The organism is Nonomuraea sp. GTA35, from assembly GCF_041950525.1.
In the GTDB taxonomy this organism is placed as follows: Bacteria; Actinomycetota; Actinomycetes; order Streptosporangiales; family Streptosporangiaceae; genus Nonomuraea.
Map to the genome: position 1 here is coordinate 55,065 of NZ_JBGNUV010000021.1, position 54,841 is coordinate 109,905.

The window sequence follows — 54,841 nt, forward strand, 5'->3', positions numbered from 1 at the left end:
CCGTGCCGACCGAGCAGCCGAGCGCCTCTGCGGTCTGCGTCTCGCTGAGGTCCTCCCAGTAGCGCAGCACGACCACCGCCCGCTGCCGGGGCGGCAGCGCGCGCAGCGCGTCCATGAGCACGTGGACCAGGTCGGGGTCGCCCGCACGGGCCGGCCGCTCAGGCGGGCTGTGCATGGGCACGATGCTGAGCACGGCCCGGCGGCGGGCGCGGCTGATGGCCGCGTTGACGATGACGCGGCGCACGTAGGGCTCGGGATTGTCGTGGCTGACCCGATCCCACTTCCGGTAGGTACGCTCCAGCGCCGTCTGCAGCAGGTCCTCGGCCTCTGTCTCGTCGCCACAGGCGAGATAGGCGACCCGCAGCAGGCTCGTGGCACGCGCGGCCACGAAGGCGCCGAAGTCGTGCTCCACGCCGCTCACGGCTGTCTGTCCGATTTCACGCCTCCTAATACGCCCGGGACTCCGCCGACCGTTGCCCGCCCGTGCCGGGTGATTCCCGGGCAACCCTCCGGGCGGCCCGAGCGTATGGATGGTCGTGAGTTGGAAACCAGTGAACAAGCTGATCACTCTCGGCGCCGGTCTGGCCATGGCGGCCACCGCCCTGGGCGCGCCGCCCGCCGTCGCGGCCGCTCCCCCGGAGGGGGCCTACTGGCACACCAGGAGCGTGATGACCAACGCCCACCCCTGGCGCTTCGGCACCAAGTCGGACTCCTACGGGCTGCTCCAGCGGCGCGTCTCCGAGACGTGGAGCGCGCCCGACGGCAAGCAGTGGTTCGGGTACCGCGAGCTGGGCGCGCAGCCGGCGACCGAGGCCGACAAGAAGGCGTGGCAGCGTGACGGCTCCCCCGCCAAGTGGAGCAGGTCGATCGACGGCAAGGTCGTGAAGCTGTCCGCCGAGCCGTCCAAGGGCCACGTGCGCCCCGTGCGCCAGGAACGCGACCAGTTCCATCTCGCGGGGCAGTGGCTGACGTACGACGAGGTGCAGCGCCTGCCCGCCGACCCGAACCGGCTGAAGGACTGGCTCACGAAGGCCGGCCAGGTCTACCGGATCGAGGCCGGTTCCATGACGGGCTGGCTCTCCTCGTCCCTGTCCCAGCTCCTGCACGCGCTCCCCGCGCCGAAGGAGGTGCGCGCCGCGGCCTACCAGGCCCTGCTGACGCTGCCGGGCGTCCGCGCCGGCGGCGACGCGAAGGACACCCTGGGCAGAGCGGGCGCCGCCGTCGTGATCGAGAGCTCCAGCGGCACGGGGAAGAAGGCGTCCACGCTCAAGCGGACGCTGATCGTCGACACCGGCAGGATGGTGCTGCTGTCGGAGGACCAGGCGGTCACGGTCGGCGGCAAGCCGTTCGGGGCGAAGTCCCCCGGGACGCTGATCGAGGCCGGCTGGACGAACTCCGGGCCCGCCGTCCCCGCCCTCCCCTGAGCGCCTGTGGTTTTCCGCACCCCAGGACGGCCAAACGCCCCATGGCCGCCAGAGCGTGATCGTTCCTACGCTCTTGCCCATGACGGAATGGCTGATTGACCTGATGGAAGCCCTCGGCGCGCCGGGAGCCGGGATCGCGATCGCGCTGGAGAACCTCTTCCCGCCCCTGCCCAGCGAGGTGATCCTGCCGCTGGCCGGCTTCACCGCCTCGCAGGGCGAGATGAACCTGCTCGCCGTGCTGCTGTGGACCACCGCCGGCTCGGTGGTCGGCGCGCTGGCGCTGTACGGGGTGGGCGCGCTGCTCGGCCGCGAACGCACGCTGGCCCTGGCCGCCCGGATCCCGCTGGTGAAGGTCTCCGACATCGCCAGGACCGAGGAGTGGTTCCGCAAGCACGGCCGCAAGACGGTGTTCTTCGGCCGGATGATCCCGATCTTCCGCAGCCTGATCTCCGTCCCCGCCGGCGTGGAACGCATGCCGCTGGGCTCGTTCACCCTCCTGACCACCGCCGGGAGCCTGCTCTGGAACACGGTCTTCGTCCTGACCGGCTGGGCCCTGGGCGAGCACTGGTCGCTGGTGGAGGCCTACGTCGGCATGGGGACGAACGCGGTGATCGCCACGGTGCTGCTGGCCGTGCTGGTCTTCGCGGGCGTCCGGCTGGCCGAGCGGCGCAAGGGCCGGCACGCGCTGCGCGGCTAGCGTCGCCCGCGCCGGCCGGCTCTTAGATCGACATTATGCGGCGCCTTTTATGGTGACGCCCGAGACCGTACTCGGGAGCAGCCCATGTCACAGCGAAAGGTGAAGCGCAGGCGCGCCGCCATGCGGCGCGAGGAGGCTCTGCGGCAGGAGCGGCGCAGGCGTCTGAGGCGCAGGTTCGGTTACGGGGCCGCCGCTGTCGTGGCGGTGGTGTTCGTCGCGATCGGGGTGCTGGCGTACCTGTCGGTCGGTACGCAGTCCGCGCCCGCCGCCGGCACCGCCCCGCCCTCCGCCTCCGCCTCCGCCTCCGTCTCCGCGACAGCCCCGACCACGACCCCGCCCACGAAGCCCACGACCCCGCCCACGAAGCCCACGACGACGCCCACGACCACGCCGGATGAGCGCTCGGGAGAGTAGGCTCTTAGCACTGCATTTCGTGCGTAAGCGTCCGTAAGCCATCGTTGCGCTGAGCATCCTTCTTGGGGAAGGTACGTGTGCCCAGTTTCAGCCCTCTGCGGCCGGCCGACCCGCGCCAAGTAGGTCCCTACCGGCTGACGGGCTTTCTGGGCGCGGGCGGCCAGGGCACCGTGTACGTCGGGGAGTCGCCCGAGGGCCAGGTCGTCGCGATCAAGGTGCTGCACGCCCGGCTGTCGGAGGAGCCGCAGGCCCGCGAGCGGTTCCTCCAGGAGATCGCCGCCACCCGGCAGGTACGGCAGTTCTGCACGGCCCGCGTGCTCGACGCCGACACCAGCGGTGACCAGCCGTACGTGGTCAGCCAGTACGTCGAGGGCATCTCGCTGAGCCGGCTCATCGCCACGCAGGGGGTCCGCGACCCCGACGCGCTGGAGCGGCTGGCGGTCGCCACCGTCACCGCTCTGGTCGCCATCCACCAGGCCGGCATCGTGCACCGCGACTTCAAGCCCAGCAACGTCGTCTGCGGCCCCGACGGGCCCCGGGTGATCGACTTCGGGCTGGCGCGCGCCCTGGACTCCACGGTCGCCGAGAGCAGCGAGATCCTCGGGACGCCTGCCTACATGGCGCCGGAGCAGTTCAGCGCCGGGGTGGTGACCGGGGCGTCGGACATGTTCAGCTGGGCCGCCACCATGGCGTACGCGGCGGGCGGGCGGCCGCCGTTCGGGACCGACAGCATCCCGGCGCTCTTCCAGCGCATACTCCACGAGGAGCCGGACCTCACCGGGCTCACCGAGCCGGTGCGGTCGCTGGTGGTGGCCTGCCTGGACAAGAACCCCGCGGCCCGGCCGACGGCGACCGACGTGCTGTTCAACCTGCTCGGCCACGGCGTGCCCGATCCCGCGCGGGAGGCGCCGGGCCAGGAATCCCTCTTCCCGCTCGGGACGCCGCGGCGGTCTGGCGGTGGCGAGAGCACCGCGTATAGGACGGGGGCGCCGTCGCGCCCGGTGTCACCCTCGCTGCCTGGCTCGTCCTCGTTGCCCGGCTCATCGTCGCTGTCCGGGCCGTCCCTGGCCTCCGGCGGGGCGCCGCTCTCCGGCTCGGGCCCGCTCTCCGGCTCGGGCCCGCTCTCCGGCTCGGGCCCGCTCTCCGGTTCGGGTGCGGTCTCCGGCTCGGGCCCGCTCTCCGGCTCGGGGCCGGTGTCGGCGACGGAGTCGCTGGTGGGGCCGGGTGCTCGCCCTGGCCTCAGGTCGCGGCGCACCCTGGTCACCGCGTCACTCGGGCTGGTGGCCGCTGGGGCTGTCACCACGGTCGCGTACCTCGCGCTGGCCACGCCGGCGACGCCCACGGCCGTGACCCGGCCCACCGTCGTCCCGGGGCCCACGACGCCGGTGATCTCGCCGGAGGTGACCCGGACCCTCTCCCCGGATCCCGCCTACGCCGTCGCCTACAGCCCGGACGGGAAGACGTTCGCGACCGGCGGGGCCGACGGCGCCGTGCAGGTGTGGGACGCCGCCGGCCGCCGCGTCACCGCCTCGCTCGACGGCCACACCAAGGGCGTGCACGCGGTGGCGTTCAGCCCCGACGGCAAGACGCTCGCGACGGGCAGCGACGACGGGACCGTACGGCTGTGGAGCCTGCCTTCAGGGGAGGGCAAGGGCACGCTCACCGGCCACACAGGAGGGGTCGGTTCGGTGGCGTTCAGCCCGGACGGCAGGACCGTGGCCAGCGCCAGCCGCGACCGGACCGTGCGGTTGTGGAACGCCGAGACGGGCGACGGCACCGCGATCCTCACCGGCCACACCGACTGGGTGGACTCGGTGGCGTTCAGCCCGGACGGCGCCACGATCGCCACGGCCAGCCACGACCGGACCGTCCGGCTGTGGCATCCGGCGGCCGGCGAGGCCACCGCCGTGCTCTCCGGCCACCGCTACTGGGTCTTCTCGGTGGCCTTCAGCCCGGACGGGAAGACGCTGGCCAGCGCGAGCGCCGACCGCACCGTCCGGCTGTGGGACGTCGCCGCCCGCAAGGAGCGCACCGTGCTCGCCGGTCACCGCGGCTGGGCCACCGCGGTCGCCTTCAGCCCGGACGGCCGGACGCTGGCCAGCGGGGGCTATGACCGCAAGGTACGGCTGTGGGAGGTGGCGAGCGGGCGCGGCACCGGCGAGCTGGACGGGCCGGCCGACTGGGTCTACTCGGTGGCCTTCAGCCGGGACGGCGCCACCGTCACCGGGGTCGCCGGTGACGCCACGCTGAGGGTGTGGGGCACCACCGGTTAGGGAGCGCCGCCCTCCTCGGAGGGCGCCGGCAGCGGGCGCCGCCACACGGTCGGCTCGTCGCCGTGGCCGGTCGCCGTGGACCCCACGCCGACGAGCTCGCCGTCCACCGTGGTGAACGCGCTCAGCCGCTGGTCGCCAGGCCCGGACATGCCGGTGCCGCGCGGTTGCTCCGGCTTCCACGAGCGGCCGTCCGCCGACGTCCAGATGACCACGTCGCCGGGCCTGCCCACGGTGCCGGCCACGACGAAGCCCCGCGGGGTCGCGGCCACGGCCGTGACGCTGGACTGCTCGCCTGCCACCACGGGCAGCGTGATCGGCTGCCAGCTCCGGCCGCCGTCGAGCGAGGCGTACCCGAACGCGGCCGTGCCCGTGCCGTTGCCGGTGACGGCCGTGCCGGCGGTCACCAGGACGTCGTCGTGGGAGGCGATGTGGGGCAGCCAGCCCTCGTTGACGCCGGCCGGGATCGGCAGGCGCACCAGCGACCACTTGCGGCCGTCGGGCGAGAGCCACACGGTGGGGCGGCGGACGAAGACGCCGCCGTAGGCGTTGGGGTCGGTCACGCCGCCGGCGGCGACGAAGCCGAACATGCCGCTGGTCACGGAGTTCATCCAGCGCCTGGTCGCCTGCGTGCCGATGAGGTTGTCCTCGCCCGCCGGGATGCCGCGCTCCCAGGTCTTGAGGTCCGGCGACCACCAGGTGGCGGCGCCGAACCCGTCCTCGCCCACGATCACGTAGCCGTCGGGGCCGGCGGCGGTGCCGCGGGCGGTCAGCGGGTTCGTGCCGGCGGCCTGGAACGCCGGCGCGCCGTCGGCCCGCCGCCAGCTCTCGCCGTCCGCAGAGGTGACCACCAGGGGCCGGCCGGGCGTCCCGCCGCTCGTCCCGACCGCCAGCCAGCCCGCGAAGCCCGGCGCGATGCCGGTCAGCCGCTGCCGCCCCTGTCCGGCCAGGGCCTTGTCCTTGTCCTGGACGTGCTGCCAGGTGGCTCCGTCCGGGGAGGTCCACACGGCGGCCTCCCCGCTGGCGCCGCCGACCGCGACCACCCGGCCGTCGGCCGTGCCGAGGGCGTCCACGACCTTGCCGCTCCCGGTGGTGCCGGGGATGCCGGTGGGGACGTCCTTGCCGGCCTTGTCGCGCACCGCGAGCAGCGCGCCCGTGCCGCCGTGGGCCGCGTCGGCGCCCACCACGACGGTGTTGTCGGCGGCCGCCATGGCGTCGCGTACCTCGGCGCCCTCGGCCGTCGTGCCCGCGGGTTGCCAGGAGCGGCCGTCCGTGGTGCGGACCAGCCGGACGCCGCTGTCGGTCTCGACCGCGGCGACCGCCGCCTGCGCCGTGGCGGTCAGCCGTAACAGCCGCCGGAAGCCCGGGACGTCGATCTTCGCCGCCGTCGTCCAGCGCACGCCGTCCGGCGAGACGTAGGTGGTGGCGTGGGAGCCGTCCTGGCGGACCGCGAGCATGGTCGTCGCGGTCGCGGCGAAGGCCAGCTCCGGCTTGCGGGACGTGCCGGGGACGGCGAACGCCTGCCAGGTCTCGCCGGCGTCGGTCGAGCGCCAGGTGATGTCGTACGGCTTGGTGGAGCTCTCGCCGCGGACCACGATGGCGTCCTTGACGCTCGCCACGTGGGTGAGGGCCAGGGTGCCGCCCGTCGGCGGGTGGAGCCGCCAGCCGGCCCGGCGCTCCCAGCTCCGGCCGTCGCGGGACAGCCACACCACCGGGGCGGCGTCGGTGAAGTCGCCTTTGTCGGAGGTCTGGCCCACGGCGGTGAAGCCGTCGCCGGTCCACTCGACGTCGGCGACCCGGTCGCGGGGGCCGAAGGCGAGGCTGGCGGTGGCGTCGGGCTGGCGGGTCCAGGCCGCGCCGTCGGGGCTCGTCCAGACGACGGTGCCGCCGACGCGGTCGCCGAGCGCGACCCACCCGCCGGAGCCCGCGGGGCCGGCCGCGAGATGGCGGGGGACCTCGCCCGCCACGGGCGGCTCGCCCTTCGCGGTCCGCACCTGGGCGCGGGCGAAGGTGCGGCCCGCGTCCTTGGACAGGAAGAACTCGGTGCGGTAGCCGGAGTCGGCGTCCTCGCCGCCCGCGACCACCACTGTGGCGCCCGCGGCGGCGACGCCGTTGAGCTCGAGCTGCCGGCCGTCGGCGCTGCCCGCGGGCCCCGCCGCGAACAGGTTGCCCGCCAGCTTCGCGGCCGCCGGCTCGTCGCCCTGGCGGGAGGCCACCAGCACGCCGCCCGCCACGAGGACCGCGAACGCGACGGAGGCGCCGCCGATCAGCAGCGAGCGGAAGCGCTTGCGCCGGTCAGGAGCCATCGGGTCGGTCGCCGGGTAGCCGACGTCGGGGTCGGTCAGCTCGGTGGTCGGCGGCAGGGACGGCATCGCAGGCATCGACGGCATCGACGGCCGGGACAGCGGCAGCGAGGACTGAGAGAAGCGCTCGACCGGCGGCACCGAAGCCTGCGAAGGCCGTTCGTCGAGCGGCACCAAGGGCTGGGAGAAGCGTTCGACCGGCGGTGCCGAGGGCTGGGAGAGTCGCTCGTCGAGCGGCGCCGAGGGCTGCGATGGCGGCTGTTCGTTTTCCTGCTCGGGCGATCCGCCGGGATCGCCCGTCTCGCTCCTCCAACCACCTCCGGTCACCGCAGCCTCTCCCTTTGGTATTCTCCCGGCCAGGACGGAGCCCCTCGCCGGAAGTCATTATTTATGGGAAGCGCGACGAAACGAAGTCCGAGCGCGAGCCGGCCCGATGACAGCGGCTGACGGCCCGGCCCGTTCCCGCACCTGGATCCTCGCCGCGGCGATCTGCGCCGCCGTGGTCGCGGCCGGCGCGGCAGGGGTGCGCACCATCGGCGAGACGCCCGCTGACGTGGCCGGGAACGGCAAGGCGACACCACCGCCCGCACAGTCGATCGAGCCTCCGCCGCTGGCGCTGCCCGAGGCCTCCTGGAAGCTGAGCTGGTCCGACGAGTTCAACGGGCGGGGCCGCCCCGCCAAGTGGACCGCCCTGTCCGGCACGAGCTGGTCGAACCGCAAGGCGCTGCACTACTACACCCCGGCCAACGCGGTGCAGGACGGCTCCGGCCACCTGGTCATCTCCGCCCAGCGGACGCGGGCCGCGGACGGCACGGCCTGCTGGTACGGCCCGTGCGACTACAGCTCCGCCCGGCTGGAGACCAGGGGCGCCTTCGACCAGGCGTACGGGCGGTTCAGCGCGCGGATCAAGCTGCCGCTCGGCAAGGGGCTGTGGCCGGCGTTCTGGCTCAAGCGCACCGGCGCGGGCAGCTCCGGCTCCGCGACGTACGGCGAGATCGACATCATGGAGAACCGCGGCCACGAGACCCATCTCGTCAGGGCCTACACCCACTCCAAGGGCCGCAAGGGCGGCGGCCAGATCAGGCTGCCGGAGCGCCTGGACGCCGGTTTCCACGTGTACGGCGTGGACTGGACGCCCCAGAGCATCACCTGGTGGGTGGACGGCAAGCCGTACGCCCAGTACCCGCGCTATCCCGGCTGGCCGTTCGACAAGCCCTTCTACCTGATCCTCAACCTGCAGGTCGGCGGCACCTGGGTGGGGAACCCGAGCGCCGGGACCCGCTTCCCGGCGCGGATGGTCGTGGACTGGGTGCGGGTGTACCGCCAGCGCTGAGCCGTGCTCCTTTGCCGGGAAGTCTGCTGAAACATCCGCTTGGAGCGGTCCTAAATAACGTTTGTGCCGCCGTAGCCATCAAATTGGGGCACCAGCCCCTTCCGGGACACTAGGATCAACCGTCCCATCAGCATCATGGTGAAGTCACGCCGTAAATGACGCGCTTATTTCCCCGTTCCCCTTCTGTCACGACAGCCGCCCTCCTCGGCGCGGTCGTCGTGGCCGTGCTCGGCGCGCAGACCGAGCAGGGACGCCACCTTCTGCTCACGGCCGGGCTGGCCGGCGCGCCGGTCGGGTACACCGAGCTGGCCTTCGCCGCGCCCGGGGTGCTGCCGGAACGCGTGCCCGCCACGTCGTACCTGGTCCCGCCCGCCTTCACCATCCGCAACGTCACCGGGCGGCAGCACGAGTACGCCTGGTCGGTCCACCTGACCGAGTCCGGCAGGACCCGTACCGTCGCCAGCGGCCGGGTGACCCTGGCCGACGGCCAGCCGGTGACCATCACGCCGCCCACGAAGGCGCTGTGCGAGCCCGGCCCGATCACTCTCGGGGTCCAGCTGGAAGGCGGCGAGGCCATCGCGTTCCGCGCCGCCTGCTCCGCGAACATCGACGAGGGGTAGGCGCGTGCCCAGACGGCCCGTGGTGGCGCTGGTCACCGATGCCATCCACCCGTACAGCTTCGGCGGCAGGGAGATCCGTTACTACGAGCTGTACGCGCACCTCGCGGCGCAGGCCGACGTCCACGTGTTCACCATGCGCTGGTGGCCCGGCCCCCGGGTGCGCACCGAGGGCGGCGTCACGTTCCACGCGATCTCCCCGCTGCTGCCGATGTACCGCAACGGCGTCCGCTCGACCTGGCAGGCGCTGGTCTTCGCGGTGGCCTGCCTGCGGTTGCTGCGGCACCGGTTCGACGTGCTCAACGTCGACCAGATCCCGTTCCTGCACCTGTTACCGCTGCGCGTGGTCGCCACGCTGCGCCGCAAACCGCTGGTCGCGACCTGGCACGAGGTGTGGGGCCCGGAGTACTGGCGCTACAGCATGCCCACCGGCTGGCGGCCGGCGTGGTGGATCGAGCGGCTGGCGATGCGGGCGCCCGACCGCATCATCGCCGTCTCCCCGGAGACGGCCCGGCGCCTGCGGGCCGAGCTCGGCGAGCGGACCCCGATCACGATCGCGCCCAACGGGGTCGATCTCGACGGGGTCGGCCAGGCCGTGCCGCACGAGCAGCGCACCGACCTGGTCGTGGTCAGCAGGCTGATGCGGCACAAGGGCCTGGACCTGCTGCTCGCCGCCATCGCCCGGCTGCGGGAGGGCGGACGCGCGGTCACCTGCCGGATCATCGGCGACGGCCCGGAACGCGACGCGCTGCGCGAGGAGGCGGAGCGGCTCGGCATCGCGCACGCCGTGGAGTTCCGGCACGACGTCAGCGAGCAGAAGGACGTGTACTCGCTGGTCAAGGCGGGCCGGGTGTTCGCCTTCCCGTCCACCAGGGAAGGCTTCGGCATCGCCGTGCTGGAGGCGATCGCCTGCGGCGTACCGGTGGTGACCACCTCCGCCAGGGACAACCTGGCCCAGCACCTGGTGCGGCGCAGCCGGCGGGGGATCGTCTGCGACCCCACGCTGGACGCGTTCGCCGCGGCCCTGGCCACCGCCCTCGACGACCCCGCGGACGGCCCGCTCGACGACCCCGCGGACGGCCCGCTCGACGAGCCGGCGAACGGCCCGCTCGACGAGCCGGCGGACGGCGCCCTCGGCGGGCCCGGGGACGTCCGGATCGGTGAGCCGGCGGGCGGCGCCCTGGCCGGGCCGTGGGTCGGCGCCCCGGCCGAGGCGTGGGTCGGCGAGTACGCCCTGGATTCGATCGCCTCCCACGTGGTGAAGGCGATGCTGCCGTGAGGATCCTCTACGTCAGCCCTTACCCGCCGGCCCGTGACGGCATCGGCACCTACACGCACGTGCTCGCCCGCGCCGTACGCGAGCGCGGCCACGAGATCGCCGTGGTCGCCGCCCGCCCGGATCCCGCCGCGCCCGCTGAGGTCGTCGGCGCGCTGGGCGGCGGCGGGGCGGCGTCGCTGCGTGCCGCCGTGGCCCGGTTCCGGCCCGACATGGTGCACGTGCAGTTCGCGGTGCCCGCGTTCGGCGCCCGTAGCCTGGCCGTGGCGCGCTGGCTGGCCGCCCCCGGGGTCCCTGCGGTGGCCACGCTGCACGAGGTCAGCCGCGACACGGCGCTGCTGCGCGGGCCGGGCAGGGCGCTCTACCGGCGCCTCGCCCGGGGCTGCGGCCGCCTCATCGTGCACACCCGGGCCGCCCGCGACACCCTCGGCGCCCTCGGGCTGGACGGCAAGGCCACGGTGGTCCCCCACTTCTCCGCGCCGCCGCCGCCCGCGACCGGCACCGCCGCCGCCCTGCGCGCCCGCTTCGGGCTGGGGGACGCCCGCGTGCTGCTGGCCTTCGGCCACGTCCACGTCAGCAAGGGGCTCGACGACCTGGTGCGGGCGATGGCGACGCTGCCGCCCGCGACGCTGGACGATGTGCGGGTCGTGGTCGCCGGCGCGGTACGGCGGCGGCACGGCCCGTTCCGGGTGTTCGAGGCCCGCGACCACCTGCACGAGGCGACGGTGCGCCGCCTGGCACGCCGGTACGGGCTGCGGGACCGGCTGGTGTTCACCGGGTACGTCCCGGACGGCGACATCGCGGCCTGGTTCGCCGCGGCGGAGGCCGTCGTGCTGCCCTACCGGGACGCCGAGCAGAGCGGGGTGGCCAACCTGGCCCGCGCCTTCGGCGTACCGGTGATCGCGACCACCGCGGGCGGGCTCGCCGAGCTGTTCGAGGGGTCCCCGTGGGCGGTCCCCCCTGGCGCCCCCGACCGGCTGGCCGCGGCGATCACCGACTTCCTCGCCACCGCTCCACACGCAGGCGATGCGACCCGCACGCCGGGCACCGACCTGGCCACGGTCACGGCGCGGACGATCGCCGTGTACGAGGCCGTCCGCGGCCCCCTCGCCCGCACCCCCGGGAACCGTCCCGATGCCCCCTAGCCTGTCCGTCGTCATCTGCTCCTACAACGGCGCGGCCCGGCTCGGCCGGACCCTCGACGCGCTGCGGGCCCACCCGGACCTGGAGATCATCGTCGTGGACGACGCGTCCCAGGACGGCACCGGGGACGTCGCGCGCGACCACGGCGCCACGGTCATCCGCCACGAGACGAACCGCGGCGCGGCGGCGGCCCGCGACACCGGCCTGCGAGCCGCGAAGGGGCGGGTCGTGGCCTTCCTCGACGACGACTGCGAGCCGTCCCCCCGCTGGGCCGAGCTGCTGCTCGACGGCTACGCGGAAGAGGGCGTCGCCGGGGTGGGCGGCCCGATCGTCCCGGTGACCGGGGACGGTTTCCTGCCGCGCTTCCTCGAACGCAACAACCGGCACGAGCCGCTGGAGCTGGAGCTCACCGTCAGCGCCGCGCTGCCGTACCGGCTGTGGTTGTACCTGAGGCGGCAGTGGGGGACGGCCGGGCCGGCGCGCGGGCGGCGCGACGTCCACGCCTTCAGCGGCGGCAACATGTCGTTCGAGCGGGAGCGGCTGCTGGCCGCCGGCGGTTTCGACACCAGGTTCCGGTACGCGGCCGAGGAGGAGGACCTGTCCCGCAGGCTGCGGCGGGACGGGCCGGGACGGCTGGTCTTCGTCCCCGACGCGCCGGTCGGGCACCGGTACACGCCCACGGTGCGCGGGATGCTGCGCCGCAGCCTCGCGTACGGGCGGGGCGCCGCCATGCAGTACCTGAAGTGGCCGGGGGTGCGGCCGACGCTGTTCCCGTGGCCGGTGCTCGTCGCGGGCCTCACCCTGGCGGCCTTCCGGTGGCCGGCGCTCGCGGTGGTGGCCGTGCTGCTGCCCCTGCCGCTCTACCCGGTGGGGCTGCGGAACGCGCTGGCGGGCAGGATCGAGGCGCTCGCCGACCCGTACCTCCGGCTCGCCCAGGAAGCGTGCGAGAATGTCGGCTTCCTGCACGGTCTGTGGGCCTTCCGCCGCATGTTCGCCGGGGACAGGGCCGGCCGGGGTGGAGGGCAGAGCACGTGACCGTCCGCGAGCAGGACAGGCGGATGGTGCTGTACGGCGCGGCCCTCGTCCTGATCGTCGGCCTGACCCAGGTGCGCCACCTCTGGGCGGCCCAGCTGCTGCTCGTGCCGCTCCTGCTGGTCGTGCCCGGTTGCCTGCTGCTGCGCGCGTTGCGGGTGCCGGGCCACCGGGTGGCGGCGTTCCCGCTGTACGTGCCGGCCGCGTCGCTGGTCGTGCTCATGGTGTCCGGTCTCGCGGTCACCCTGCTCGTGCCGCTGGCCGACGGCGCCGTCCTCGACGCGGTGTTCGGCCCCGGCGCGGACCCGGGGACGCCGCTGCGGGCCGGGCCGCTGCTCGCCGGGCTCATGCTGTTCTGCCTGGGTTTGTTCCTCGCCGGGGCGAGGGCGCCGCTGGAGACGGCGGTCCCCTGGCGGTCCCTGCCTTCCGCCGGGTGGCTGTCGCTGCCGTTGCTGCTGCCGCTGCTCGCCGCGGCGGGCGCGCTGCGGCTCAACCACGGGTACGGCCCCGAGGTGGCGATCGCGGCCGTCGCCGGCTGCGTGCTCGTGCTGGCCTTCGGGATCGTCAGGGCCGGGCGGCTCGGGGACGGCCGGCCGGCCGTGCTGCTGTACGCGGTCTCGCTGGCCATGATGTGGTCGTACGCGCTGCGCGGCGAGCTGGTCTACGGGTTCGACATCGCCTCCGAGTACGCCGTCGCCCAGGAGACGGCGACCTCGGGGATCTGGGTGACGGGGCCGCACCCCGACGCGTACGGGGCGATGCTCAGCATCACCGTCCTGCCCGCCCAGCTGCACGCCCTGACCGGGCTGCCGGTCCTGCTGGTGCTCAAGGTCGTCTACCCGGCGATCTTCGCGATGTTCCCCGTCGCGATCTTCCACCTCGCCAGGCGCTTCCTGCCGGGGCAGTGGGCGTTCGCCGCCGCCGCGTTCGTGACGGCGCAGGGCGCGCTGTCGCAGCAGTTCCCCGCGCTGGCCCGGCAGGAGATCGCCATGCTGCTGTTCGCGGCGCTGTGCGGGGCCCTGCTCGACGCCCGGCTGCGGCACCTGCCCAAGGCGGTGTTGCTGGGCCTGTTCGGGGCGGGCATCGTGGTCTCGCACTACACGACCGCGTACTTCACGGCCGTGATGCTCGGCGGGGCGCTGGTCCTGCAGGCCGTGCTGTGGGCCCTGCGGCGGCCGAGGATCGCGCCGCGCGCGGTCGCGGCGGCGCTGCTGCCGGGGCTGCTCGCCGGGGTGCTCTGGTACGTCCCGATCACCCGGTCGACGGCCAACATCGGCGAGTTCCGCACCGCGCTGAGCTCCGAGGGCCTGCGGCTGCTGCCCGGCGCCGAGACCGCCGGCACGCTGCTGTCCGCCTACCTGCGGGGCACCGACGTGACCCGCATCCCGACGTACCTGTACGCCAAGCGGGTGGTGCCCAAGTACCGCCCGCCCAAGGCCGCCGTGACGCCCGCCGCCGACGCGGACGATCCCCGCTGGGCACTCGGGGACGCGGGCGTGCCCGTCCCCTCGAAGGTGGCACCCGAGGTGAGCGCGTCGCTCGACCTCGGCGTGCTGCTGATCCAGCAGCTGGCGAACCTGCTCGCCCTGATCGGCGCCATCGTCATGGCCGTGCGCCGCCACTCCTCGTGGCTGGTCCGCCGGATCGGCGTGCTGGCCGTTCCGATGCTGGGCGCCCTGGTGCTGCTGCGCGTCTCCGGCACCCTCGCCGCCTCCTACAACCAGAGCCGCGCCCATCTGCAGGCGCTGACGCTCCTCACCATCGCCATGTTCTGGCTGCTGCACCGCGTCTCGGCGGCCAAGCTCCCCCTCGTGCTCCGCCGCACGACGTACGGGCTGGCCGGAGCGGCGGTCGTGGTCACCTTCACGACCGGCAGCGGCCTGGACAACGTGCTGCTCGGCGGGGAGCGGGCGACCAACCTCTCGACGCGCGGCGAGGACTGCGAGCGGTACTGCATGTACGAGGCCGAGCTGGCGGGGGCGCGCTGGCTGGAGGAGGCGGCCCGCGGCTCTCCCGACCGCCTCTACGCCGACCGGTACGCGCAGCTGCGCCTGTTCGCCGAGCTCGGCCCCGGGCGGCGGATCCAGACCGACATCACCCCCTTGACCCTGGACCGGCGGGCCTGGGTGTACGCGAGCTGGGCCAACACCGAGGTCGGCCGCGCCAGGTCGCTGTTCGACAACCAGCTCGCCCTGTACGCGTTCCCGACCGGCTTCATCGAGGCGCACTACGATCTCGTCTACACGAGCGGAGTCACGAAGGTCTTCCACCGATGATCTCTATCGTCATCATCAGCAAGGACGAGCCCGCGCTCGACGGCACCCTCGGCGGCGTCACCCGCGCGGCCGGGGCCGCCGGCCTGCCGTACGAGATCATCGTCGTGGACGCCTCGGAAGGCCGGCTCGACGCCGTCGCCGCCGCCCACCCGCACGTGCGGTGGACGGCCTTCACCCCGCCGCCCGGCGCCCGCGTCACCATCCCGCACCAGCGCAACGCCGGCGTGCGCGCCGCCGGCGGGGAGATCGTCGTGTTCACCGACGCGGGCTGCCTCCCCCGGGACGGCTGGCTGCGCGCCCTCGTCACGCCGCTGCTCGACGAGGGCGAGAGCGTCGTGTCGGGGCTGGTCACCGGCCCCGAGGGGCACGACAGCCTGTACGACGCCGACGCCCGCCGCCGGGCCACCGCCCGCTACCTCCGCGAGTGCGGCACCGGCAACCTGGCCGTCCGCCGGGAGGTCCTCGACGAGGTCGCCGGCTTCGACGAGACGTTCGGGTACGGCTCCGACGTCGACTTCAGCTGGCGGGTCCAGGACGCCGGGCACCGCATCCGCAGCGCCGGGGACGCGATCGTCACCCACGACTGGGGGGACCGCCGCCGGCAGCTCCGCCGCTCCTACGTCTACGGCAAGGCCCGCGCCCGGCTCTACCTCAAGCACCGCGGGCGCCGGGCGGACCTGGTGCGCCGGGAGCCGATGGTCCTGGTCTACCCCCTCTTCCTGCTCGGCCTGCCGCTGACCCTGTGGTTCCCGTACTATCCGGCGCTGCTGCTGGTGCCGGCCTGGCGCAACCGGCACAACGGTCCGGTGCGGGTGCTGGCCGACCACCTGGTGTACGGCGCGGGCGTGCTCGCCGAACTCCTCGCCCCCCGCGGTCGCGCCCGCCGATGAAGGTGCTGGTCTTCCCCCGTGACAGCAACCCGTACCAGGAGCTGCTGCACGCCGGGTTACGCGAGAGCGGCGTCCGCGTCCGCTACCTGGGCGAGCTGACCCCCTCCCACACGCTCAACCTCCTGCTGCTGCCCGCCGAGCTGGCCGCCCGGCGGCTGGCCGGTGCCCGGATCGTGCACCTGCACTGGGTGTGGAAGTTCGCGCTGCCGGGCGGGGCCCGGACGCGGCGGGCGGCCCAGCTCTGGTTCGCCGCCGTTCTCGGCCTGGTGCGGCTGCTCGGCCTGCGGCTGGTGTGGACCGCGCACAACGTGCTGCCGCACCGGCCCGTCTTCGCCGACGACGCGGCCGCCCGGCGCACGCTGGTACGGCGCTGCGACCTCGTGATCGCCCACCACTCGACGGCGCTGGACCGGCTGGCGGCCCTGGGGGCGGCGCCGTCCAGGGCCGTGGTGATCCCGCACGGGCCCTTCCCGGCTCCGCCGATGCCGCCGCCGGGCCGGCCGGGCGGGCCCCGCACGTTCCTGTTCTTCGGGCGGATCGAGCCGTACAAGGGGGTCGAGGACCTGCTCGCCGCCTTCACGGCGCTGCCCGGCGGGCTGGACGTGCGCCTCGTCGTCGCCGGATCGTGCCCGGACCCGGCGCTCGCCGCCCGGCTGGAGGCGTCGGCCGCCGCCGACGACCGGGTGGAGCTGCGGCTCGGACGGGTGCGCGACGAGGACGTCGCCGGGCTGTTCGCGGTGGGCGACGTCGTCGTGCTGCCGTTCCGCGAGATCACCACCAGCGGCAGCGCGCTGCTCGCGCTCGCCCACGGCCGGCCGCTGATCGTCCCGGAGCTGCCCGCCCTGGCGGGGCTGCCGCCCGCCGCCCTTGCCTGCTACCGCGGCGGCGTCGCCGGGCTCACCGCGGCCCTGCGGGAGGCGGCGGGCTGGGACGCGGCGGCGCTGGCGGGGATGTCGCGGGCGGCGCTGGAGCACGTGAACGGCACCGGCTGGCCCGAGATCGCCCACGCGACCCGCAACGGCTACGCCACCGTCCTGCGGCACCGGGACCGGCAGGCGGAGGAACGCGGGCGGACGGGGGAGCACGTGCCCCCCGATCCGGCAGGCGGGCGGACGGGGGAGCGCGTCCGCTCGTTCTTCCGTGACGTCCTGGTGCGCGGCACCTTCCTGCTGCTGGTGAACACGGTGCTGCTCGCGGCGGGCGGCTTCGCGTTCTTCACGCTGGCGGCGCGCAACTACCCGGTCGAGGCCGTCGGCTGGCTGACCGCCGTGACCGCGAGCGTCAACCTGCTCTCCACCGTCGCCTCCCTCGGCCTGCCCACCACGCTGCTGCGCCATCTCGTCAAGGCAGACGACCCGCGCCGCCTGGCGGCGATCGCCGTGACCGCGGTCGGCGCGATCGGCGGCGTGCTCGCCCTGCTGTCACTGCTGCTCCTGGCGCCGCTGCTGCCGGACGGCCCGGAGCTGATCCGGCAGCCCGCAACGATCGTGCTGGTCACCGCCCTGGTGATGGTCACCGCCGTGGGCGGGACGCTGGACGCCGGCCTGGTGGCGGTCCGGGGCACCGGGGCCCTGCTGGCCAAGAACGCGGCCGGCACCGTGCTGAAGGTCGGCGCGCTGCTGCCGCTGGTCCCGCTGGGGTTCACCGGCCTGGTCCTCGCCTACGGCGGCGGCACCCTGCTCGCCTGCCTGCTCGGCGGGGTGGCGCTGTGGCGGAGGCTGCGCCGCCCCACCGCGGACCGCGCCCGGCCGGTCGAGCTGCTGCGGCGGTACCTGCCGTTCTCGGCCGCCGGCTACCTGGCGACCGCGCTCGGCATGTTGCCGAGCACCGTGGTGCCGCTGGAGGTGCTGGCCATCCAGGGGCCGCAGGCGGCGGCGTACTTCGCGATCGCCTTCCAGGTGGCGGCGTTCCTCAACTTCATCCCGTCGACGAGCGCGCAGGTGCTGTTCGCCGAGGCGCAGCGGATCTCGCTGCGCCGGTACCTGCGCAAGGCCGTGGCGGGCATCTACGGCCTGCTCGTGCCGGCCGTCGCGGTGATCGTGGCCGGCGCGCCGTACATCCTGCGGGCGTTCGGGGAGGGCTACTCGGCGCAGGCGGCGCAGACGCTCCGGGTCCTGGCCCTGGCGGCGCTGGTCGGCGCGGGGAACTACCTGGTGGACACGATCCTGATCAGCCGGGACCGCACGGGCGCGTACGTCTTCATGAACGGCGCCAACGCGGCCCTGGTGCTGGGGCTGGTGGCGGCGCTGCTCCCGTACGGGCTGACGGCGGCGGCACTCGGCTGGACGCTCGCGCAGGGCCTGTCGCTGCTGCTGGGAGCCGGCGTGCTGATCGCCAGCTTCACCGCCGGACGGCGTGCCGGGGTCAGCGCGGCGGATCGCTCGTAGCGGCGTACACGCGGACGTGGTCCACGATCATCTGCTGCGGGAAGCGGGTCGTCGAGTCGGGCGGGCCCGGCCAGTCGCCGCCCACGGCCAGGTTGAGCAGCAGGTAGTACGGGACGTCGAAGTCCCAGCCGCCGGGCGGCGCGTCCGCCTTGTGCTCGGTGGCGTAGACCTGCCCGTCGACCAGGAAGGAGATGCGGTCGGGATACCAGTCGGCGGCGAAGACGTGGAAGTCGTCGGCGAACCTGCCCCCGCCGGGCAGCCGGTAGGTGTTCTGCTCGTCGTAGCCCTGCTCCCCGTGCAGGCTGCCGTGGACGGTGTCCGGCTCGCGCCCGAGATGCTCCATGATGTCGATCTCCCCGCGCCCGCTGCCCTGCGGGGAGCGCCGCGCCCAGAAGGCCGGCCACATGCCCTGACCCTCGGGTAACTTGATGCGGGCCTCGATGCGCCCGTAGCGCTGGACGAACTTGCCCGCCGTGAACAACCGCGCCGAGGTGGCCGCGCACACGCGGGGGCTGCAGTCGTGGCCGCCCGCGTCGTCGGACCTGGCGGTGATGACCAGCCGCCCCTCACCGTCCACGACCGCGTTGCGCGGCGTGTAGTACTCCAGCTCGTTGTTGTAGCCGAGATGGTCGTCCACCAGGTTCCACTTCGCCGGGTCCGGCGGGCCGGCGGGCCCGTCGAACTCGTCGGCCCAGACCAGCCGCCACCCCGCCGGCACCTGCTCCGGCGCCTGCTCCGCCGGCATCGGCGCGGGCTCGCGCGGGGTCACCGTGTAGAGCGTGGCCGCGACCGCGAGGGCGAACGTGAGGACCAGCGCCCCGGCCACCCACCAGCCCGTCCGATCGCGTCCGAAGGCAGCCCTGGCAGTGTGGGGTGAACGGCTCGCACCTCGGCGGGGATCCCGGTGCCATGCGCGGTCATCGGACACGGACCTCTACCCTCCCGACGGCATGATGTGCCATCGTACGGCCCTTCCCCGGCGAGCCCGAGTCCCACGGCCGTTTCGAGCCGGGGCCAGTCGATCCTCCACGCGCACCCGCGTCTGATCCCGCGCCGGACAGGCGACGTCGAGAACCCGCGCGGCGGCGTACGCCCTGCCACCCCGTCACGCCGCGAACGCCCGCCGACCGTGGCGGCGTCGTGGAGGCGACATCCGCTCAGGCCCGTGGGCCTGAGCGGGGGGTTACGCGTCCCAGGTGACCGGGAGGCTCTTGACGCCGTAGATGTCGGCGAGCTCCGGGCGCAGGGCGACCTGTTCGGCGGGTACGGCCAGGCGCAGCGTGGGGAAGCGGTTGAGCAGTGCGGGGAAGGCGACGCGCATCTCGACGCGGGCGAGCTGCTGGCCCAGGCACTGGTGGATGCCGTGGCTGAAGGCCAGGTGGCCGCCGTCCTGGCGGTGGATGTCGAGGGTGTGGGGGTCGGTGAAGCGTTCGGGGTCGCGGTTGGCGGTGTTGAGGGCCAGGATGATCGTCGTGCCGGCGGTGATGGTGTGGCCGGCCAGCTCGACGTCCTCCAGCGCGACCCGGAAGAACTGCTTGGCGACGGTGAGGTAGCGCAGCAGCTCTTCCACGGCCTGGTCGGTGAGGGCAGGGTCGGCGCGCAGCGCGGCGAGCTGGTCGGGGTTCTGCAGCAGGGCGAAGGTGCCCAGCGCGAGCATGTTGGCGGTGGTGTCGAAGCCGGCCGACAGCAGGATCAGGGCCATGCCCTGCAGCTCCTCGTCGGTCAGGTCGCTGTCGGTCAGGTCGCTGAGCACGTCGTCGGTGGGGTTGGCGCGCTTGGCGGCGACCAGTTCGGCGAGGTATTGCTGGACCGCGACGTAGGCGGCGCCCAGTTCCTCGTCGCTGGCCTCGCCGCCGAGGAAGGTGTCGATGTTCTGCTGGAAGCGACCCCGGTCCTCGTAGGGGACGCCGAGCAGCTCGCAGATGACGATGGCGGGGATGGGCTTGGCGAACGCGGTCACCAGGTCGGCCGTCGGCCCGGCCTTCTCCATGGCGTCCAGGTGCTCGGCGGTGATCTGCTCGACCCGCTCGGTGAGCAGCCGCATCCGCCGGACGGTGAACTTGCCGACCAACGGCTTGCGGTAGCGGCCGTGCTGCGGCTCGTCCATCAGCAGGAACTCGCCGGGCGGCGCCGGGGGGACCTCGATGTCGCCGTAGTTGATGATCGGATGGTGTTTCATGAGCTCGCGGCGGGAGCTGAAGCGCGGGTCGGCCAGGATCTGCCGGGTCAGGTCGAAGCCGGTGACGATCCAGCCCTGGTGGCCGTCGGGGAAGGGGAAGCGGCTGATCGGGCCGTGCTCGCGGGCCTCGGTCAGCTCCTGGGGCGGGTCGAAGGGGCAGCCGGGCCGGCGCTCGGTCGGCATCGTGGCGAGGGTGTGGAGGGAGTCAGTCATGAATTCTTCCTTCTAGGAGATCTTGCGGCGGTAGGTGTTCATGGCGAAGGCGTAGGCGACGACGAGGATGCCGGCGCACCAGGCCAGGGCGATCCAGATGTCGTTGCCGACCGGCTGCTCGGCGAACAGGGCGCGGACGGCGTTGACGATGGAGGTCACCGGCTGGTTCTCGGCGAAGACGCGCAGCGGGCCGGGCATGGTGTCGGTGGGCACGAAGGCCGAGCTGAGGAAGGGCAGGAAGATGAGCGGGTAGGAGAACGCGCTCGCCCCTTCCATGGTCTTGGCCGACAGGCCGGGGATGACGGCGATCCAGGTCAGCGCCAGGGTGAACAGGACCAGGATGCCCGCCACCGACAGCCACGCCAGCACTCCCGCGCCCGAGCGGAAGCCCATGAGCAGGGCCACGAGCATCACCACCACGAGCGAGACCAGGTTGGCGACCAGCGAGGTCAGCACGTGCGCCCACAGCACCGACGACCGCGCGGTCGGCATGGACTGGAAGCGCTCGAAGATGCCGCCCTGCATGTCCATGAACAGCCGGTAGGCGGTGTAGGCGATGCCCGAGGCGACCGTGATGAGCAGGATGCCGGGCAGCATGTAGTTCACGTACGACGAACCCGACCCGGTCCGGATCGCGCCGCCGAACACGTAGACGAACATCAGCATCATGGCGATCGGCATGATCGCGGTCGTGATGATGGTGTCGGGGCTGCGGGTGATGTGGCGCAGGGACCGTCCCAGCAGGACGGTGGTGTCGCCGAGGAAATGCTTGCTCATGGGGGGTTCCTTCAGGCTTTCGGGCCGACGAGGGAGAGGAAGACGTCCTCGAGGGTCGGCTGCTTCTCGATGTATTCGACCTTCGCGGGCGGGAGCAGCTGCTTGAGCTCGTCCAGGGTGCCGTTGACGAGGATGCGGCCCTCGTGCAGGATCGCGATCCGGTCGGCGAGCTGTTCGGCCTCGTCCAGGTACTGGGTGGTGAGCAGCACCGTGGTGCCGCCCGCGGCGAGGTCCTTGACGGCCTGCCAGACCTCGATGCGGGCCTGGGGGTCGAGGCCGGTGGTGGGCTCGTCGAGGAAGATGACCGGCGGGTTGCCGATCAGGCTCATCGCGATGTCGAGGCGGCGGCGCATGCCACCGGAGTACGTCGAGACCTTCCGCCCGCCCGCCTCCGTCAGCGAGAACCGGCGCAGCAGATCATCGGCGATCTTGCCCGGATCCTTCAGGTGCCGCAGGCGGGCGACCAGCACGAGGTTCTCCCGCCCGCTGAGGATCTCGTCCACGGCGGCGAACTGCCCGGTGAGGCTGATCGACTCGCGCACGTCCGCGGCCCGCGTGGCCACGTCGAAGCCGTTGACGCGGGCGGTGCCTGCGTCGGGCTTGAGCAGCGTGGACAGGATCTTCACGGCGGTGGTCTTGCCGGCTCCGTTGGAGCCGAGCAGGGCGAAGATGCTGCCCCGCGCCACCTCGAAGGTCACGCCACGCAGCACGTGCAGGTCTTTGTAGGACTTCTCCAGGCCGTGCACCTGGATCGCCGGGGCTTGCTGGGTCGTCATCACGTGGTCCTGTCTTGTCCTGCGGCGCGGTCGATGGCGCTGGTGAAGCGCTCGCGCTCGCGTCTCCGGTATTGGCCGAGCGGGTAGTTGGCCATGAACGCCTCGACGAACTCCACGGGGTCGTCGCCGAACAGGTCGCGGATCGGCGTTCCGTCCGCCGCGCTCTGCTCGAACAGCTCGGCCAGGTCCTCCCACATCGTCATCGCGCCGGCGCCGTCGGCCGGCCCGAAGTGCATCAGGTAGCGCTCCAGCGCCTCGACCGCGATGCGGTAGTTCTCGGGCAGCCGCTTGACGCGCGCCTTGTACTGCCGCCAGCGCTTCTTCTCCTCCAGAGAGCCGGTGACGATCTCCAGGTAGTGCAGGTAGCGGCTTTTCGGCTCGTCGGCCACGTCTACTCGCCTCCTTCGCGAAGCTGTTCGAGTCGTTCGGCGAGGAAGCTCCAGGTCCTCCAGAACTCCTCCAGGTATCCCCGCCCCTGGGCGTTGAGGGAGTACACCTTGCGCGGCGGCCCCTTCTCCGACGGGACCTTCCGCACGTCGACCAGGCCACGCTGCTCGATCCTGACCAGCAGGGCGTAGATGGTGCCCTCGGCGATGTCGGAGAAGCCCTGGTCACGCAGCCAGGCGGTGATCTCGTAGCCGTAGGCGGGCCGGCCGGCCAGGATCGCCAGGACGATGCCCTCCAGCGTTCCCTTGAGCATCTCCGTCACGAGCTTGCCCATGGAACACCCCCTTCCAGCTACTCGGTGTTGCTGACTACCGGTACAAAGTAACACCGACTACTGGTACCTAGCAACACCGAATAGCGGGGATGTGACGGGAAGGGGCGCGGGCGACCATCGCTGACCTGTTCATGGCGCCCACCATCGCCGGGCGCGCTGACACCGGGCCGTTGTCGCGCTGACACGGCACTACGGGATCACATCCGGCCCTCCGATCCGGACAGGGCCTCCTGCGGCGATCTCGCCCCGGCGCGCCCGGCCCACGACCTCGCCCCGCGCGTGGCCGGCGGCGGGGCCGGGCTGTCAGGAGGAGGAGAGCCAGACCTGCTCGTCGGCGGAGACGCAACGCGCGTCACCGGTGGAATCCTTGTCGCAACTCCAGGCGGCGCCGTCGGCTTCGACGGTGAACGGCACCTTGCTGTCGAGCAGGTCGACTTCCGTGCTGTAGGCGTCGGAGACCTTCGCCGCCGTGGCGCAGGCCTCACCCTTCTCCCGGGTGGTCGCGATGGTCAGGTTCCGGGTGCTGGAGCCGTCCTCGCAGGAGATGAACCGCTGTGGCACGGGCTCGGCGCCGGCCGGGGCGGCCGGGAACAGCCCGGTGATCGTCGCGGCCGCCAGGGCCAGACCGGTTCGGAACATCACCATCACCCCCGAGGGTCGTGGTCTCCTCTGCCACCAGCATGGGCCGGACAACGGTCATCGCAGGGCAACGCCCCGACGAAGAACGACTCTGCCGTTCCGGCCGGGCACCCCGCCCATACGCACTCCAGACGGCCGGTGAGGTTTGGATCGCCGTGCCGGGAGCGGGCTTTCCCAGGGCCGGGCACAGTCCTCGGCCCGCCATGACCCGCCGCGGGAGCGTGCTGGGCGACCCTGGAGGTGTCCGGACCACGCGGCAGGGGAGGACACATGGTTGCGATCATCAGGCAAGGCGTCGCGGTGCTGGTCGCGGCGGGAACGCTCACCGCCGGCCCGGCGGCTCGGGCGGAGCACAACTGCGGCCGCTCCCCGGACGGGGCGATCGTCGAGGCCGCCATGGACGGCGAACGAGCCGAGGCCTGCGAGACCGCCATGGACGTGGCGGTCGCCTACCAGAACAACTTCCCGTCGACCGGAGCCCTGGCGGACGACCCCGTGGACTTCACCGTGCAGGTGGACGGTGCTCCGTGGGAGTGCATGGTGGTGGAGACCGTGCGGGACGTCAAACCTCGCGGCCAGTGCGTCCACCCCTCCGGTGACACCGTCAACCTCTACGGCTGACGCCGACCGCCCCCGGCACGACTCGGTGCAGCGATGGTTTGTCGGGACAGGATCGTCTATCTCCTGGTTCTGCCGACTTGCCCTCTCTGGCTAGTTTCACCTTCCATGCAAGGTGAAACTACATTAAGTAGTCAATCAATAACACAAAGTAACCATTCGAAAGGAGTGCTCGTTCGTGAGCCCCGACCCCCGCAACAGCAACCAAGCGATCACCACCATCTCCGTACGCATCAAGACCGGCGAAGACGGCGCCGGCGAAGGAGCCTCGGGCGGCGTAGACCACTACAGGACCGACGTCTACCTCGGCATCACCGGACGAGAGTTCTTCCTCGCCCGCTCCGACATCGACGACTTCCAAGTCGGCTCCGGCGACACCTACGTCCTCGGCGACGGCGCCAACGTCATCCGTCCGCAGGAGAACGACCCGCGCAAGCCCCAGCGCCGGTTCGGCGACCTGTGGCACGAGCCCGTCTACCTGCGTTTCCGCCCCTCCACCGAAACACCCCTCGACCTGTGGCACGTGGCGAGCGTCGAGGCGACGGTGACGGGCGCCGACGGCTCCACCCTCACCTACTCCGCGGACATCGGTGCGGACGGGATCTGGCTCGGCAGGCAGGCCGGGCAGATCATCCACCTCTCGCTCGGCAGCGCGGCAACGCCGGACGCCTCGCAGGCCCGCACGTCCGACCGCAACCTCAAGACCGCGATCACCCCCGTCACATGGCACTGAACTGGCCCCTGCGACTGCGCGCCCGCACGGCGCGCAGCGCCGGCACCCCCACTCGGCCACCCGCCGCCGCTGCCCCTCCGCACGGAGCGACGGCGCACGACGGCAGCGCGATCAACGGCCACGACGTACTGGCCAAGGTCGCCGCCCTGCCCATCAGCACGTGGCGCTACCGCAACGACCGCGACCAGGTGTGGCACCTGGGCCCGATGGCGCAGGACTGGTGGGCGACGTTCGGGCTGGGCGGCACCGACAAGGCGATCCACTGCGTCGACGCCAACGGCATCGCACTGGTCGCGATCCAAGCCCTGCACCGCGAGCTGGAGTCGTTGCGGGCAGAGCTGCGGCGACTTCGCGACGCGCCACCCGGCCGGCACGAACCACACCCGGCCGAGCAGGAACGACGGCCGGCGGACGCCGGAGACGCCGAGCCGGGCTGACCGTTCCGCCACCCGGCAACCACGTCCCCATCCGCCCGCTGCGGGTCGGCATCGTCAGGAATGCGGCGCTCGCGCCGGAGAAGTGCATCATCGGCCCAGCATCTCCAGGTAGTGCGGGTTGTACATGATGCCCAGCACGTTCCCGAACGGGTCGACCACTGAAGCCGTCACGAACTCCGCAGTCATCGCGGACTCCGACCCCCTCGAAGTGATCGGCTGGTATTCCGTGGCGCCCATCGACAGCAGCTTCTGGAATGTCGCTTCGATGTCGTCGACGTGCCAGTACATGACGACGCCGCCGGGCCCGGGCGCCGCGCCCGCCGGCGCGTACCGGCGGTCCTTCAGCCCCAGCTCGGCCTGGCTGTCGCCGACGCGGAACTCGACGTAGGCGGGCGGCCCCTCGACCGGGCGCACGAAGTACGGCTCGGCCTCCAGCAGTTCGGCGTACCACCGCGTCGCCGCCTCCATGTCGTCTGCCCAGTAGGTGATCGTGGCGAATCCTCGCAACATCGCTGGTTCCTTCCTTCGATCGGCGACGATGACCATCCTCCCTACTGAAGTGCTCACCAACTGACCACTTTTATGGGCGGGGTTGGGGACATGCGCGCCGCGGCGGCGGCTGGGCCGAAGGATGCCGGCGCTCGTGCCAGAAAATGGCCGCTTTTCGATGGCACGATCTGCGGGGCAGGCCGCGCCGGCCGAATGGCCGGCACGAGGTCACGCCATGACCACCGCCACATCCGATGTCGCCTGACAGCGCCCGCGGCGACCTCCGCGCGCCCGACCTGTGCTGGGCTCGCACGATCGTGTTCACCGTGGATGTCGCGTGCGTGAGACCACACGCGGAGGATCGGAACGGGGTCAGCCCGCACAGGTCGGTGTTGAGCCAGAAGAACGGGCCGGGGTGCTCGCCGCGCTGCGGTGCGGGTCCGTTCCCGGGGAGCCGGCGGGTGCCGTCGTCCCGCCGTGCGCGAGCTCCTTGCGGTGCGCCGCCTTCCTGCGGCGGACCAGCTCGCTTCGGCTCACCGCCTCGGCGCGGCGGGCCAGCTCGTTGCGGTGGGCCGCCGTGACGGCCAGGGCCGCCAGCAGCGCGGTCATGACGGCCGTCGCCGCGAGCGCGGCCCAGGTGGCCGCGTCTGGGTGGATCAGCGACTGGCCGCGCAGCGCCTGCCAGGCGGTGATGGTGAACAGCGAGCCGTAGCCCAGGATGACGACCCCGGTGAGCTGGGCGCGTACGCGTTCGCGGCGTAGCAGGCCGATCCGGGACGCGAGGGCGGTGAGGACCAGCACCGCGAGCACGAGCACCTGGATGGAGTGCAGGCCGATGAAGTGTGGGACGCGCAGGTCGCCGCCTGTGGTGCTCCAGTTCGTGATCGGCATGCCGCCGCCGTCCGGTGCCCCGACCCCGTGTCCGCCCACCAGCGGGACCGGGCTGCCGTAGGCGTCCTCGACCGTGCGGGGCCCGGCCGAGGAGGTCCACCCGGTGATGAAGGACGCCAGCGCCATGCCGAGGACGGCCAGCCCGATCCCGGCGCGCAGGGCCCAGGTGAGTGCCGCATCACCGACGCGCTGGAACAGCAGCATGACGGCAACGATCAGGCTCGCCCCGAACAGCCCGAACACGCCGGTGGAGAAGATCTGCTGCCCGATCTGGTTGAACGTGTCGGTGCCGGCGTTGAAGTGGCTGAAGGTGCCGCGGGCGGCCTGCACCGCGATGAAACCGACGTCGATCAGCCCGGCGACGGCGAAGACCGTTCCGGCGATCCACATCGTGCGCAGCGCCCGGCGCAGCTTCGGTATCAGCCAGGCGAGCGTCGCGCCGTACATGACGAACGACACCCCGAACTTCAGCGGCTTGGCCCAGATCGACTCTTGCAGGAGCTCGCGACCGTCGGCGAAGAGACCGACGCTCGCGACGACGACCAGCGCGGACATGGCCGCCACCATGATCGTGAGCGGCCGATGCCACGACCGTACCTCGGCATACGAGAGGGACAACCGGCTCCCCAACCGGTTCATGCGGTCCCCGCCGGCCATGCCGAGACCCCTGCGCAACGCCCTCGCCAAGCTATTGTTTTTATCCGCCGCATGTATGCGTACGATGTATCGGAGGTCATGCGTACATCGTACGAGCGTGCCTCGCCCAAAATGTAGAGTTCCTGCTTGTTGGCGACATAAAGTGTACTAGTGTGTTGATTGGTGAACTAGTACATTGAAGGCAAGCGCGCGACAACCGTCAAAGGATGGGAAGGCACTCATGACCTCGGCCACGCAACGTCCGGATCCGCCCTACCGGCGCATCGTCGCGGAGTTCCGCGCCCGGATTCTGGCCGGCGACCTGCGGCCAGGCGATCGCGTGCCCTCCATCCGGCAGATCGCCCAGCGATGGGGTGTCGCGGTCGCGACCGCGACCAGGGTTGTGGCGGCCCTGCGTGACGAGGGGCTGGTCGAGGCCAAGGTCGGCGCCGGTACGGTGGTCAGCGCACGCGCGAGCCGAAGACAGCGGCCGGCCGGTCCGGCTGTGCTGCCGACGGCGCGGCAGGCCGGCACCCCCAAGGGCTCGCTGAACCGCAAGCACGTCCTGCGCACCGCCATCGCGATCGCCGACGCCGAGGGGCTCGGCGCGGTGTCCATGCGGCGGCTCGCGGCCGAGCTCGGCGCGGGGCCGATGTCGCTGTACCGGCACGTGACGGGCAAGGACGAACTGGTGACGCAGATGGCCGACGAGGTCTTCGGCGAGGCGGAGCTGCCCGTCCCGGGGCCGGAAGGGTGGCGGGCCAAGCTCGAGCTGATCGCCCACCGGCAATGGGAGCTGTCCCGGCGACACCTCTGGCTGCCCAGGGCCGTCTCGTTCACCCGCCCCTTGCTGGCGCCCAACATGATGGCCCACACCGAGTGGACCCTGCGCGCACTCGACGAACTCGAGCTGCCCACGGAGACCCGGATCCGCGAGGCGCTCACGCTGCCCGCGCTGGTCCACACCGTGGCGCTGTCCATGGCGGAGGAGGCCGAAGCCGAGCAGGAGACCGGGGTGACGCACGACGGGTGGCGGCTACTCCAGCGCAAGCGGGCCGACGAACTCCTCAGCACTGGACAATTCCCGCTCCTGGCCATGCTCTCCGAGGAGACGGTGTCGGACCTGGACGGGATGTTCGACTACATCCTGGCACGCCATCTCGACGGGTTCGCCGTCATGCTGAGCAGGGGTGCGGATCGTCCTCGGTGACTGGTCGGCCTGGGGTTCGCGTCTCCTCCGACGCGGCGACGGACCCGCCATCGATCCGGCAGTCACTCAGGAGACAAGAAAGGCCGCTTCCGATCCTCGGAAGCGGCCTTCTGCCTGCGGCGATACTGTCGGGGTGGCGGGATTTGAACCCACGACCTCTTCGTCCCGAAGCAATTCGAACACCCGTACAGGCAGATGGCGGCATACCTGCGACCTGCAGTGAGAGTGCGGGACCGTTCACTGACGTTCGTAATCAACCACGATGATTGTCACGCAGTTTGTCACTCAAAGATGCGCTGCAGCTCTCTCTCAAACGGCCACCCATACCAGGCCATCGCCGTCCTGCAAACACCGCGTCTCACAGGCAGCGTAAGGATGAGCCCGGTCCGGCGAAAGGTACATATGATCTGCTGTCAATCACGAGAAACCGCCCTTGCGCTACCAGTTGACTGACTTAGCGTCGGGGCGCAGATAGATTTCTGCCGACACCACTACAAGATCAACAAAGGAGGCGCAGAGCGGTCATTCAGTTGCAATCTGTTTCGTCGTGGCGTCGTGCAGGCCTTACCTTGCCTGCGGCGCATCATGTAAGGAGAGATGCATCTCATGCCATTCAAGCGTTTCGCCTTATTTGCGGTAAGCCTGCTCCTTGCTCTATCCGGGTCCCTGGCGCTCTCGGTACCCGCCTCTGCCCTTTCGGTGCACACGTCCGCAGGAGTGGCTACGCCGCCCACCACAGATCAGCTGATCGAAGACTTAGCTAAGGCCGAGGACATCAAGGCCGCCTATGATGCACTTACACCGGAGCAGAGGAGCGCGGTAGACGCCGCATTGCAGCAGCATCTAGAGAACCTCCCACCCAGGACCGATGACCCAGCTGGAGCGATGGAGGGCGTCCTCGGTCCATTTAGTAACTGGTTCTCATGCCAGGCCGCGGGAGTAGCCGGCGTTGTCGGAGGCTACTGGAACTACTACGAGTGCTACAGGGATACCTGGGGCCTCTACTGGCTAGCGTACGTCTAAGCCGGCTTCAGCAGGCTGGTGACGTTAGGCTTCACTGACTGCACCAGCCTGCCTTGCCGTAAATTCACCCATTGCACCATTGATCGCCGATAGGCTGGACGTTCCCGCCTTGTCCTCTCGCGAGAGATGATATAGCGTCATAACATGGATGGCACTATCCACATTCCCTACTCCGTTAAACAAGACGCAGACGGTACATGGTGCGCGCACGCCTGCTTGCGTCAGGGCGTAGGCGCACATGGCGACGGCGCAACGCGGGACGAAGCAGTTGCCGATCTTCAGGATGCCCTGCAAGGGCTTCTGGATGAGATTGGCCCCCTGGACGTTCTGGTGATGAGGATGCCCCGATGACCCTACCGCCCAAACTTCCCGCGAAGGTGGTTATTCAGCTCCTGGAGCGCACTGGGTTCGCGACCGTCCGCGTTCACGGCAGGCACCGCATAATGCGCCATCCAGATGGCCGTTGCACAACGGTCCCCTCCGAAGAGGATAGGCCACTCGCGCAAGGAACCCTGGATGCCATCCTTTTCGATGTTGGCATGACTCGGCACCCTCCTTCTCCTCTACTTCTTCGACTGGCCCGAACAATCCGACGCTTGATCAGTCGCTCAGGCGTTTGAGGTGCCATCGTTGAACTCCCTCCTGGGTCTGCATAGCTCCGTGAATGACTGGAGGTTTGGTGGACCGTGGCGGCCCCGGCGGAACTCGCTCATGCTCGCCCCAAGGGCTTGGCCTACGGCGACAACTGGGACGATGGTGGATCCGGCGGTGAAGCCACGATGCCTAGCGCGTCCGGAAGTTGATATTAGGTGTCTTCAACAGGCATTAACCCGTGCGGGAACGGCGGAGATGCGTTATTGTGTGGGACTTATCCGGCCCTGTTTAAGCCACAATAGTCGCACGCCCACATACCGCGATAAGGGGCTGTCCCCTTAGCTGGCAGTTGGTCTACACAAAAGATATCAATCACCGGTCGTACCGTTGTCGCGATGTTCTCGATGGGCGCGGGAGTAGCTTTCGGGGTGGGGAGAACGCGCGGCACAGCGCCGCCCTTCCATCGCGGTGACGTAGAGACAGCTTGGTAGCGTCGAAGGCTACGCCGACCACCCCTGGCACAGGGATTCATGGCACAGGTTGAGCGCAACCAGCCTGCCTCAACCCTAGGTCTGCCATTTCCACCAAAGACCGTCCATTTGTCGAACATCTATACTGTAGTGTTGCGCAGTTGACCACCGGCAAAGTAACTCCACAGGGCCACCAGCGCACATGTGCTGAAACACCAGGGGGCGGTACCCCGTTCCCAATATTCCAGGAGTATCCCGGGGACAGCATAAACATCGCTGTCCCCGACATGTCCCCTGTCGGCTCCGTGGACATCCGCACTTCGAGCGCGGGTAAGGGACAGAGGGGACAGCAGGGACCGTGACTACGACTTTGAGCCTGCCAAGGACTCTTTGATCGTCTCAGAGCCGGGAGCGCCTGCCATGGCTAGGTCGTGGGCGATGCGGTGGAGTTCGGTCTCGGCGTAGGCGTTGAGCGCCGTGGCGTCCGGAGCGATATCCAGAGCCGTGGCGACTGCGGCTTCGGTTTCACCTTGGATAGCCTGGGCGCGGGCGAGGCAGGCTCCGAACCAGGCTCTATCGCGGCGGTAGTGGTCAGGCAGCGTGGACAGGCCGCGTTCTAGGTAATCAGCTGCGCGACGGCCGTCGCCGAGCTCCAGTTCGGCCATGCCGCGTTGCATGAGGAACCAGCCCTCGTCGTAGAAGTACATCCAGGGCGGCTCGTCCTCGGGATGCTCAGCGGCGCTTCGGATGAGGTCTTCGGCTTCGGCGAGTCGGGTGCGCACCAGATTGGCCTCGCCCAGCTGGGCATGACCCCGACCAGCCATCTGGGCGGCCATGCCCTGCACGCCATGAGTGGTGCGGCCGTCGTGCCAGCGGGAGGCTTCGGCCAGGCGGACACAGCGGGGAGCGTCGCCGAGGCTCCAGGCTTGGTGGGCGCGCATGTTGAGGGTGGTGGAGGCCAGGCAGGCGTCTCCGGCTTCGAGGGCCCAGGCGTGGGAGCGGTCGTACCAGGCCAGGGCTGCGGCGTGCTGGCGGGAGTCCTGGCACATCCAGGCGATGAACTGGGCGTACTGGGCCAGCACTGCAACGGCTCGGTCGGCGAGCGGGCCTCTAGCGCCTTGGGCGAGGTCGGCCACGGTGGACAGCTGGGCGTGGATCAGCGGGAGGAGGGGGCGGCTGCCGATGGTGTCTTCGACGCGGCGGTGTTCGGCCAGGCAGTGTTCCAGCCATTGCATGGTCGCCAGATCGACGCGGGAGGGGCGCTCGATGGCGCGGGTGATGCGCTCGTACAGGTCGGCGTCCGGGGCCAGCGTGGGCAGGGCGAGGGTGGGGACCGGCTTGATGACGGTGCCGAACAGCTGGTCTTCGGTTAGGCCGAACGCCTTGCAGTAGAGCCGGGTGTAGAAGGCGTCCGGGCGGTGCTCGCCGGTCTCGTGGCCCCGGATACGGCGGATGAGGTTCGGCACCTCGGTCAGCGGCTCGTCGGAGACCCTGATCAGTTCGCGGGCCAGGTCGCGTTGGGACCAGCCCTTGGCGGTGCGCGCGGCAAGCAGGCGGGTCGCCCAGACGGGAACCTCTGGGATGTCGGTCATCCAGTGCACCTCCGGGAACGGGCGGACACAGGGGCGGACATCAGGGGTCGCCTCTCAGTGTCCTCTACAGGCGTGGTACGGCGCATGGCTGTGTTGTAGTCGTGCACTTTGACACCGAGGGTTTCTACTCGTGGATGGCTTCTGACGACGACGGCCAGGGCTCGTGCGGCATCACCGGCGAGCTTGAGCGGGCTTCTGCGCGCCTGCGGCAGGCGCTGGAGTCGTTAGCTCCCGGCGCCTCGGGCGCGGTGCAGTTCGTGCGTCTGGACCGCTACGCATCGAACCCCTCCTACATCTACGGCGTGACCCTGCTGCGGCTGCGCAGGGAGAAGGCCATCGCCGCCGCCGAGTGAGGCCGGCGGATTCGTACGTCAGATCAGTCATCGCGTTGGGTGGCGCTCGCATGCGCCGCCCTCGCTGTGTGAACCGGAAGCAAGTCGCCATGTACGTCTGGGAACCGCACGTCCGAACCAGCGCCCGTCGCGTCCGCGTGATGGAGACATCGTGCTGTGGTGAGTACGAGTGGTGTTGCGAGGGCGGGAGGTTCTTCGTCCTGCGCCACATCAAGGGCGTCGGGTACGAGGAGATCGCCCGAGGCCGCTATCCCCACGCTCGCCAGGTGTGGATCGCCCTGGTGGATGCTCACTGCCACTAGAAACAAGCGTCATGAAGTCGGTCCCTTCATGTCACAGGGCGTCGCGTACGCCCTCTTCGACGATGTTCGGCACGGAGACGGGCGTGGCTCGCCGTTGAAAGCAGGTTCCTGAGTCGCGCCCGTCCACCACGACCGTGCGCACGTGCTCGAACCCGTGCTCCAGGTAGTAGCGCTGAAGCCCCTGGTTGGTACGCCACACATCCAGGCGCAGCCACGGGAACCCCTGCCGCGCGGCCTGATCAACCGACCAGTCCACGATGTCACCGCCCAGGCCCCGGCCCGCCTGGTCACGAGCAACCAGCAGCTTGTACAGGTACAGGGCAGGCCCGTCAGTGTTCGGATCCCAGAAGTCCAGGTCCGGCCGGGTGTTGAGCGTCACCGTGGCGACCACCTCGCCGCCGGCCTCGAACACCCACGTCTCACGGCTGGCGATGTTGCGGCGGATCTTCTCCCGGCCGATCTCATCCCACTTCGCCGTCCACTGCTGGATGCCACGCTCGGCCAACCAGCGTTCGGACTCGGCACGCAGCTCGACGACGCGCGCGGTATCGCTCTCGACAGCCAGGCGGGCCGCCAGGACGGGACGGTCAGTCATCTCTGCACTCCCCCTGGTAGATGTACTTCGACCCGTTGCCCGGCCTGATCTGATGCAGGACCAGCACGGGCTTGCCTGACGTGGTCAGCGTCGTACGGACGACTTCGAGCACCGCCGTGACCCCCGCCAGTTGCAGCCGATCCGTCTCCTGCCGGGAGGCGATCCGCGGGGTCAGTTCGTCGATGTGGTCACGCATCGGACACCCGAGTTCGGCCAGGACTTGAGCCGTGTTGACGCTGTCCGGCTCCATGATCCCGGTGTCCTTGACGAGGTTGTACGCGTAGTAGGAGTCCGCCAGCGACTCCGGCTCGTTGGCCGGCTGATCCGGCCCCGGCCCGATGTAGCGGACGCGGCTACGCACCACGACGCGCTCACCCTCCGGGATGCCCAGACGCTCCGCGATCGGTGTTCCAGCCACCATGTGGCTGCCTGGCAGGATGCTCACGCTGATGGTCTGCCGGTGAGAGAAGCCAGCCGCCTCGACGTCCGCCGTCCACCCGTCGGTCTTGACGGTCTCCAGGCGCTTCGGGTCCTGCCACTTCGTCATGTGCCAGGTCATGCACAGCGACTCGCGGACGTAGAAGCCCTTCTTCGGCACGGCCACCACCAGGCCCTCACCGATCAGCGCCTGGTAGGCGTGCCGCACACTCAGCGACGACACCTGCTCCTGCTCCATGAGTTCCGATGTGCTCGGAAGCCTGTCCCCCTCGGCGTACTCGCCGCTCAGGATGGCCTGTCGTAGGTCCTCGGCGATCCGTGCCGACACGTCCCCGCGGAGCGTGTCCCGCCGCCTCTGGCTGGGCATGTTGAGCCCCTCTCATTCGCCTTGTTCAAACAAGTATGCCAGCAGTCGTTGACGGCACTTCTGGTGGGCCATAGCAGTACCTCCGTTACGGAGGCTGTCTACCGGAAGCAGATTCGACCGGTCCTCCAAGGAGGTGCGGTGATGATGGATCAGATCTTCAAGAATTCGGACCCTTAGCGCATATGGGTAACTCTCGTGGGCGGCGACCCCATTTTGGGTCACCGCTCTGGAAATATCTGGCACTATGTCTGGATGACTGAAAAGAAGTCGCAGACGTGTGCAGGATGCGGCGAGGATACCGACAAGCAGATGTATAACGGAAAGAAGGGTAAGTACTGCCAGGCGTGTTATAGGTACGAGCGAAGACATGGTACGACGGAGAGGCGTGGCGTCAAGCCTGCCTTATCTGAGGAAGTTGTAGCCCAGTGTTCGGAGCGCAATCCAGATACGGGATGTCTGATCTGGAAGGGTGCGACGGATAGTGACGGTTACCCTCGGTACTTCGACGGAGCCCGTCATGCGCACGGTGCCAAGGCGCTCGTGTATGTCCGACGCTGGCTGGTCGATCGGGACGAAGCGTTCTGGCCCAAGGGGCAGATCGTGGAGAGTGTCTGTGGCGAGAGGCTGTGTGTCGAGCTGAGCCACCTCTCCATTGCCAAGGTGTCCAACGGTCGTTGGACACAGGCGGGCGTCAACTCACGCAAGACGCATTGCCAAAACGGACACGAACTCACTGAGGACAACATCTACTGGGCCGATGGCGGGAGAAGGCAGTGTAAACAGTGCCGATGGGAATCCGCCATGCGGAGTCAGGGGAAGAATCCGGATGAGCTTGGGCGTGGTATCTGGAACGGAAACAAGACGCATTGCCCATGGGGGCATGCCTACGAAGAGCATGGCGGCACTAATCGAGACGGGTCTCGTTATTGCCGCCCCTGCCGAACCGCCACGCAACGCAAGCTGATGTACGGCCTGGACCGAGGCGAGTACGACGCCATGCTGGAGCGCCAGGCCAATCGCTGCCTCACATGCTTCCGAGAATTCGAGCATGACGGTACGCGCACCACTGCCCATGTTGACCACGATCACGAGACAGGGCGGGTACGAGGGATCTTCTCCGAACTACCAGTGCGATCTTCCTCGTTGAGGTCGAGATGCACCGGGGTCGTCCGTCTGCCGGGTTCTGAGAGAGGGGCGGTCAGAGGGTGCTGGACCGCCCGGCGATCTGGTTGAAGGTGGGCAGGCCCAGGTGGATCACAGAAGGCTTGAGTGCGGCATCGAGCTGAGTCAGCTTCTCCTCGGCGCCCGCCAGGCTGATCTCCAAGCCCTCGACCTCGCCGAGCCAGCCTTCACGCTGAGCTTCGGCGATCCGATCAAACAGGTTGTCGCGGATCTCGATCAGGCGGTCACGCTGGGACGGTTCAGGCCGGAGGAGCGAACATCGGACGCAAGCTTCTCTGAACCAACGAGAGTGTGCCCTGTGATCAGGTGACGGGACGATCAGTCCTGAAGGGGAGGTCCGGTGTGGGGCCGGAGAACGGGTGCGAATGGCGCGGGTGTTAGTTTCCTTCCCGTGTTAAAACACCAGGACGAGACCAGGGCGGCCTACGACGGGGTCGTCGAGCTGTACGCGTCGATGTTTGCTAATCGGTTGGAGACGCAGCCGTTCGCGCGGAACATGATCGGCACCTTCGCCGAGCTCGTGCGTGGCACGGGGAACCTGCGTGCAGCCGACGTCGGGTGCGGACCCGGGCATCTGACAGCCATGCTGCACGACTTGGGGCTGGACTCCTTCGGGCTCGACCTCTCCCCGGCTATGGTCGCCCACGCCCGGCGGGCCCATCCGACGCTGCGGTTCGACGAAGCGCGAATGGAGGCCCTGCCGATCGAGGACGGCGCGCTCGGCGGAGTGCTGGCCCACTACTCGATGATCCATACCCCACCTGGAGAATTGCCCGCGCTGCTCGCCGAACAGGTGCGTGTCCTGACGCCAGGGGGCCTGCTCCTGGTGTCCTTCTTCGGGACCGAGGGACCGGAGCCGGTCCGCTTCGACCACAAGGTGGCGCCCGCCTATAGCTGGCCGGCGGAGCAGTTTGCCGAGTTGCTGACCGGGGCCGGACTCGTCACGGTTGCTCGGTTGCTCCACGACCCAGCGTCCGAGCGGGGCTTCCTCGACACCCATTTGCTGGCCCGCCGCCCGTAGAGCGTGGCCCGTGGCCTGGGTCGGGGTGGTGTAGATCATCCGCGTGGATGAGCTCGGCTAACTTGAAGGTCCTCTTGCCGTACTGATTCGTGTCGCGATCTGGCTGAAGCGGGGCATGCCGAGATCAACCACTTGGCGTTGACGGACTTGCTCTGCATCGAGCTGGGCGAGCTTCTCCTCTGCGCTGGCGAGGCTGACTTGGAGTCCTTCGATCTCACCGAGCCATCCCTCCTGTTCAGCTTCGGTGATTCGGGCGATCAAGTTGTCGCGGATCTCGGCAAGCCGTGCCCGTTGGGCCGGGTCAGGTCGGAGGAGCGAGCATCTGACACAAGCGTGCTCGTGGATGCACGACGTTCCGAAGGCCCGAGCGCAGGTTCCCAGAGAGAGCTTGCGCTTCTCGAAGTGGGCGAGGAAGGCGTCCCACTCCTCGTTCGTCGGGGTCCGGTATTCCTCGCTGGGACGAAGCGATCGTCGACGGGCGATGAATGCGCGGTGCGCTTCGATGGCGTCTGCCGGGTAGATGGCGTTGTAGCCCATCGTGGTGTTGATGTCGGAGTGACCGGCCAGGACCTGTGCGATATGGGGCGGCAGGCCGCTGCGGATTGCGTCGGTGATGAAGATTCTTCGGAAGTCGTGAGGAGCGAAGTCGAGGGGCTCGCCCGCGGAGTCGGTGAGCCCGGTTCGTTTCAGGACCTCGTTAAGACCATCGCGGATCATTTGGCGGGACACCGGCGTGCGCTGGCCTCCGTATGTCCACTGGAACAGCAGCGGCATCGGCGGGTTCCAGATCTTCTCCGCAACGTCGTAGATGGGCAGCATCGGGATCGCGCCTGTTCGAGGGTCACGGACGCGGGCGATGACCGTGCTCAGGACGTCGGCCAGCTCTGGGCTGACAAGGAGAAGCCGTTCCTCGTCTGTTTTCGAGGGAGCGACCTGAAGCAGAGGCACTATGTCACCGCTGGTGGGCAGCTTGTATTGGATCAAGGCGTGATGGCTGGCCTCCAGCATCTCCTCGATCCGGACACCGGTGTGCTGCAGGAATTCGATCGTGGCCCAGGCCCAGAATGCCCGCTCCTCGAGCAGTCCCAGATGAATGCGTCGGCCGGACTCGTCGTAGGCCCGGAACGGAGTCGACGAGTCCTTCTTCTGGCGCGTGTAGGTCCTGCCTCTGAACATGAACTGGCCGCCGAGTGGGGCGACTCGGAGGGCGTCCATCCCCTCCTGGGCCTCCGTCCAATTCGCCCTGGCGGCACGGACAACGGTGGACAGCGCGGGCAGTCGTTCGCGGGTGCGCTGGTCCATCTTCGCCTTGCGGCGCTTCTCGTGCTTGGAGGTACTGGCATCGGCGGCGCTGACCGGGCAAGGAGCAACCCACGGGCCCCAGCGTTCTGGTTCCTCGACGGCCCAGTGGGCCAGGTCGAGGTAGAGGGCTCGCACTCCGAGCATGAGGCTGCCGTAGTTGGCGCGCTCCGATATTGCCTCGTGGACTGTGCCATCGGGCAGCCGGCGGCGCGTGACTTTCGTCCGGCTGGCCTGCTTCCATGCGCTGACGACCTCGGACGGCAGCCGGAGTGTGTCGATGCCGGGCTGAATGCGCTCAATCTGCAGCCAGAAGTTCCTCACGAGCGTCCGTGACGCGTCCTCCAAGGACGTGTAGTCCATGGTGGGCTGGCGTTCCTTGAGGTACTCGACCAGCAGGTCCCGGATCGGCTTGGACTGCGGCTGGTAGCGGTCGACGAGCTGCTCGACCGAGACTTGGCCGGACGTTCGGTGCAGGAGCCTCAGTGACACGGGTGCGTCGGGCGGCAGGTGACCCAGGCTCTTCACCCAGGAGTAGAACAGGCTTTGTCCGCCCGACGTGGCCCGTTGAGCTCGATGCTCCTCCATGTACTCAATGGCGTCTCCGACATTGATGTCGGCCAAGCCACCTCCCTTGGCGATGACTAGCTTGACCAGCACGTTCTTGGCGAGAATGCCGAGATGGGAGGACCATGCCTCTGGGCCCACCAACTCCTGAAGGCGGGCGAAGCCATCAGGGTCACGGTGCCGGGTGATGATGGCACGCAGATTGGTCGAGGTCCGGGTGAGCTGCCAGCGGAGCGATGGCCGGAGCACGTCGGCGCAGACCAGGGCGAACAGGCCGGTGTTGAGGATGCCGTTCGCATTCGCCGCGTTGTAGCCGACCCAGGTCGCGTTGAGCTCGTTCCACTGTGCCCCGGTGCCACTCGCCGCGGGAGATGCGTTCCAGCGTTGCTGCCAGGTGTCGCCCGGCTGCTTCAGGAGCCAGTGCAGAATGAGTGTTGCGCCCCGGCGCCGGTAGAAGTGGGTGCTCTCGCTCGCGGCCCGTAGCGGAGGTCGGTTCAGCCGGGCGACGACCTCGTCATAGGAATGGCTGGTGGCAGTCCAGTCGTCCTCGTAAGGCCGCGGCGGGAAACGTTTCTTGGCGGCCCGGAGGGCCTCGCCGGCGAGCGGCTGAGCGTCTCGGATGGCGGTCGAAGCGACCAAGGTCTCAGTGCTCGTCACCACGAGTTCCCGAAGAGAGTCTTCATCGAGTCGGAGTTGTAGCCAGGAGCCGGCGGCGCCGGTGGCCGGTCGCGCTGCTCGGCCCGGCGTGCATGATGGGCGCGGACGCGTTCGATTACCTCGTCCTGACTGGCCGGAAGGTAGAGCTGTGTGGTCGTCAGATGTGCGTGACCGAGGACCCATTGGACGTCGGTCAGAGGCATGTTGGGGTCGCGGGCGAGTCGGTAGGACGCGGTGTGGCGTAGATCGTGGAGCGTCCAGTTCGCTCCAAGAAGATCGTTGGTCCGGTTGAACATCGCCCGCGCCGCGTCGTAGTTCAGCGGACGCCACGGCCGCCTCAGCGTCCACCACAACGGCAGGTTCTTGCCGTGCGGGACGCCGTCTCGCCGGGCCTCCTCCTGGTAGAGCCGTAGCCAGACGAAGGCGTCGGTTGAGCAGGGAAGCTGCTGGTAGGCCCGGGTTCCCTTCCGAATCACGCCGACCAACTGCTGACCGGGAAGGGCATCACGCTGCCGACTGGTAAGGAGCTCTTCGGCGCGGGCAGCGTTGGAAACCCAGAAAGCCAGCAAAGCGCGGTCCCTGTTGTGGCGGAGGGCGGCGAAGAGTGCATTGAACATCTCGTCGGGGATGCGCCGGGGTGCACGCTTCGGGATGACCGGCCGGTAGCGGCCTGCCCGTTCTGACTTAAAGGGCTGGTCAGGCTTGTGGTGGGCGTTCGCGCGGCTGCTGCGACGGGAACGGTCAAGCGGAAACGGGTTGATGATTGGCCCGGTGCCCTCGTCCAGGTGGAAGTCGTAGAACGTGCGCAGCACGGTTTCGCAGTGTGCCCGAGTCCTCGCGGCGTACTGCGGGCCGGGCGAGGCCTTGCCCGTGATGGCGTTCGGCGTACCGGGGATCTTCTTCCTCGTCATCCGCGGCTTCGGCGCCGTCTTCTCGGAGTAGCCGGCGTTCCGGTGTCTCCAGTGCAGGCGCTGCGGCTTGTTCGCGATCTGCATCCACCGGGTGAAGTCTCGTGCATCCGCACGAGTAGCCCGGTTCCACTCGATGTCGAGCGCCCACAGGAACCGCCACCAACGCAGCAGGTCCATGCCGTATGACCGGACCGTGGAGGCGGATTTGCCCTCTGCCTGCAGCTCGGCGAAGAAGGCCCGGACGGGGCCGACGACAATGCCACCCTGGTCGACTATCTGGTACGGCGCCCACTGATCGCCGGTCTTTTGTAGCCGGCCCAACTCGGGCAGGACGAACGTCGCCAAGTCCCGCTCGGGGACATCACCTTGAAGCATCCCGAGAAGCTAGCGGAGAAACGCGTTGACCTGCAAGAACACATGAGTTAGTTCGGTCAACGGGCCTTGTGCCAGCAGTGCAACAGGGCGCTGGGGCTCTTGTACGAGAACGTGGAGACCATGCAGCGCATGATCGATTACGTTCTGAAGCACCAGTCTGAGACGCAAGCTACGGACGCCGTAGAAGCGTAGTCACGCACTTAGTCACTCAGAAGACAAGAGAGGCCGCTTCCGATCTTCGGAAGCGGCCTTCTACCTGCGGCGATACTGTCGGGGTGGCGGGATTTGAACCCACGACCTCTTCGTCCCGAACGAAGCGCGCTGCCAAGCTGCGCTACACCCCGGCGCACACACCCGTCGTGTGCGTGCTTGGAAAGTCTAGCGGACTTCCAAGGTGCTTGTGACCGCCTTTATCTCCGCGGCACCAGCGTCAGCAGAGTCGCCTCCGGGAAGCAGGCGAAGCGGACCGGTGCGTACGGGGAGGTGCCGAGCCCGGCGGAGACGTGCAGCCAGGCCGAGTCGTGGCGGCTGAGGCCCTTGACGCGGGCGCGGTCGATGCCGCAGTTGGTGACCAGGGCGCCGTAGAACGGGACGCAGAGCTGGCCGCCGTGGGTGTGGCCGGCCAGCAGGAGCTGGTAGCCGTCGGCGGCGAAGCGGGTCATGTTGCGGGGCTCGGGCGAGTGCATGACGCCCAGGCGGAGGTCGGCGTCCGCCGGGGCCGGGCCGGCCACCAGGTCGTAGCGGTCGCGGGAGATGTGGGAGTCGTGGATGCCCGCCACGGCCACGTCGAGGTCGCCGACCTTGATGCGGGCCGTGGTGTTGTTCATGTCGAGCCAGCCCTCGGACGCCATGCCGGCCCCCAGCTCCTCCCACGGCAGGGAGGGCACGTGCTGGCGGTGGTCGTTCCTGGAGGTGCGCCACAGGTAGCGGGCCGGGTTCTTCGGCACGGGGGCGTAGAGGTCGTTGGAGCCGTAGACGAACAGGCCGGGGCGCGACAGCAGGGGCTCCAGGGCGTGCAGGAGCGAGGGGACGGCCTCGGGGTGGGCGATCGAGTCGCCGGTGTTGACCACGAGGTCGGGCTCCAGGGCGCCGAGGGAGCGGACCCAGTTGATCAGCATCGTCCGGCGTGGCGTCAGGTGCAGGTCCGACAGGTGGAGGACGCGCACGGGACGCTGGCCGCGCTCGAGCACGGGCACGTCGAAGCGGCGCAGGCGGAACCAGTTGCGCTCCACCACGGAGGCGTAACCCAGCCCGGCCAGGCCGAGACCGAGCATGGACAGGGGTATCGCGACGGCTTTCCTCACCTCTTCATGATGCCCGAGATCCGGCGCGACATCGGCCGGACCGGGCCGAGACGGGGACGGGAGACAGGCGGGACGGCGACGGGAGGGTCCGCGCAGGCGGCAAGATGGACCGCATGAGCGCATTGAAGGACAAGCTGAAGGCCGACTTGACGGCCTCGCTGAAGAGCAAGGACGAGGTACGTCTCAGGACGGTCCGCATGGCACTGGCCGCGATCAACGTCGAGGAGGTCGCGGGCAAGCAGGCCAGGGAGCTGTCCGACGACGAGGTCATCAAGGTTCTCACCAAGGAGGCCAAGAAGCGGCGCGAGGCGGCCGAGGCGTTCGCCAACGCGGGGCGCAAGGAGCAGTCCGAGGCGGAGCTGGCCGAGCAGGCGGTGCTGGAGGAGTACCTGCCCGCGCAGCTCTCCGACGAGGAACTGGCGGAGCTGGTGGAGGCCGCCGTCGCCGAGACCGGCGCCGCCGGGCCGCAGGCCATGGGGCAGGTCATGAAGGCGGTCAACCCGAAGGTCGCGGGGCGGGCCGAGGGCGGCCGGGTGGCCGCCGCCGTCAAGGCCCGTCTGGCCAAGTAGGCCTTCGAGCGCTTTCTCTGCCCCCCCTGAGCCTCCGCGTGCTTCTCCCGCGCCCTGAGAGACCCTGAGAGACCGGGAGACCCTGAGAGACCGGGAGACCCTGAGAGACCGGGAGACCCTGAGAGACCGGGAGACCCTGAGAAACTCTCAAGAGCCCTCAGGGGCCCTCAGAAGCCGTCAGGAGCCCCGGGAGACGAGGCCTCCTTCCACGGATGTGGGCGGAGGCCTCAGCGCCTCTCAGCGGCCCGGTGTGATGATGGGCCCGGCGTCGCCGCCGCCTCGGCCGCCGCGACCGCCGCCCGGCCCGTCACCGCCGCGCCCGTCCGGCGGCCCGTCGTCGTTGCCCGGGCCGAAGATGTCGAACGGGTCGTCCGGCCCTTCCTCGCCCTTCTTGTCCTTCTTCGGCTTGGGCGCGCAGTTGTCGGTGCAGCCGCCGAACCGCGAGTTGTCGACCGGGTGGAAGTCGACCGGCTCGACCCCCTTGAGCGCCTGGATCATGGAGTCCTTCCAGATCCGCCCCGAGATCGACGCGCCGTACACGTACGGGTAGTAGCGCCCGCCGATGGTGATCCCGATCAGCTTGTGCGCCGAGGTGCCGCGCGGGTCGCCCAGGCTGACGGCGGAGGACATGTTCGGCGTGTAACCGGCGAACCAGGCCGACATGTAGTTGTCGGTCGTGCCCGTCTTGCCGGCCGCGTCGCGCCCGATGCCGCCGACCTCCGTCATCGTGCCCTTGGTGAACACCCCGGACAGGATGCCGCTGACCGCGTCGGCGACCTCCTCCTCCAGCACCTGGGAGCACTTCGGCTTGTACTGCTTGGCCTTGCCGAAGCGGTCCTTGATCTCGGTGATGGCCAGCGGCTTGCAGTACTGGCCGCGCGAGGCGAAGACGGCGTAGGAGCTGGCGATCGTGACGGGGTCGACCTCGTTGACCCCCAGCGTGAACGTCTCGACCTCCGACAGCTTCTGCCCGTCGGCCCGCTTGACGCCGAGCTTCTTGGCCATCTTGACCGTGTCGCAGAGCCCGACCTTCTCCTGCAGCTTGATGAAGAACGTGTTCACCGAGCCCCAGGTGCCGCTCTCCAGGGTCTTGAAGCCGCCGCCGCCCTCGCTGGAGTTGCGCACGGTGTGGCTGGGGTCGCCGACGTTCTGGTTCTTGCAGTTCTTGAACGAGCTGTAGCCGCTGGCCCGGTAGCCCGCGGGGGAGGGGAAGCCGTCGTCGTACTTGAGGCCCTCCTCCAGCGCGGCGGCCAGCGTGTAGACCTTGGCGGTCGAGCCCTGCTGGAACCCGCGGCCGCCGCCGTGCGCGGCGTCGGCCACGATGTTGTAGCTCATCTCGTTCTTCTTCTTGCTGCCGCCGAACTTGCGCGAGGCGGCCATCGCCTTGATCTCGCCGGTGCCGGGCACCACCATGGCCTGCGAGGCCACGGGCTTGTCCTTGGTGCTGACGTACTTCTTGATCGCCTTCTCGGCGGCTTCCTGCATCTTCGGGTCGAGCGTGGTCTTGATCCGGAGGCCGCCGCGCTGGAGCAGCTTCCTGCGCTCGTCCTGGTTCTTGCCGAAGTCCTCGTTGTTGAGGATCTCGTACTGGACGTAGAGGCAGAAGTACGGATATTTGCTGGCCTCGCAGCCGCCGGGCACCTTGACGTCCTTGAAGCCCAGCTTCTTCTCCTTGGCGGCCGCGGCCTCCTCGGCGGTGATCTTCTTCAGCTCGGCCATCCGGTCGAGCACGATGTTGCGCCGCTCCAGCAGCCGCTGGCGGGACTCGGGGCCGACGTTGGGGTCGGTCCTGGCGGGGTTCTGCACGGCGCCGGCGAGCGTGGCGGCCTCGACGAGGTTGAGCTCGGAGGCAGGCTTGTCGAAGAAGCGCTTGGCCGCCGCCTGGACGCCGTGGGCGCCCGCGCCGAAGTAGGCGATGTTGAGATATTTCTCGAGAATCTCGTTCTTCGAGTACTTCTTCTCGATCGCCATGGCGTAGCGCAGCTCGGACAGCTTGCGCGAGACCGTCGGCGCGATGGCGGCCGCCTGCTCCTCCGGCGTCTCGGCCTTGTTGACCAGCACCTGCTTGACGTACTGCTGGGTGATCGACGAACCGCCCTGCATCACGCCGCCGCTGCTGACATTCTTCAGCAGCGCTCTGACCGTTCCCTCCACATCGATCGGCCCGTGCTGGTAGAAACGGAAGTCCTCGATCGCGATCAGCGCCGTCTGCATGATCGGGGCGACCTTGTCGAGGGTCACGGACTGCCGGTTCTCGAAGTAGAACTGGGCGATCTTCTTGCCGTCGGCATCGGTGATCTCGGTGCGTTCGGACAGAGGAGGTTCGTCGAGCTCTTCGGGCTTGAGGTTGAGTGCTTCCACCGCGCTCCTGGTGGACATGCCCGCCCCGCCGACCGCCGGCAAGGCCACGGCGGCCGCGAGCACCCCCGCGGCCGCGCCTGCGATGACGAGCCGCAGGACGTTGAGCACGGGGTTGGAGCGATCTTTGCGCTGGGCTTGCACGCTACCAAGAGTACGCGGAAAGACTGACCGAATCGGTAGCACGACACCATTTCGCCTTGACTGGCGGGGGTGACTAGTCATTCCCGGTCAAGACGGCCGCGAGAAATTGGTCCTCTGGGGTCTGTCGGCCCGAACGGGTAGTTGCGTACGTTCTCCTCTGCGGCAACTGAATACGGAGGCTCGGCGCCCGCGCCCGTCGGCCCCAAATGACGACTGACCACCTAAGGGGAGTGGGGTCGAAAAATGTGGATCACGGATTGGACCTCCCGTGCCGCCTGTAAGGGTGCGGATCCGGATGCCCTGTTCGTGCAGGGCGCCGCGCAGAACAGGGCCAAGCTCATCTGCCGTGGCTGCCCGGTCCGTACTGAATGCCTCGCCGATGCGCTGGACAACCGCATCGAGTTCGGGGTGTGGGGCGGTATGACTGAACGGGAACGACGTGCGCTGCTTCGACGGCGGCCCGACGTGGACTCGTGGCGAGAGCTGCTCGAGTCGGCCAAGGAAGAGTACGAACGAACCAACGAGCTGATCGCGGGCTGATCCCAGCCCGGCGACCGCGTACGGCCGGCGCCGCCGCCGGCCGTACTTCTATGCGGTGGCCAGCAGGTTCCCGATCTCCCGCAACCCGGTGAGATCGTGGACGTCCTCGGACATGGCGCGGACCTGCACCACGGGCACCGTGGGGTGGGCCGAGACGAAATGCTCCTGCTCGCGGCTCTCGCGAGCGGCGAGCTGCATCCGCCCGGCGTGCAGCCGCAGCACGGCGGCGGTGAGCTCGTGCTCGCCCCTCGACTCCAAGTCCTCCGCGGCGGCGGCGCTGCGGGCGGCGGAGAGCCCCGAGGCGGGCACCTCGTGCACGCGATTGACGACGAGGCCGGCCAGGGGCATGCGCTCCTCGGCCAGGCGCTCGACGAAGTAGGACGCCTCGCGCATCGCGTCGCGCTCCGGCGCGGCCACCACCAGGAAGGCCGTGCCCGGCGCCTGCAGCAGCCGGTACGTCATCTCGGCCCGCTGCCTGAACCCGCCGAACACCGCGTCGAGCGCCGACACGAACGTCTGCAGATCCTTGATCACCTGGGCGCCCAGCAGCTTGGTCATCGCCCCTGCCATCAGCCCGAACCCGGCGTTGAGCAGCCGGAACGCGCTGCGACCTCCCGCCTTGGCGGGGGCCGTCAGCAGCTTGATGAACCGGCCGTCGAGGAAGCGCCCGAGCCGCTCCGGCGCGTCGAGGAAGTCGAGCGCCGAGCGCGAGGGCGGCGTGTCCACGATGATCAGGTCCCACTCGTCGGAGCGGCGGAGCTGGCCCAGCTTCTCCATGGCCATGTACTCCTGCGTGCCGGAGAAGCTGGACGACAGGGACTGGTAGAAGGGGTTCGACAGGATCTGGCGGGCCCGTACGGGATCGGCGTGCGCCTCGATGATCTCGTCGAACGTGCGCTTCATGTCGAGCATCATCGCGTAGAGCTGGCCACCGCCCTCGGGCGAGCTGATCAGGCGCGGGGTGTTGTCCAGCTCGGTCAGGCCCATCGACTGGGCCAGCCGCCTGGCGGGGTCGACGGTCAGCACGACCGCGCACCTGCCGCGCTCGGCGGCCCGCAGGCCGAGCGCCGCCGCGGTCGTGGTCTTGCCCACGCCGCCGGCGCCGCAGCAGACGATGATCCTGGTGCCCTTGTCGTCGAGGATGGCGTCGATGTCGAGCCGGGCGGGCTTCTTCACGCTGCTCCCTGGGTGCGCATGCTCTCTGCCAGCTCGTACAGGCCGGCCAGGTCCACGCCGTCGGCCAGCAGCGGCAGCTCGTACCTCGTCAGCCCGGCCCCGGCCAGCGTCTCCCGCTCGGCGCGCTCCAGCTCGGTGCGGTGGGCGTGCTCCACGACCTCCTCGGCGAGCGCCCCGGCCAGCGCCGTGGCCTGCGAGCCGTCGGTCACGCCCGCCGCCTTGAGGCCCAGCGCCAGCTCCTCGGCGTCGAAGCGGCCCTTGACAGCCGTGTCAAGAGCGGCCTGTGGCAGCAGGGACTGGCGCACCATGTTGATGAACACGCCACCGGCGGGCAGGCCGGCCGCGCGCAATTCGGAAATGCCGTCGAGCGTCTCCTGCACCGGCATCTCCTCCAGCAGCGTGACGAAGTGCACAGCCGTCTCGGGGGACTTCACGACGCCGCTGACGAGCTCGGAGTGGTTCTTGATGGGGCCGACCCTGGCCAGGCCGGCCACCTCCTTGGTGACGTTCAGGAAGCGCGTGATGCGGCCGGTGGGCGGCGCGTCGAGCACGACGGCGTCGTAGATGCGGCGGCCGTTCTTCCCGCGCCGGCGCACGGCCTCGGTGGTCTTGCCGGTGACGAGCACGTCGCGGAAGCCGGGAGCCACGGTGGTGGCGAAGTCGACGATGCCCATCTTGGTCAGCGCCCTGCCCGCCCTGCGCATCCCGTAGAACATCTCCATGTACTCGAGCATGGCCTCCTCGGGATCGATGGCCAGCGCGTACACGTCGCCGCCGGACGGCGCGACCGCGATCCTGCGCTCCTCGTACGGCAGCGGCGGCAGGTCGAAGATCTGCGCGATGCCCTGCCTGCCCTCCACCTCCACCAGCAGCACCTTGCGGCCGCCCGAGGCCAGGGCGAGAGCGAGAGCGGCGGCGACGGTCGTCTTGCCGGTGCCGCCCTTGCCGGTGACGACATGCAGCCGTACGTCGGCCCAATCCGTGTCCGGAGAGTCCACGCCTCCACGCTACCGAACGGTCACTTGTCGTCTGCCTGCGACCATCCTTTGAGATTGCTCACACTACGCTGATCCCCATGAAGAAATGGGAGTACCTCACGGCACCCGTGCTGATCCACAACACGAAGATGATCCTCGACAACTTCGGCGCCGACGGCTGGGAGCTGGTCCAGATCGTCCAGGGCGCCACGCCCGAGCAGCTCGTCGCCTACTTCAAGCGGGAGAAGCAGTGACGACGCCCGAGCAGCGAGTCGAGGAGCTGGGGTTCACCCTGCCGCCGCCCGTCACGCCGGTGGGCTCGTACGTGCCCACCGCCCGCACCGGCGACCTGGTCTACACCTCGGGCCAGGTGCCGATGCTCGAGGGCAAGCTGCACCAGACCGGCAAGCTCGGCGTCGACCTGGGCGTCGACGAGGGCAAGGCGCAGGCCCGCATCTGCGTGCTCAACGCGCTGGCCGCGCTGAAGGCGGAGCTGGGCGAGCTGTCCAGGGTGCGGCGGATCGTCAAGGTCGTGGTCTTCGTCGCCAGCGCTCCCGACTTCACCGAGCAGCCGCAGGTGGCCAACGGCGCCAGCGACCTGCTCGCCGAGGTGTTCGGGGACCAGGGCAGGCACGCGCGCAGCGCCGTGGGCGTGACCGCCCTGCCGCTGGACGCGCCCGTCGAGGTGGAGCTGATCGCCGAAGTCGGCTGAAGCGGGCATATGTCACCATGACCGAGTGATGTTCTAGGAGGAGGTCATGTGACCGGATTGCCGCTTCCTGCCGAGCTCGCCGACCGGGCGCGGGACGTCCTGGCCGGCAGGGTCCAGCCGGTGCCGGCGCGGGACGCCGCCACGGTGGTGCTCCTGCGCCCGGGGCCGGAGGTCTACCTGCTGCGGCGCAAGGCGACGATGGCCTTCGCCGCGGGCGCGTACGTCTTCCCCGGCGGCTCCGTGGACGTGCGCGACACCGACCAGGCCGTCGCCTGGGCCGGGCCGTCCCCGGCGGAGTGGGGCGAGGTCTTCAAGGCCGACGAGCGGCTGGCGCGCGGGCTGGTGTGCGCGGCCGTGCGCGAGACGTTCGAGGAGTCCGGCGTGCTCCTGGCCGGCCCCGGGCCCGGCTCGGTGGTGGCCGACACGACAGGGGACGACTGGGAGTCCGACAGGCTGGCGCTCATCGACCGCAGCCTCGGCTTCGCCGACTTCCTCGCCAGGCGCGGCCTGGTGCTCCGCGCCGACCTGCTCAAGCCCTGGGCCCACTGGATCACGCCGGAGATCGAGCACAGGCGCTTCGACACCCGGTTCTTCGTCGCCGTGCTGCCCGAGGGGCAGCGCACGCGCGACGTGGGCGGGGAGGCCGACCGGGTGGTGTGGCGACGCCCCGGCGAGGCGCTGAACAGCGGGTTCTTCCTGATGCCGCCCACCCAGCACACGCTGACCGAGCTGAGCGCGTACGACAGCGTGGCCGACGTCCTGGCCGCGCCCCGGGAGATCGAGACGATCATGCCCAGGGCCGTGGAGATCGAGGGGGAGATGCGGTTGGTGACGCGATGAGCGGCCTGCACATCCCGATCGGCACGCCCGACGGTTCCCGTACGGAACACGCCGAGAACCTGCTCGCCCCCAACCCCTCGGCGATGACCCTCGACGGCACCAACACGTGGGTGATCGGAGCCGGCGAGGAGGTGGTCGTCGTCGATCCGGGCCCGGACGACCAGGCGCACCTGAGCCGCGTACGCGACCATCTCGGCGAGCGCCGCGTCACCGAGATCCTGCTCACCCACGGCCACTTCGACCACAGCGGCGGCGCGCGCGCCTTCGCCGGCATGGTCGACGCGCCCGTGCGCGCCCTGGACCCGCGCCACCGGCTGGGCGAGGAGGGGCTCGGCGACGGCGACGTGGTGACCGTGGGCGGCCTGGAGATCCACGTGTACGGCACGCCGGGCCACTCGTTCGACTCGCTGTGCTTCTGGCTGCCCGCCGACCGGGCGATGCTGACCGGCGACACCGTGCTCGGCAGGGGCACCACGATCATCGCCCGCGACGGCGGCCTGGCCGACTACCTGCGCAGCCTCGACCGGCTCAGGGCGGCGGCCGAGGGCCTGGAGGCGCGGGCCCTGCTGCCCGGTCACGGGCCGGTGCTGCCCGACCCGATCGGCGCGCTCGACGCCTACATCGCGCACCGGCGGCAGCGGCTCGACCAGATCAGGGCGGCGCGCGCGCAGGGCGCCCGCACGCCACGCCAGATCGTCAAGATCGTGTACGCCGACGTCGACCGCTCGCTCTGGCCGGCCGCCGAGATGTCGGTCGCGGCGCAGCTCGACTACCTGGACTCACCGTAGCGAGCCCGGATCACCTCGACCGGTTGTAGAGCCGGTCCATGTCGAGGATGACCACGGCCTTGGCCTCGATCCGCAGCCAGCCGCGCTGCGCGAAGTCGGCCAGCGCCTTGTTGACCGTCTCCCGCGAGGCGCCGACGAGCTGCGCCAGCTCCTCCTGGGTCAGGTCGTGGTGCACCCGCAGGCCGTCGTCGGTCTTGGTGCCGAACCGCTCGGCCAGATCGAGCAGCTGCTTGGCCACCCGCCCGGGCACGTCGGTGAAGACCAGGTCGGCCAGCACGTCGTTGGTACGGCGCAGCCGCTGCGCCAGCGCGCGCAGCAGGTGCAGCGCGACCTCGGGCCGGCCGGTCAGCCAGGGCCGCAGGTCGTCGTGCCCGAGACCGGCCAGCCGCACCTCGGTCAGCGCCGTCGCCGTGGCCGTGCGCGGCCGCGGGTCGAACAGCGACAGCTCGCCGAACATCTCGCTCGGCCCCAGCACGCTCAGCAGGTTCTCCCGCCCGTCCGGGGAGGTGCGGGAAAGCTTGATCTTGCCTTCCAGCACGACGTAGAGCCGGTCGCCCGTCTCGTTCTCGTGGAAGAGCGTCTGCCCCTTCGACAGCTGGACCTCGGTGATGCTCGTGCGCAGCGCCGCGGCGCTCTCCCGGTCCAGCGCGGCGAACAGGGGGGCCTTGCCCAGCACATCTTCGGTGTTCACTCTGCCTCCTCTGCTGCCATTGTGACTCACCCCACTCCGGGCAGCACACACAGGTTATGGGAATGCCGGAGTGTTCTGGGCTTGCCCGGGTGCGTGGAAGCCCGGGGGAAAGGTACCCGACCGCCGTTTCCGTACTGTGACCGGACTACCCGGAACCGTCCTCTTGCGCCCGCATGGAGTCGATGGCGGCGTCGGCCAGGTAGTCGTACTCCTCGGCGGACAGGTGGCCACGGGCGTAGGCGAGATTGAGATCGTCGACGGATCCCGGGACGTCGGGCGGCGGATCGTGCAGTTGTTTGGCCATCAGATCGTCTACCGGGAACGCGCCGGGTTCCTCCCAGTGGCGCTCCCTGAAGCGCCGCGCCACATCCTCCAGGCCCAACTCGCCCCTGCGCAGCGCGGCGATGAGATCGAGCACCTCGCTCATGGCCTTCTCCCTCTGCCGGACGAGTCCAGCCTAGGCGGCTCCCCGTGCCGGGAGTTGTCGTAGACGGACCAGCCGTCGAAGCGGTCCTTGAGCCCCTCGAACGTCGCACGGTTCACACTGCCCCACTCAGGGTCGGCATTGGACCGGATGACGTCGGGCGACAGGTAGCGTCCGCCGTGGCCCTCCCCGTTCCGGTATGCCTCCATGCCCGCGCGATACCTCTCCTCGGCCCGCGCGACGCTCATCTCCACCGGGATGTCCACGAAGACCGCGTCGACTTGGCGGTACCCGGCCGCGCGCAGGGCGTCGACGCGGCTCTCCACCGAGGGCGGTGAGGCCATGGTGATGTCCCACAGGACGTTCTTGCCCTCTTCCAGCGCGCGCCCTGCGATCTGCTTGGCGACGTGCGAGGACTCCTCGTGGACCAGGCCGCTGGCCTCCATGGGCGACAGCCCGGAAACCTCGGGGATCGCGCCGCGAGCCGCCAGAATCTCCTTGATGTCGTCAGGGTTGATGGTCAGGTACTGCGAGCGGTCGATGCCCGCGTGGTTCTCCAGGACCGTGGACTTGCCGGCTCCGCCGAGCCCGCCGGCCATGATGGCCTTCCGCTCGTTGGGGACGTCCGCCGCCTCGGCGAAGTAGTCGTCGATGATCTTGTTGTGGAGCGCCCGGCGCTCGGCCGTCCAGATGCGGCCCTGTGGGTCGCGGGTGTGCCGGACGTTGGTCGCCTTGCCTTGGGCCTCCGCCTCCTTGACCTTGCTCGCCACCGCCTTGGTGTGCTCGGCGAACTGCGCGTCGGTCAGGGGTGCCTTGCCCCGGCCGCGACCGACGAGCCGGCCCAGCCCGGCGCGTACGGTCTTGGCCGCCACTCCGAGCCCCGCAAGCGCTCCCGCGGCGTGTGCGAGCAGCCCGGCGCTCTTCCCGCCGGGGAACATGCCGATCCCGTCGAGGATGACCTGGCCGAGGCCGGCCTTCCCCTGACGGTACTTGTTCAGCGAGTCGGCGAAGACGATCGCCCCCGCGACCACGACCGCGCCCATGAGGATCGCGCCGGCCAGGCCACCGGTACCGACGACCAACAGGGCGATGCCGGCGACCATGGCCACGTTCCTGGCCAGGTTGACGAAGTCATCCCAGGAACGGAAGGGCGTCGAGATCGTGTCCCACACCTGCGCCAGCCAGGATTTGTCCTGGATGCCACTGCCGGCCAGCGCCTGCTCGATCTCCTCGACGGCCCGGGTCTCCGCGTCTCCGCGTAGGCGGGCAGCCTCGTCAGCGACTCTGCGGGCGCGGGCGCGGTCGGACTCGGCGGTACGGGCGCGTTCGAGTGCGGGGCGTATCGAGGCGGCTACCGCCGCGTCGGCGGACCTGACGGCCGCCTCCACCTCCGTGAGCCGGCGCATGCCCGCAGCGGCGGGGAGACGGGCCCAGACCTCACGCAGGGCGCCCTCATAGCGATCGGACGCGTCGCCACCCTGGCGCAGCGCCGCGCCCGCCTGGGCTTTGGCGCCATCCAGACCACGTGCGTACGTCCGCAGGGCGTAGCCCGCACCGCGGTACGCCTTGCCCAGCTTGGCAAGCTCACCGGGCAGGCTGCTCAGGGCCTCGGCGTAGGTGGTGGCGTAGTCGCCCCGCATGCGGAGCGCGGTGCTGTCGCCGGCGACCGTGTTCAGTTTGGCGGTGTTGTCCTCGGCCAGCCGAGCCTGCTCGAGCAGCCGGTCGGCGAGCAGTCGTACCTGGCCGGGATCTCCGGGAGCCGGGTCGTCCGCGAGCCCCAGAACGCTCCAACCAGTGGGCGTGCCCACGACGTCATCCGGCCTGCCGGGACAGCAGGTCGTCCACCGAGGCGACCGCCGCCGCCATGGACCGGCTGAGCAGGACGCGGAGCACGTCCATCGACTTCGGGCGCGCCGCGGGGTCGGGCAGGCGGCACTGCTGGACCGCGATGCGCAGTGCCGGCGTCAGCACGCGGAGGTCGCCGTCCTCGGCGCCGGTCGCCGCGAACACGACCAGGTCGGCCCAGGCCCGTATGTCCTCCGCCTCCGGCAGGTCGCCGGGAGCGGAGGAGGTCTGCCAGCCGATGAGCACCTGCCCCCGCGCGCCGAGCGCCACGCTCTCCTTGCCGGGCCGGATCCCGGCGGTGCCGCGCGCGTGCAGCTTGGCCATGGCCGCCACGCAGCTCACGGCCAGCCGGTGCAGCGCCTGGCCGCGCAGCGGCCCTTCCTGCCTGACGAACTCCGCCAGCGTCGCACCCTGATCACCCATGTCACGACCCCCTTCCGAGGCGCCAGGTTGTACGCGGTCGGGCCCGTCCTGGGTTCAACAGTTCGCGGGAGCTTCTACTCTTGCGGCATGGCGACGAACGCGGCGGGGCGCAAGCCGGAGAGCCAGCTCGCACTGGTCCGGCGGGCGCGCAAGATGAACCGCATCCTCGCGGAGACCTACCCTGACGCCCACTGCGAGCTCGACTTCCGCAACCCGTTGGAGCTGCTGGTCGCGACCATCCTCTCCGCGCAGTGCACGGACAAGCGGGTCAACATGGTCACCCCCATCCTCTTCGCGAAATATCCGACGGTGGAGGACTATGCCGCCGCGGACCGGGAGGAGATGGAGGAGATCATCCGCTCCACCGGCTTCTTCCGCGCGAAGACCAACAGCATCATCGGCATGGCCCAGACGGTCTGCGAGCGGTACGGCGGTGAGGTGCCCGCCAAGCTGAAAGACCTGGTCACGCTGCCCGGCGTGGGCCGCAAGACGGCCAACGTGGTGCTGGGCAACGCCTTCGGCGTGCCGGGCCTGACCGTGGACACCCACTTCCAGCGCCTCGTACGCCGCTTCGGCTGGACCGAGGAGACCGACCCCGTCAAGATCGAGCACGTGGTGGCCGAGCTGCTGCCCAAGCGCGAGTGGACGATCTTCTCCCACCGGGTGATCTGGCACGGCCGCCGCATCTGCCACGCCCGCCGGCCCGCGTGCGGCGTGTGCCCGCTGGCGGCGCTGTGCCCCTCGTACGGCACCGGCCCCACCGGCCAGGCAGAGGCCCGCAAGCTCGTCAGATCCGGCCCCTTCTCCTGATGCGGGGAAGTCATCGGCGCCACGGCGTGTTGGAGGATGCGTGACCCAAGTGCCCGACTGGCTGGAGAGACTGGCGGCGCAAGCGCAGCGGACCCGAGTTCCCGTCCCCCTCCGGCCACCCGACGGGCGCGGGCGCAAGGCCGCGGTGCTGATGTTGTTCGGCGAGGGGCCGCACGGCCCTGACGTGCTGCTCATCCAGCGCAGCACGCGCGGGCGCAGGCACGCGGGCCAGCCGGCCTTCCCTGGCGGCGGCGTGGACCCCGAGGACGCCGGGCCGATCGAGGCCGCGCTGCGGGAGGCCGAGGAGGAGACCGGGGCCGACCCGCGCGGGGTGCACGTGATCTGCACGATGCCCGAGCTCTACCTCCCCTACAGCGACAACCGCGTCACCCCGGTGATCGCCTGGTGGCGCGAGCCGTCCGCGGTGCACGCGGCCTCGCCCGACGAGGTCGACTCGGTCGAGCGGGTGCCGATCGCCGAGCTGGTCGATCCCGGCAACCGGGTGATGCTGCGGCATCCCCGCGGCACGGCCGGGCCCGCGTTCCGGGTGCGCGGGATGCTGGTGTGGGGGTTCACGGCGATGGTGCTGGACACCGTGCTGCGCGAGGGCGGCCTCGAACGGCCGTGGGACCCCACGCGCATGGAGGACCTGCCGCCCGACGTGGTGCGGCTGGCCTCGCGTACCGGCTAGTGCGCCGATCGCAGCGCGACCCCGAGCGAGGCCCACCCGGCCACGTCGGCGTCGCTGTCGGCCGCCAGCGTGCGCAGCGTCTCCAGTCCCGCCCGGTCGGGCGGGTCCCCCAGTACGTGCTGCAGCGCGTACGCCGCCCCGTACCTCACCCTGGGATCGACGTGACCGGCCAGGTCGATCACGGACGGCAGCGACCGCGGATCGGCCAGATGGCCGAAGGCGATCAGCACCGAGTACAGCACCATGGCGTCGTCCTCGCTGGCGGCCAGGTAACGCAGCACCGGCAGCGTCCGGTCCACGAACGGCCGTAGCATCCCCATGATGTCCACGCCGAGCAACCGCTCGGCCACGGTGTCGGCGGCGCACAACCGCCTGGCCTCGATGAACGACTCCAGGTCACCTCGCTGGCGCAGCAACGAGAT

57 protein-coding genes and 1 tRNA gene (2 of these 58 only partly in view) are annotated in these 54,841 nt (G+C 70.2%); 31 read left to right on the forward strand and 27 right to left on the reverse strand.

Translation table 11 applies throughout. The features are described 5' to 3' along the window. A protein-coding gene (locus ACBJ32_RS53380; RefSeq protein WP_357875005.1) for a SigE family RNA polymerase sigma factor crosses the window boundary here: on the reverse strand, positions 1 to 421 show its 5' portion. Its footprint begins 92 nt before the window's first position; the window shows 421 of its 513 coding nt (coding positions 1-421); it begins with the start codon at positions 419 to 421; the stop codon falls past the left edge of the window. A 115-nt stretch (positions 422 to 536) separates the two neighbouring features. Between ACBJ32_RS53380 and ACBJ32_RS53385 the strand changes: the two genes are divergently transcribed. The 4 genes from ACBJ32_RS53385 to ACBJ32_RS53400 all read left to right on the forward strand — a co-directional run bounded on the left by ACBJ32_RS53385 (position 537) and on the right by ACBJ32_RS53400 (position 4,808). Then, positions 537 to 1,424, forward strand: a complete 888-nt coding sequence (locus tag ACBJ32_RS53385) for a hypothetical protein (RefSeq protein WP_375133416.1) — start codon at positions 537 to 539, stop codon at positions 1,422 to 1,424. A 79-nt stretch (positions 1,425 to 1,503) separates the two neighbouring features. Further along, positions 1,504 to 2,121, forward strand: coding sequence for a DedA family protein (locus tag ACBJ32_RS53390; RefSeq protein WP_375133417.1), 618 nt, complete (start codon positions 1,504 to 1,506; stop codon positions 2,119 to 2,121). 84 nt (positions 2,122 to 2,205) lie between these two features. Beyond that, positions 2,206 to 2,535 carry a hypothetical protein gene (locus ACBJ32_RS53395; RefSeq protein WP_375133418.1) on the forward strand — a complete coding sequence of 110 codons (330 nt, stop codon included), beginning with the start codon at positions 2,206 to 2,208 and terminating at the stop codon, positions 2,533 to 2,535. A gap of 77 nt (positions 2,536 to 2,612) precedes the next feature. After that, positions 2,613 to 4,808, forward strand: a complete 2,196-nt coding sequence (locus ACBJ32_RS53400; RefSeq protein ID WP_375133419.1) for a WD40 repeat domain-containing serine/threonine protein kinase — start codon at positions 2,613 to 2,615, stop codon at positions 4,806 to 4,808. Here ACBJ32_RS53400 and ACBJ32_RS53405 read toward each other — a convergent pair. Then, positions 4,805 to 7,186 (reverse strand): hypothetical protein, encoded by a 2,382-nt coding sequence (locus ACBJ32_RS53405; RefSeq protein WP_375133420.1) that lies wholly within the window; start codon positions 7,184 to 7,186, stop codon positions 4,805 to 4,807. The genes ACBJ32_RS53400 and ACBJ32_RS53405 overlap by 4 nt on opposite strands. A 355-nt stretch (positions 7,187 to 7,541) precedes the next feature. Here ACBJ32_RS53405 and ACBJ32_RS53410 point away from each other — a divergent pair, with 355 nt between their 5' ends. From ACBJ32_RS53410 to ACBJ32_RS53445, 8 genes are all read left to right on the forward strand, one after another. Then, positions 7,542 to 8,441 carry a family 16 glycosylhydrolase gene (locus ACBJ32_RS53410; RefSeq protein WP_375133421.1) on the forward strand — a complete coding sequence of 300 codons (900 nt, stop codon included), beginning with the start codon at positions 7,542 to 7,544 and terminating at the stop codon, positions 8,439 to 8,441. A 155-nt stretch (positions 8,442 to 8,596) separates the two neighbouring features. Next, a complete protein-coding gene (locus tag ACBJ32_RS53415; protein WP_375133422.1) occupies positions 8,597 to 9,061 on the forward strand; it encodes a hypothetical protein in 465 nt (154 codons plus the stop codon). 4 nt (positions 9,062 to 9,065) lie between these two features. Then, on the forward strand, positions 9,066 to 10,337 hold the full coding sequence (locus ACBJ32_RS53420; RefSeq protein WP_375133423.1) for a glycosyltransferase: 1,272 nt from the start codon (positions 9,066 to 9,068) through the stop codon (positions 10,335 to 10,337). Next, entirely contained in the window at positions 10,334 to 11,479 is a 1,146-nt protein-coding gene (locus ACBJ32_RS53425; RefSeq protein WP_375133424.1) for a glycosyltransferase, read from the forward strand. Before ACBJ32_RS53420 ends, ACBJ32_RS53425 begins: the two co-directional genes overlap by 4 nt. Further along, entirely contained in the window at positions 11,469 to 12,512 is a 1,044-nt protein-coding gene (locus ACBJ32_RS53430; protein ID WP_375133425.1) for a glycosyltransferase family 2 protein, read from the forward strand. Before ACBJ32_RS53425 ends, ACBJ32_RS53430 begins: the two co-directional genes overlap by 11 nt. Further along, positions 12,509 to 14,785, forward strand: coding sequence for a hypothetical protein (locus tag ACBJ32_RS53435; RefSeq protein WP_375133426.1), 2,277 nt, complete (start codon positions 12,509 to 12,511; stop codon positions 14,783 to 14,785). The genes ACBJ32_RS53430 and ACBJ32_RS53435 overlap by 4 nt, the downstream gene beginning before the upstream one ends. Next, positions 14,782 to 15,675 (forward strand): glycosyltransferase family 2 protein, encoded by an 894-nt coding sequence (locus ACBJ32_RS53440; protein WP_375133427.1) that lies wholly within the window; start codon positions 14,782 to 14,784, stop codon positions 15,673 to 15,675. Before ACBJ32_RS53435 ends, ACBJ32_RS53440 begins: the two co-directional genes overlap by 4 nt. Continuing rightward, on the forward strand, positions 15,672 to 18,062 hold the full coding sequence (locus ACBJ32_RS53445) for a glycosyltransferase (protein WP_375133428.1): 2,391 nt from the start codon (positions 15,672 to 15,674) through the stop codon (positions 18,060 to 18,062). The genes ACBJ32_RS53440 and ACBJ32_RS53445 overlap by 4 nt, the downstream gene beginning before the upstream one ends. Here ACBJ32_RS53445 and ACBJ32_RS53450 read toward each other — a convergent pair. From ACBJ32_RS53450 to ACBJ32_RS53480, 7 genes are all read right to left on the reverse strand, one after another. Next, complete coding sequence (locus ACBJ32_RS53450) at positions 18,040 to 18,888, reverse strand: family 16 glycosylhydrolase (protein WP_375133429.1); 849 nt, start codon at positions 18,886 to 18,888, stop codon at positions 18,040 to 18,042. The genes ACBJ32_RS53445 and ACBJ32_RS53450 overlap by 23 nt on opposite strands. Before the next feature lie 357 nt (positions 18,889 to 19,245). After that, a complete protein-coding gene (locus ACBJ32_RS53455; protein WP_375133430.1) occupies positions 19,246 to 20,454 on the reverse strand; it encodes a cytochrome P450 in 1,209 nt (402 codons plus the stop codon). A gap of 12 nt (positions 20,455 to 20,466) precedes the next feature. Continuing rightward, positions 20,467 to 21,231 carry an ABC transporter permease gene (locus tag ACBJ32_RS53460; protein WP_375133431.1) on the reverse strand — a complete coding sequence of 255 codons (765 nt, stop codon included), beginning with the start codon at positions 21,229 to 21,231 and terminating at the stop codon, positions 20,467 to 20,469. 11 nt (positions 21,232 to 21,242) lie between these two features. Further along, positions 21,243 to 22,007: an ABC transporter ATP-binding protein gene (locus ACBJ32_RS53465; protein WP_375133432.1), complete on the reverse strand. Its 765-nt coding sequence runs from the start codon at positions 22,005 to 22,007 to the stop codon at positions 21,243 to 21,245. Further along, positions 22,007 to 22,396, reverse strand: a complete 390-nt coding sequence (locus ACBJ32_RS53470; protein WP_375133433.1) for a DUF1048 domain-containing protein — start codon at positions 22,394 to 22,396, stop codon at positions 22,007 to 22,009. The genes ACBJ32_RS53465 and ACBJ32_RS53470 overlap by 1 nt, the downstream gene beginning before the upstream one ends. A 2-nt stretch (positions 22,397 to 22,398) precedes the next feature. Further along, the gene (locus ACBJ32_RS53475) at positions 22,399 to 22,728 is read right to left on the reverse strand and encodes a PadR family transcriptional regulator (protein ID WP_375133434.1); all 330 of its coding nucleotides are present in this window, start codon (positions 22,726 to 22,728) and stop codon (positions 22,399 to 22,401) included. Between the two features lie 303 nt (positions 22,729 to 23,031). Beyond that, positions 23,032 to 23,367 carry a hypothetical protein gene (locus ACBJ32_RS53480; RefSeq protein WP_375133435.1) on the reverse strand — a complete coding sequence of 112 codons (336 nt, stop codon included), beginning with the start codon at positions 23,365 to 23,367 and terminating at the stop codon, positions 23,032 to 23,034. Positions 23,368 to 23,637: 270 nt separating this feature from the next. Between ACBJ32_RS53480 and ACBJ32_RS53485 the strand changes: the two genes are divergently transcribed. From ACBJ32_RS53485 to ACBJ32_RS53495, 3 genes are all read left to right on the forward strand, one after another. After that, entirely contained in the window at positions 23,638 to 23,988 is a 351-nt protein-coding gene (locus ACBJ32_RS53485; protein WP_375133436.1) for a hypothetical protein, read from the forward strand. A 175-nt stretch (positions 23,989 to 24,163) separates the two neighbouring features. Continuing rightward, positions 24,164 to 24,718, forward strand: a complete 555-nt coding sequence (locus ACBJ32_RS53490; protein WP_375133437.1) for a hypothetical protein — start codon at positions 24,164 to 24,166, stop codon at positions 24,716 to 24,718. After that, the gene (locus ACBJ32_RS53495) at positions 24,709 to 25,155 is read left to right on the forward strand and encodes a tail fiber domain-containing protein (protein WP_375133438.1); all 447 of its coding nucleotides are present in this window, start codon (positions 24,709 to 24,711) and stop codon (positions 25,153 to 25,155) included. The genes ACBJ32_RS53490 and ACBJ32_RS53495 overlap by 10 nt, the downstream gene beginning before the upstream one ends. An 87-nt stretch (positions 25,156 to 25,242) precedes the next feature. Here the strand turns inward: ACBJ32_RS53495 and ACBJ32_RS53500 are convergent, their stop codons facing one another. Both ACBJ32_RS53500 and ACBJ32_RS53505 read right to left on the reverse strand, forming a co-directional pair. Beyond that, positions 25,243 to 25,665: a VOC family protein gene (locus tag ACBJ32_RS53500; protein ID WP_375133439.1), complete on the reverse strand. Its 423-nt coding sequence runs from the start codon at positions 25,663 to 25,665 to the stop codon at positions 25,243 to 25,245. Positions 25,666 to 26,016: 351 nt separating this feature from the next. Further along, a complete protein-coding gene (locus tag ACBJ32_RS53505) occupies positions 26,017 to 27,153 on the reverse strand; it encodes a hypothetical protein (protein ID WP_375133440.1) in 1,137 nt (378 codons plus the stop codon). A gap of 259 nt (positions 27,154 to 27,412) precedes the next feature. Between ACBJ32_RS53505 and ACBJ32_RS53510 the strand changes: the two genes are divergently transcribed. The 3 genes from ACBJ32_RS53510 to ACBJ32_RS53520 all read left to right on the forward strand — a co-directional run bounded on the left by ACBJ32_RS53510 (position 27,413) and on the right by ACBJ32_RS53520 (position 30,024). Beyond that, entirely contained in the window at positions 27,413 to 28,381 is a 969-nt protein-coding gene (locus tag ACBJ32_RS53510) for a TetR/AcrR family transcriptional regulator C-terminal domain-containing protein (RefSeq protein WP_375133441.1), read from the forward strand. 606 nt (positions 28,382 to 28,987) lie between these two features. Further along, complete coding sequence (locus ACBJ32_RS53515; protein ID WP_375133442.1) at positions 28,988 to 29,404, forward strand: hypothetical protein; 417 nt, start codon at positions 28,988 to 28,990, stop codon at positions 29,402 to 29,404. A gap of 347 nt (positions 29,405 to 29,751) precedes the next feature. Next, the gene (locus tag ACBJ32_RS53520) at positions 29,752 to 30,024 is read left to right on the forward strand and encodes a type II toxin-antitoxin system HicA family toxin (protein WP_375133443.1); all 273 of its coding nucleotides are present in this window, start codon (positions 29,752 to 29,754) and stop codon (positions 30,022 to 30,024) included. A gap of 806 nt (positions 30,025 to 30,830) precedes the next feature. Here the strand turns inward: ACBJ32_RS53520 and ACBJ32_RS53525 are convergent. Continuing rightward, positions 30,831 to 32,060, reverse strand: coding sequence for an XRE family transcriptional regulator (locus tag ACBJ32_RS53525; protein WP_375133444.1), 1,230 nt, complete (start codon positions 32,058 to 32,060; stop codon positions 30,831 to 30,833). 134 nt (positions 32,061 to 32,194) lie between these two features. Between ACBJ32_RS53525 and ACBJ32_RS53530 the strand changes: the two genes are divergently transcribed. Next, complete coding sequence (locus ACBJ32_RS53530) at positions 32,195 to 32,413, forward strand: hypothetical protein (protein ID WP_375133445.1); 219 nt, start codon at positions 32,195 to 32,197, stop codon at positions 32,411 to 32,413. Between the two features lie 333 nt (positions 32,414 to 32,746). Here ACBJ32_RS53530 and ACBJ32_RS53535 read toward each other — a convergent pair whose 3' ends face one another. The 3 genes from ACBJ32_RS53535 to ACBJ32_RS53545 form a co-directional block, all read right to left on the reverse strand. Further along, positions 32,747 to 33,310 carry a GNAT family N-acetyltransferase gene (locus tag ACBJ32_RS53535; RefSeq protein WP_375133446.1) on the reverse strand — a complete coding sequence of 188 codons (564 nt, stop codon included), beginning with the start codon at positions 33,308 to 33,310 and terminating at the stop codon, positions 32,747 to 32,749. Further along, positions 33,303 to 34,115, reverse strand: coding sequence for a GntR family transcriptional regulator (locus tag ACBJ32_RS53540; RefSeq protein ID WP_375133447.1), 813 nt, complete (start codon positions 34,113 to 34,115; stop codon positions 33,303 to 33,305). The genes ACBJ32_RS53535 and ACBJ32_RS53540 overlap by 8 nt, the downstream gene beginning before the upstream one ends. Positions 34,116 to 34,811: 696 nt before the next feature. After that, on the reverse strand, positions 34,812 to 35,204 hold the full coding sequence (locus tag ACBJ32_RS53545) for a hypothetical protein (protein ID WP_375133474.1): 393 nt from the start codon (positions 35,202 to 35,204) through the stop codon (positions 34,812 to 34,814). Here ACBJ32_RS53545 and ACBJ32_RS53550 point away from each other — a divergent pair. The 3 genes from ACBJ32_RS53550 to ACBJ32_RS53560 all read left to right on the forward strand — a co-directional run bounded on the left by ACBJ32_RS53550 (position 35,112) and on the right by ACBJ32_RS53560 (position 36,318). Beyond that, positions 35,112 to 35,348, forward strand: a complete 237-nt coding sequence (locus ACBJ32_RS53550) for an endonuclease domain-containing protein (protein WP_375133473.1) — start codon at positions 35,112 to 35,114, stop codon at positions 35,346 to 35,348. The two genes, ACBJ32_RS53545 and ACBJ32_RS53550, sit on opposite strands and share 93 nt — an antisense overlap. A 16-nt stretch (positions 35,349 to 35,364) precedes the next feature. Further along, on the forward strand, positions 35,365 to 35,607 hold the full coding sequence (locus tag ACBJ32_RS53555; protein ID WP_375133448.1) for a hypothetical protein: 243 nt from the start codon (positions 35,365 to 35,367) through the stop codon (positions 35,605 to 35,607). 81 nt (positions 35,608 to 35,688) lie between these two features. Continuing rightward, entirely contained in the window at positions 35,689 to 36,318 is a 630-nt protein-coding gene (locus ACBJ32_RS53560) for a class I SAM-dependent methyltransferase (protein ID WP_185110958.1), read from the forward strand. Between the two features lie 57 nt (positions 36,319 to 36,375). Here ACBJ32_RS53560 and ACBJ32_RS53565 read toward each other — a convergent pair whose 3' ends face one another. Both ACBJ32_RS53565 and ACBJ32_RS53570 read right to left on the reverse strand, forming a co-directional pair. Further along, a complete protein-coding gene (locus ACBJ32_RS53565) occupies positions 36,376 to 38,841 on the reverse strand; it encodes a tyrosine-type recombinase/integrase (RefSeq protein ID WP_375133449.1) in 2,466 nt (821 codons plus the stop codon). After that, complete coding sequence (locus tag ACBJ32_RS53570; protein WP_375133450.1) at positions 38,838 to 40,127, reverse strand: tyrosine-type recombinase/integrase; 1,290 nt, start codon at positions 40,125 to 40,127, stop codon at positions 38,838 to 38,840. The genes ACBJ32_RS53565 and ACBJ32_RS53570 overlap by 4 nt, the downstream gene beginning before the upstream one ends. Positions 40,128 to 40,193: 66 nt before the next feature. On the opposite strand from ACBJ32_RS53570, the gene ACBJ32_RS53575 reads away from it, so the two are divergent. Further along, positions 40,194 to 40,319, forward strand: a complete 126-nt coding sequence (locus tag ACBJ32_RS53575) for a hypothetical protein (protein WP_197093450.1) — start codon at positions 40,194 to 40,196, stop codon at positions 40,317 to 40,319. A 78-nt stretch (positions 40,320 to 40,397) separates the two neighbouring features. Here the strand turns inward: ACBJ32_RS53575 and ACBJ32_RS53580 are convergent. Both ACBJ32_RS53580 and ACBJ32_RS53585 read right to left on the reverse strand, forming a co-directional pair. After that, positions 40,398 to 40,471: transfer RNA gene (locus tag ACBJ32_RS53580), tRNA-Pro, on the reverse strand. 66 nt (positions 40,472 to 40,537) lie between these two features. Further along, a complete protein-coding gene (locus ACBJ32_RS53585) occupies positions 40,538 to 41,401 on the reverse strand; it encodes a metallophosphoesterase (RefSeq protein WP_357875325.1) in 864 nt (287 codons plus the stop codon). Between the two features lie 143 nt (positions 41,402 to 41,544). Here ACBJ32_RS53585 and ACBJ32_RS53590 point away from each other — a divergent pair, with 143 nt between their 5' ends. After that, positions 41,545 to 42,000, forward strand: a complete 456-nt coding sequence (locus ACBJ32_RS53590) for a GatB/YqeY domain-containing protein (RefSeq protein WP_357875086.1) — start codon at positions 41,545 to 41,547, stop codon at positions 41,998 to 42,000. A 237-nt stretch (positions 42,001 to 42,237) separates the two neighbouring features. Here ACBJ32_RS53590 and ACBJ32_RS53595 read toward each other — a convergent pair whose 3' ends face one another. After that, complete coding sequence (locus ACBJ32_RS53595; RefSeq protein ID WP_375133451.1) at positions 42,238 to 44,502, reverse strand: transglycosylase domain-containing protein; 2,265 nt, start codon at positions 44,500 to 44,502, stop codon at positions 42,238 to 42,240. 243 nt (positions 44,503 to 44,745) lie between these two features. Here ACBJ32_RS53595 and ACBJ32_RS53600 point away from each other — a divergent pair, with 243 nt between their 5' ends. Then, positions 44,746 to 45,042, forward strand: coding sequence for a WhiB family transcriptional regulator (locus ACBJ32_RS53600; protein WP_020542548.1), 297 nt, complete (start codon positions 44,746 to 44,748; stop codon positions 45,040 to 45,042). A gap of 48 nt (positions 45,043 to 45,090) precedes the next feature. Here ACBJ32_RS53600 and ACBJ32_RS53605 read toward each other — a convergent pair whose 3' ends face one another. Further along, positions 45,091 to 46,218, reverse strand: a complete 1,128-nt coding sequence (locus tag ACBJ32_RS53605; protein ID WP_357875092.1) for an ArsA family ATPase — start codon at positions 46,216 to 46,218, stop codon at positions 45,091 to 45,093. Further along, positions 46,215 to 47,216: an ArsA-related P-loop ATPase gene (locus ACBJ32_RS53610; protein WP_357875095.1), complete on the reverse strand. Its 1,002-nt coding sequence runs from the start codon at positions 47,214 to 47,216 to the stop codon at positions 46,215 to 46,217. The genes ACBJ32_RS53605 and ACBJ32_RS53610 overlap by 4 nt, the downstream gene beginning before the upstream one ends. 77 nt (positions 47,217 to 47,293) lie before the next feature. On the opposite strand from ACBJ32_RS53610, the gene ACBJ32_RS53615 reads away from it, so the two are divergent. The 4 genes from ACBJ32_RS53615 to ACBJ32_RS53630 are packed head-to-tail and all read left to right on the forward strand — an operon-like array spanning position 47,294 to position 49,535. Next, a complete protein-coding gene (locus tag ACBJ32_RS53615; RefSeq protein ID WP_148438127.1) occupies positions 47,294 to 47,449 on the forward strand; it encodes a DUF4177 domain-containing protein in 156 nt (51 codons plus the stop codon). Beyond that, positions 47,446 to 47,907 (forward strand): RidA family protein, encoded by a 462-nt coding sequence (locus ACBJ32_RS53620; protein WP_357875098.1) that lies wholly within the window; start codon positions 47,446 to 47,448, stop codon positions 47,905 to 47,907. The genes ACBJ32_RS53615 and ACBJ32_RS53620 overlap by 4 nt, the downstream gene beginning before the upstream one ends. A 57-nt stretch (positions 47,908 to 47,964) precedes the next feature. Further along, entirely contained in the window at positions 47,965 to 48,747 is a 783-nt protein-coding gene (locus ACBJ32_RS53625) for an NUDIX hydrolase (RefSeq protein ID WP_357875327.1), read from the forward strand. Beyond that, positions 48,744 to 49,535 (forward strand): MBL fold metallo-hydrolase, encoded by a 792-nt coding sequence (locus ACBJ32_RS53630; RefSeq protein WP_357875101.1) that lies wholly within the window; start codon positions 48,744 to 48,746, stop codon positions 49,533 to 49,535. Before ACBJ32_RS53625 ends, ACBJ32_RS53630 begins: the two co-directional genes overlap by 4 nt. Positions 49,536 to 49,545: 10 nt before the next feature. On the opposite strand, the gene ACBJ32_RS53635 is transcribed toward ACBJ32_RS53630, so the two are convergent. The 4 genes from ACBJ32_RS53635 to ACBJ32_RS53650 form a co-directional block, all read right to left on the reverse strand. Then, positions 49,546 to 50,226: a Crp/Fnr family transcriptional regulator gene (locus tag ACBJ32_RS53635; protein ID WP_043629901.1), complete on the reverse strand. Its 681-nt coding sequence runs from the start codon at positions 50,224 to 50,226 to the stop codon at positions 49,546 to 49,548. Positions 50,227 to 50,371: 145 nt separating this feature from the next. Then, positions 50,372 to 50,653: a hypothetical protein gene (locus ACBJ32_RS53640; RefSeq protein ID WP_375133452.1), complete on the reverse strand. Its 282-nt coding sequence runs from the start codon at positions 50,651 to 50,653 to the stop codon at positions 50,372 to 50,374. After that, entirely contained in the window at positions 50,650 to 52,458 is a 1,809-nt protein-coding gene (locus tag ACBJ32_RS53645; RefSeq protein WP_375133453.1) for a zeta toxin family protein, read from the reverse strand. The genes ACBJ32_RS53640 and ACBJ32_RS53645 overlap by 4 nt, the downstream gene beginning before the upstream one ends. 4 nt (positions 52,459 to 52,462) lie before the next feature. Beyond that, positions 52,463 to 52,918: a hypothetical protein gene (locus tag ACBJ32_RS53650; protein ID WP_375133454.1), complete on the reverse strand. Its 456-nt coding sequence runs from the start codon at positions 52,916 to 52,918 to the stop codon at positions 52,463 to 52,465. A gap of 87 nt (positions 52,919 to 53,005) precedes the next feature. Between ACBJ32_RS53650 and nth the strand changes: the two genes are divergently transcribed. Together nth and ACBJ32_RS53660 are read left to right on the forward strand one after the other, a co-directional pair. Further along, entirely contained in the window at positions 53,006 to 53,728 is a 723-nt protein-coding gene (gene nth, locus ACBJ32_RS53655; protein WP_357875109.1) for an endonuclease III, read from the forward strand. Positions 53,729 to 53,768: 40 nt separating this feature from the next. Further along, complete coding sequence (locus tag ACBJ32_RS53660; RefSeq protein ID WP_357875112.1) at positions 53,769 to 54,419, forward strand: CoA pyrophosphatase; 651 nt, start codon at positions 53,769 to 53,771, stop codon at positions 54,417 to 54,419. Here the strand turns inward: ACBJ32_RS53660 and ACBJ32_RS53665 are convergent. Next, a protein-coding gene (locus tag ACBJ32_RS53665) for a HEAT repeat domain-containing protein (RefSeq protein ID WP_375133455.1) crosses the window boundary here: on the reverse strand, positions 54,416 to 54,841 show its 3' portion. 66 nt of this gene lie beyond the right edge of the window; only the last 426 of its 492 coding nucleotides appear in the window; its start codon lies beyond the right edge, outside the window; its stop codon occupies positions 54,416 to 54,418. The genes ACBJ32_RS53660 and ACBJ32_RS53665 overlap by 4 nt on opposite strands.

Bases quoted from the DNA above. Each gene is read 5' to 3' on its own strand.
- ACBJ32_RS53445 (WP_375133428.1), top strand. From the start codon at position 15,672: ATGAAGGTGCTGGTCTTCCCCCGTGACAGCAACCCGTACCAGGAGCTG.
- nth (WP_357875109.1), top strand. From the start codon at position 53,006: ATGGCGACGAACGCGGCGGGGCGCAAGCCGGAGAGCCAGCTCGCACTG.
- ACBJ32_RS53520 (WP_375133443.1), top strand. From the start codon at position 29,752: ATGACCCTACCGCCCAAACTTCCCGCGAAGGTGGTTATTCAGCTCCTG.
- ACBJ32_RS53530 (WP_375133445.1), top strand. From the start codon at position 32,195: ATGGCTTCTGACGACGACGGCCAGGGCTCGTGCGGCATCACCGGCGAG.
- ACBJ32_RS53615 (WP_148438127.1), top strand. From the start codon at position 47,294: ATGAAGAAATGGGAGTACCTCACGGCACCCGTGCTGATCCACAACACG.
- ACBJ32_RS53475 (WP_375133434.1), bottom strand. From the start codon at position 22,728: ATGGGCAAGCTCGTGACGGAGATGCTCAAGGGAACGCTGGAGGGCATC.
- ACBJ32_RS53440 (WP_375133427.1), top strand. From the start codon at position 14,782: ATGATCTCTATCGTCATCATCAGCAAGGACGAGCCCGCGCTCGACGGC.
- ACBJ32_RS53630 (WP_357875101.1), top strand. From the start codon at position 48,744: ATGAGCGGCCTGCACATCCCGATCGGCACGCCCGACGGTTCCCGTACG.
- ACBJ32_RS53465 (WP_375133432.1), bottom strand. From the start codon at position 22,007: ATGACGACCCAGCAAGCCCCGGCGATCCAGGTGCACGGCCTGGAGAAG.
- ACBJ32_RS53535 (WP_375133446.1), bottom strand. From the start codon at position 33,310: ATGACTGACCGTCCCGTCCTGGCGGCCCGCCTGGCTGTCGAGAGCGAT.
- ACBJ32_RS53500 (WP_375133439.1), bottom strand. From the start codon at position 25,665: ATGTTGCGAGGATTCGCCACGATCACCTACTGGGCAGACGACATGGAG.
- ACBJ32_RS53570 (WP_375133450.1), bottom strand. From the start codon at position 40,127: ATGCTTCAAGGTGATGTCCCCGAGCGGGACTTGGCGACGTTCGTCCTG.
- ACBJ32_RS53515 (WP_375133442.1), top strand. From the start codon at position 28,988: ATGCCATTCAAGCGTTTCGCCTTATTTGCGGTAAGCCTGCTCCTTGCT.
- ACBJ32_RS53650 (WP_375133454.1), bottom strand. From the start codon at position 52,918: ATGGGTGATCAGGGTGCGACGCTGGCGGAGTTCGTCAGGCAGGAAGGG.
- ACBJ32_RS53510 (WP_375133441.1), top strand. From the start codon at position 27,413: ATGACCTCGGCCACGCAACGTCCGGATCCGCCCTACCGGCGCATCGTC.
- ACBJ32_RS53455 (WP_375133430.1), bottom strand. From the start codon at position 20,454: ATGACTGACTCCCTCCACACCCTCGCCACGATGCCGACCGAGCGCCGG.
- ACBJ32_RS53395 (WP_375133418.1), top strand. From the start codon at position 2,206: ATGTCACAGCGAAAGGTGAAGCGCAGGCGCGCCGCCATGCGGCGCGAG.
- ACBJ32_RS53585 (WP_357875325.1), bottom strand. From the start codon at position 41,401: ATGCTCGGTCTCGGCCTGGCCGGGCTGGGTTACGCCTCCGTGGTGGAG.
- ACBJ32_RS53460 (WP_375133431.1), bottom strand. From the start codon at position 21,231: ATGAGCAAGCATTTCCTCGGCGACACCACCGTCCTGCTGGGACGGTCC.
- ACBJ32_RS53485 (WP_375133436.1), top strand. From the start codon at position 23,638: ATGGTTGCGATCATCAGGCAAGGCGTCGCGGTGCTGGTCGCGGCGGGA.
- ACBJ32_RS53525 (WP_375133444.1), bottom strand. From the start codon at position 32,060: ATGACCGACATCCCAGAGGTTCCCGTCTGGGCGACCCGCCTGCTTGCC.
- ACBJ32_RS53640 (WP_375133452.1), bottom strand. From the start codon at position 50,653: ATGAGCGAGGTGCTCGATCTCATCGCCGCGCTGCGCAGGGGCGAGTTG.
- ACBJ32_RS53410 (WP_375133421.1), top strand. From the start codon at position 7,542: ATGACAGCGGCTGACGGCCCGGCCCGTTCCCGCACCTGGATCCTCGCC.
- ACBJ32_RS53390 (WP_375133417.1), top strand. From the start codon at position 1,504: ATGACGGAATGGCTGATTGACCTGATGGAAGCCCTCGGCGCGCCGGGA.
- ACBJ32_RS53415 (WP_375133422.1), top strand. From the start codon at position 8,597: ATGACGCGCTTATTTCCCCGTTCCCCTTCTGTCACGACAGCCGCCCTC.
- ACBJ32_RS53590 (WP_357875086.1), top strand. From the start codon at position 41,545: ATGAGCGCATTGAAGGACAAGCTGAAGGCCGACTTGACGGCCTCGCTG.
- ACBJ32_RS53405 (WP_375133420.1), bottom strand. From the start codon at position 7,186: ATGCCTGCGATGCCGTCCCTGCCGCCGACCACCGAGCTGACCGACCCC.
- ACBJ32_RS53600 (WP_020542548.1), top strand. From the start codon at position 44,746: ATGTGGATCACGGATTGGACCTCCCGTGCCGCCTGTAAGGGTGCGGAT.
- ACBJ32_RS53480 (WP_375133435.1), bottom strand. From the start codon at position 23,367: ATGTTCCGAACCGGTCTGGCCCTGGCGGCCGCGACGATCACCGGGCTG.
- ACBJ32_RS53550 (WP_375133473.1), top strand. From the start codon at position 35,112: ATGCTGGAGCGCCAGGCCAATCGCTGCCTCACATGCTTCCGAGAATTC.
- ACBJ32_RS53540 (WP_375133447.1), bottom strand. From the start codon at position 34,115: ATGCCCAGCCAGAGGCGGCGGGACACGCTCCGCGGGGACGTGTCGGCA.
- ACBJ32_RS53495 (WP_375133438.1), top strand. From the start codon at position 24,709: ATGGCACTGAACTGGCCCCTGCGACTGCGCGCCCGCACGGCGCGCAGC.
- ACBJ32_RS53430 (WP_375133425.1), top strand. From the start codon at position 11,469: ATGCCCCCTAGCCTGTCCGTCGTCATCTGCTCCTACAACGGCGCGGCC.